The sequence below is a fragment of the Bacillus sp. TE8-1 genome (genome assembly GCF_008368855.1).
Lineage (GTDB): Bacteria > Bacillota > Bacilli > Bacillales > Bacillaceae_G > Bacillus_A > Bacillus_A cereus.
Window position 1 is genome coordinate 1 of record NZ_QPET01000009.1, and the last position, 57,671, is coordinate 57,671.

Genomic DNA, 57,671 nt, shown 5'->3' on the forward strand with positions numbered 1-57,671 from the left:
GACATTATCTCAAAAAGTAACTCGTCGATTACGATTAGAACAGGATTTACCAAATGCAATTGAAAATAATGAGTTGTTTTTATTGTATCAACCACAAATTGATAGTAAGGCAGGTAAGGTTATTGGTGCAGAGGCTTTAATACGTTGGCAACATCCAGAGCTTGGACTGATTTCTCCTTTTGAGTTTATACCTATCGCAGAAGAAACGGCGCAGATTATTTCAATTGGGAAGTGGACGTTACAGAAAGCGTGTCAACAACTGAAAGAATGGCATTCTGCGGGCTTTTCAAATCTAAAGATGGGGATAAATTTATCAGCTATAGAGTTTGAACAGAAAGATTTTGTTCAAACCATTATATCTACCATAGAAGAGATAGGAGTACCTGCTAATTCGATTGATTTGGAATTAACAGAGCGAATAGCAATGGTAGATGAAAAGGAAACCTTATCGAAGTTAAAAGCATTAAAATCATATGGTGTACATTTATCAATTGACGATTTTGGTACAGGTTATTCTTCATTAGCGTATCTGCCTCTTTATCCAATTGATACTTTGAAAATTCCAAGAGAATTTGTTAATAGGATTGGAACTTCTACTGATGGAGATGAAATTATACAAACCATTATTTCACTTGCTCATACTTTAAACATGAAAGTGATAGCGGAAGGGGTAGAAACGAAGGAACAATTAACAGTGTTACAACGTAATGCATGTTATCTAATTCAGGGCTATTACTACAGTAAACCTGTAAATAAAGATGAATTTATTGGTTTTTTAAGTACAATACAAAATGAATAAGTGAAAAATCAGTATATGTATGAAATAAAGTGAAAAGACGATCTATCCATATGGATTTGAACGTCTTTTCACTTTATTTTCAGTAGTTATGCAGCAAGGTTTCAGCCTTTGAAAGTAAAATAAGTATCTATATTCCTTGTATTTAGGGCTAATGGGATATGAGGTGAAAGTTGCTTCTTGTGAAACCGCATTAGGGACAGCTCGTATATTCTTAAAGCAATTTGAAAAAGCGGAAGAACATTTCAATCGTTCCATTGACCTTTTGCAAAAACATAATGAAGAAAAATTGATTTTAATAGTAAGGCATAATCTAGGACTATTATATGCAACTCAAAATTTATCTAAATTAGCAATTCGTCATTTATCAGAAGTCACAGAGAAGAATATTGCCCATTTTAAAGCAGTGTTCTTACAAGCGCGTGAACACCATAAACTAAGAAAAACAAATATTGTAAAAGAACTTATTGAAAAAGGATTAGCAGTTTGTATGGAATTAGGAAATGAAGAGTATGTATATCATTTCAATATTTTACGTTCTCTTAATGAAGATGAAGCAATTAAACTCTTAGAAGAAGTGAAAAAAGTATTTCTTACTTCGAAAAGCAAGGTTTATGGGATTTCGTAGAAGAATATGCAGATCTAAAAAAGGAAGAAATTATACAATAATCACATGCTATCATTTTTAATAGCTAATTAACAAAGGGACTCCAATTATGGAGTCCCTTTGTTAATGGGATAATGCTTTAGTTTATCTAATTATAACAATATTTGTAAAAAGTGTAAAGGGGTCCTAGTTTGGAGGGGGAATTATTTAATCTTTTTTATTTAATAAAAGGGATGATATTTAGTTATCTGCGCTTCTTAATTATGTTTTTTATTACAATTTGAAGTAAATTTCAGTTAATCTTATTTATTTTATAGGAATTATAAGTTATACTAAAAGTAGGTGCAAAATGTACCATTTGAAAAAGAGTGCATTGCAAAAAGGAATCCGTAAAGGATTCCTTTTTTGTTTCTTTTAAAATGAAGCAACGTTCTAATTATCTCTTTCTTTTTTTATGAATGAACTACCAATGTATAAATTTAAAAGGTATTTTTGGAAAATTTCCATATTCCTGTAACAAAACAAAGGTATGTTATGTGTGTTAAATATAAAGAGAAAGAAGGAAAAGTTGTGAAAAAAGTTTTGCCAATTGTTGCGTTATTAGGCATGATGAGTTTTAGAGTACAGGAAATGAATGTAAGAGCTGATACATACCACAAGGGCGATTCAAAAATTAGTTTTTGGGATTCGAAAAGAAAGGGTACTAATTTCATGAATAGTACGTCATTACCTGAAAACTATAAAAGTGCAAAAGAAGCTAATATTGAATATGTACGTTTAGCACCTGATAAATGGGCAAAAGATAAAGATTTTCTATTTGGGGATAAACCAGATACTTCTGGAAAGGATTTTCTGATAGGTAATGCAGATAACTATCGGGGATTAGTAAAGGAAGATCTAGAAAAATTAAAGGCGGATTTAGATGCCGCACAATCACAAGGAATGAAAGTCGTTCTTACAATGTTATCCTTACCTGGTGATCGATGGCGCCAATTTAATAATAATAAGAATGACGACAGAATATGGGAAGAAGAGAAGTATCAAGAACAAGCAAGTCAATTTTGGAAGGACCTCGCTCTGGAACTAAAAGATCACCCCGCGGTGGTTGGTTATAATATTATAAATGAACCACATCCAGAAACAGCTAAAAATAATAGATATAATGATTTTTGGACGGAAGATTACGAGAAATGGTATGCAAAAGTAAAAGGAACGACAGCTGATTTAAACAGATTTTATGAAAAGGTGATTAACTCCATTCGTGAAGTGGACAAAGAAACACCGATTATTTTAGATTCAGGTTTATATGCTACTCCATGGGCCTTTAAATATTTAAAACCAGTAGAGGATAAAAAAACACTATACGCATTTCATATGTATGAACCATATGAATTAACGAGCCAAGGTCAAAACAAGGAATATCAATATCCAGGATTAGTAAAAGTAGGGGATTTAGAGAAACCTGTAATGTGGAATAGACAGGGATTAGAGAAGTTTTTGAAGCCAATTCAACAATGGTCTAAGAAAAATCATGTACCATCTAATCGAATTATTGCAGAGGAGTTTGGAATTAACCGTACTGTTCCAGGTGCTACCCAATACATGCAAGATCTTATTTCTATCTTTAACCAAAAAGGATGGCATAAATCATTCTATGCATTCCGTGAAGACACATGGACAGGGATGAATTATGAATTGGGAACAGAAAAAATAAAATGGGATGAAGAGGGTAAACCGATGCGTCAAGATAATTCACTCTGGGATGTAATAAAAAAAGATTTACAAACGCGTAAATAGTTTAGAATATTAGGTTTAAGGACTAAATATAAGCATCTAATTCAAATAGAATTAGATGCTTTTTATTTCGAAAAAAGGTGGAGTTGAATTAAAGGTTCCATCTTTTCTTTTGCATAAAGAGTACCAATCAGGTTTATTTACAACGAAAAATAAGATTTTTAGAGAATAGCTTAGAAAAAATTGTGGAGGTTTAAACAAATGTGGTCACAATTGTTTAAACCTTTAAAGTAAAATGGAAGTTGGACAGTTGCTATACAGGCAGCAAATTTACAATATGTTTCGGCTGAGCCTTCGGGAAATATAATAGCAAATCGTAATGCAGTTAATGAATGGGAGAAATTCGAATTAATTCCGACTGGGGAATTATATACGTACGCTTTAAAAACTAAAAGTAATGGGAAGTATGTTTTGTTTGAGCCAAATGGTAGAGTAGTAGCAGATCGTACATCAATTGGTGCATGGGAAAAGTTTATCTTATATAATGGTGGAGACAATAGGATATATGTATTACAAGCACTAAGTAATGGTAGATATATATCAGCAAATGGTGGTAGAGAATTAACAGCTACTAGTTATGTAGCTGGAAGTTGGGAAAGATTTGTTATTGTATACTTCTAAACTTTGAAGTGTTATATATCTAAATGATAATGGCATGTTTAGTTGGTATAAATACCTAATACAAGTGTATATTAACGTGTAAAAGGGCTGCAAATAATTAGCAGTCCTTTTTGCATGGACTTACTGAGGTTATAATGAGAAGAAAAAGAACCCTATAGGGTTCTTTTTCAAGGCATATTAACAGTAAGGAGAATCATGAAATGCTACTTCAAATCTTTATTAGGGGAAAGATTTTGAAAAAGCTTAACATGTATTTATTTTTCCATAAATGTAAGATGTAGTAAATTGATGATATTTATACTTACTATTACTAATATTCAATTAAGATAGTTAATACTATTTATATAGTGTTAACTGGTGTATAGTACAGTATAGATTTAGAAATTTAATATTAGATTACATTTGTTAAAAAAGTTAATAGATATATTATTTCAAATTCTAACTAACATTTAAACGATTTTAATTGAAATTGGTTGTGTATTAACCCTTATAAGCCAATAAAAGTAAATAAAATAAACAAAGACCCTGTAATAAATACAGGGCCGGATACAGGGTTAAGGGAACGCATAGTTTCTTAATATCATAGTAGCATATATTCTTTGTATAGCTACATGAGGATTTTGACAGAATTAAGAACAAGACAGAAAATCTGTAGGAAAGCAAATATAGTGCTGGAAATGTGATTTTAAATTAAGCTATAGGTATATTGAAATGGATGAAAACTCTTGAGTACCATGATTAAATTGCCTTTAATTATGAGGTTTAGGTTAGAGGGATAATTGGATCTTACTGAAAAGAAAAAATGTTTTTTAGATTAAAAGAAGAAAAGACACCTTTTGGGTGTCTTTTCTTTAAGTAAACAGTTCACATATTGCTGAATTAGATACGAAACTATAATTCGACTACGAAGTAAATCCTAACATAATCTGAACAGAAAAAATATGTAATATTACATTTTTAGTTTTTAATTATTTTATTCAATATAGAGAAGCAACGTAAATAAAAGGGCATGCAGTCGTATCTGCAGCCCTTTTTAGGAGGAATTCAAGACACCATTAGGACACGTATTGGTAAACAGGTTCAAAAATAGTATGTGTGAAAAGAAAAAGTCCTATACCAAAAGTAGACAGGACCTTATCTTTTTTACATTTTAAAAAATGAAATTCTGTCCTTTTGAAATCAGTACAGCACACACTTGGTTTGAAATGAAATTAGAAAAAGTATACATGAAAATGGCAGACAACTATTTTGTTGCCTGCCGGTGCCAGTGGGTTGAATGAGTTAGTCAATTCAATAAATTGTGCTATCCCATTACCAGAAGAGTGAAGCCACTAGTTCAAACGGCTTAGACATAGTTTGTCTAATAAAGAAAAAATTATGAGTAGAAATTTTGTTTGCTCTATATGAAAAGATAAATAGATATTCATCAGACAAGGATAATTTAGCATATCTTGAATAGGGTGTAGGAACGAATTAAAGAAAGGGATATTTGTTTAGGAAGGGACTGACTCAGGAGTGGGACTTTCGGACAGGGTTTGGGGAGCGGTGATTGCCTTTGGCATTGCGACTAATATCGTTGCTTGTATAATGGCAGTATACATTCAAAAATATGAGCTAATGATAAATCATCTTACAAATATTTTATTTTTAATAATTATCTCTTTAACGTTTATAAAGATGAAAATTAACAGATGGGTGGCTTTAGGATTTACATTAGTTGTAATAGAGAAAGGTATTAAAGCGGGCTATGACTTCTACACACATAATTATTATAGTGTCAGTTGGAGTTTAGCTATCATTGTCTATTGCATATACGAGATGGAAAAGTATCATATTGAAATAAACGAATAGGCGCAACAAAAAGGTGTTAGTAGGTGGAATTCTTTTTAAAATACTATAAAAAAGACACTACAAGAGTGTCTTTTTTTTGAAAATACTCTATAATTAACTTTGGGGAAGGTAATGTTAGAGTATTCGTTTAGCATTATCTTTATATTTGATAAACCATGAAATCGAAAGATTTTGTGGTTTATTTTATGAACAATAGATATTAAAGTATTGGCAGTGAGTTATTAATCATTTTAAGCATTAGGAGAGAATGGATTAAAAGTCTAACATCGAATAACGGTTCCGGAATATAGTGTTGCGAAATGATCTCCCATATCCCAAACGGTACTTGCCTGTATATAGCCCTTAAAGCCTTCTGAAGAATAATAAATCTCTTTTGGTATACTTTCTTTAGTTTGGGAATGTGCTTTAGAGTACTTTACATAATGGTTTTTAACAACTTTTGCTTCTGGAACAATAGTGTTTTTTTGTTCCAATTTTGGCCTAGCACTAGAAGGTGGTATGAATTTTACAGAATCTTGGTAATTAGGATCTAAGGTGTCAGCTTGTACACTGTGTGACGAAACAAAGGTGCTTAGACTACTTCCCGCGATTAAAGTTGCAAATACTAACTTTGAGAATTTTGTTAATCTACTCATTCTATAATCTCCTTTTTATTATTTTGTAAGGTATCTCCTTACACCTCACAGTCTATATCCACTACAAAAGGGTGTACATACATATTGATAGACAAAATTCTACAAAATACCGCATGTTTTTGGGGTTTATGTATAATAATCCAATGTCTAATAATCTACCAAAAGTAAAAAGGTAGGTCTTATATAAAAGAAAATGAATAATTTATGCAGGTAATGTATATGGAATTATTGTTTAAATATTCTAAAATGAGTTGATAAAGATGTTGGTAGGTTTTTTGGAAAACAAATAATTCCCTAGGTGAAATTTGGAGGGAACATTCTCTGTTAGAGTTTTTATAAGGGAATTCATTTTCGTAGATTCAAAATGTAAAAATAACTAAAAGAGCAAGTGTTTCAATGAGTAAAAAGCTATGTTGAGTCTTTTTTCTCTGTTGGTGGTCGTCTAATCAATGAAATGACGGATGCTTATGATAGTTTGTGTCTAGCAACATTCGTGTATAAACGAATGAATTAAGAAAAGGGTGAAATATTGGATAACTCGAAATGGATGCCTTTAAGTAATGTTGATGATGATGAGGAAATTTGGGTAGGAGCAAGAGTTAGGTTGTACAATGTTGGTATGAATAGAGAAGATAAAGAAAATAATTTCTATGAATATATTATTTCTTATATCTACGACAACACTAACTACTTACAACTAACTAATTTAACAACAGGAAAAGCAGGTTATATTATTTGTGTCATTGAAAAAGAATTACCAAATAATTATGCTTTGGGCAGAACATTAAAGCAAAGAATAGGTTTAGAAAATACCTATTTTAGATTTGAATAATCAACAAATAAGGGAAGCACCAACTCTAAGGTGTCTTCCCTTATTTAATACTTTTTATCAATAATCAATATTAACAGAGCCTAAATAAAAAAGTGAGAAAAATGATAAACACTCTTCTCACTTTCATCAATTAGGGTGGCATATACATAAATATGCGTTTGGGTGGATTTTGGATGAAAAATCCACATGCATAGTATAACAAAAAAATTATGGCTTTTCGCATGTAATATTGCATATGAAAAATAGTAAAGTTTTAAATTTTAATATTAACAACTTATATATATGTGTTACAATGTAATTCTCTAATTTATTTTATTCTCCTATTTAGAATTTATAGTTTAGTGATTCAATAAAACAAAAGTGGTTGTAATAAATAGATAAAACGATGAAATAATACAGTTAGAATGGTTAAAAGGCAGTTAAATATAAGTATTAAAAGAAATAAATTTACTTATTTATGTTTAGTGAATGTATTATGGTAAGAATTTCATCCGATTGGATTAGCGCTAAACTAGATTTTTATCCAAACAAATCCAATAATTATTTTTTAAATGAAGTATATGTTGCATCAAGTTTATTTGGAATAATTCGTAGTCTAATAATTGCTGAATCTAGAAAAATAACATATTCGAAAGGAGGACAGATAAAACTCTGTCTGTGAAAATTAAATCTCTAAATTATAAAGTATGGATAATAGGATGTAATTGTGGTTTCATTTCGAATGGTACCATAAATGAATGTGGAAAAGTAAAGGAGAAAAATTTAAATAAACTATATAAGTAGTAAAAATGAAAAGGAGAAGTAGCTAGTGTTTAATATAAAAGAAAGATTGGGGCAAATAAAGCTTAAAACGAAGTTGTCTATGGCATTTATAGCAATATTAATTATACCAAGCCTTATCGTAGGAGTATCATCTTATAATAAATCAAAAACAGATCTTAATGAAACAATTCTACAATCAGCAAAAGATAATATAAGTATTTTAGATAAGATTGTTGATGATGAATTAGAAAATAAGCATACAGATATCACTCATTTTGCAAAGGTACTCACACAAGGGGATTATAATCCTGAACAATCGCAAAATGTACAGAATAAATTTGATCAATATATACAGTTACATCCAGAGATAGAAACGATTTATACGGCATCCAGTAACAATCAATTTATTCATGCACCTGTTGGAAAAATACCAGAAGGGTTTAATCCGCTAGAAAGCAGTTGGTATAAGGATGCAGTAAAAGCAGATGGAGAGATTATTGTTTCATCTCCATATAAATCAAAGTCTACAGGAAATATGGTAATTGCAATTGCAAAGCAGAATGCAGATAAAAGTGGTGTCATTGGCGTAGATTTGAATATTAAAGATATCGTAAAAACATCCAAAATGATAAAAATTGGGAAGCAAGGATTTGTATCTATAGTTAGTCAAGATAAAACCATAGTTGTTCATCCATCACTAAAACCTGGAGAGAAATTAGATAAAACTTTAGTGGATGAATTGTACAAGACAGAAGATGGAGTAATTACTTATAGCCTCAATGGTGAAGATCGAAACATAAGCTTTAAGACAAATAAAAAAACAGGTTGGAAAATAGCTGGCGTAATGCCTACGAAAGAAATTGAAGAAGCTACCAATCCTATTTTTTATAAAACGCTTACTATAATAGGTGCTTCATTATTGTTAGGTGGAATTGTAATTCTATTCATACTCAAATCTATAATTACTCCACTAAGACAATTAGTCATTTCAGCTCAAAGAATTAGTCAAGGAGATTTAACCGAGAAAATAGATATTCGTTCAAAGGATGAACTTGGTCAATTAGGTGGTAGTTTCAATACAATGGCAGAGTCGTTACGTAATATTATTTCTCAAATTAACACATCTGCAGGACATGTAGCTGCTTCTTCTGAGGAACTAACTGCTAGTGTAGAGCAAGCAAGTGTTGCGACAGAACAAATTACAAAAGAGATGGAAGAAATCTCGAACAGTGCAGAGGTTCAAAATAATGAAGTTGAGTCTGGAGCTGAATTAATTGGTGAGGTAACACGAAATATTCAATACGTAGCTGAGAATGCTTCTGAAGTATCGGCTTCATCCATATACACTAAACAAAAAGCCAATGAAGGTGAACAATTAGTAGAACAAACTGTAACACAAATGCAGTCTATCCATCACTCTGTTTCTCAATCCGATAATGTCATAAAATTATTAGATAAGAAATCACAGCAAATTGGCAGTATATTAGAAGCGATTCAAAATATTGCGGAACAAACAAATTTATTAGCATTAAATGCAGCGATTGAAGCAGCTAGAGCTGGGGAACAGGGGAGAGGGTTTGCAATTGTTGCTGATGAAGTTAGAAAGTTGGCGGAGCAATCATCCGAATCTTCAATGGAAATTGGAAGTTTAATTAAGGAAATACAAGCAGACGTACATGAGACTGTAAAAGCTATGAATGAAGTAGGCGTAGAAGTACAGTCGGGAATTAAGGTTGCGAATGATACAAAACAAAGTTTTTATGAGATTTCAAAATCTGCAAATGATATTGTATCAAAAGTGCATGGTATGGTAGAACTATCAAATAAAATGACAACTGATGCAATGAAAGTTGATACATCGATTGATCAAATAGCTATGGCTGTAAAAGAAAATTCTTCAAGTATGCAAACGATAGCTGGTTCATCTGAGGAACAACATGCTTCTATGGAAGAGATAAATTCTTCAGCAATACAATTAGCACAGATGGCGGAAGAACTTCAAGAGTTAATTGGTGGATTTAAGATTTAAGTTGAGATTTTAGGAGAGAATGCTAGAATCTTGTTACAGAGTGGAAATGAAAAATCTTATAACATAGTAAATAAGTATAATATGTACTCTCTATGCGTATTGAACAGGCAGATAAGCCATTTAAAAACCCTCCATTTGGAGGGTTTTTAAATACATTTACATTAAATTTGTGGTGGTGCACCACCATAATCGCCAACACTATATGAAGGAGCAGGATAATGCCCATGAGTAGCAAGCTGATCTGTTTTAGAAAACTGAAAAATTCCCACCGTTAATACCCCAATAAAAGCAATGCCTGATAATAATAAGCTAATTTTTTTCATTATTTTAACACTCCTTTTGCGATTGATTTTTGTCTTGCTTGATAACAAATATGGAAATAGTCACTTACTTTTTGGTGGTTCTCTAATTGTCTACATTTTGTGGCAAATAATTCGGCGTATTCGACAACATATTCCCATAATTCTTCTTCCTCAAAGTATAAGATTCCTTCTTGAATGATTTTTTCTAATTCTTCCAATGGAATATTTTCGTTTAATTTTTTTAAAATAGAGAAGTGGTGTGTGTATTCTTCGTTATGAATTTCTCTACAAATCTGTAGTCCCTTATCAATGAGTTGGCTGGCCGTTGATTGTTCTCCTAACTTATAATGTTCCTTAGCTTGTAGGAAGATGGCCTTGAAGTGTGTAGGGATTTTCTCTGTTACTTCTGAAAGGTGACGAATAGCTAAAGTAGACATACTTTGATCAGAATACAGCCACCCCATAGTATTTTTTACGTATAACAAGGAATCTTCTTCCCTATTTTTTTGTAGTAAATCAATTGCGCAATGTAGATATTCTTCTGCTTGTTCGTACTGTTTTAAATAGATGCAGCAACCACCTAGCAAACTATTACAAAAGGCTGTTTTTACTTCATAACCTTCGTACTTTGAAAAGATTGCTCTCGATTTATTTGCGTACTCGATAGAAGCGAGATTGTTATAGGTATGGTGATAGAAAGTAGCAATTCTATAGTAAAATTCAGCATGTTCAATTTCATCTGGTATAGCTACCAATATTTTTTCTGCTAGTTTATAATGTTCCTCTGCCTCAGTATAATTAGATATAAAAGTGGAATGAATGGATTTGAAAAAATGATAATAGAATTGTAGAAATTGATCTGTAGGCATATCATAATCGCTAATAGTATCAAAACTATTTTGTTGAATACCAAGGCTATCTGTTAAGACCTTGTAACGAAATTCGAGTAGTGAATAGTATAGTAACAAATTTTGATCCTGATGTTCTTGATCCGGCTCAATGCTTAACTTATTAATTTTTTCATCAATTTTCTTTTTTAGATTAGTAGCTTTTATAACTTGTTGAGATAGCATAGCTCGATACCAGTCGTTCAATAGAGAGGTTAATTGCTCATTTCCCTTTACTGAAACACTCATAATATACGCCCCCATTTTCTAAAAAAATCCTAATCCAATTTAATTATAAACATCATAACAAAATAGAAGAAAAAATGGAGTGATATTACAATATTTTTCAAGAAAATTCATAAAAAACAATCAATTTGTGTCGAATATACTTAGAATAAAACATCCAAAAAATTATCAAAAGATGATATGAGTCTTTATACGTTCTATCAGGTGAACTTAGAAACTGTGATTGAAGATTTATGATATTTCCTTTTCTTAAAACGGATCAATTACATATTAATTTTTAAATTATTTTATCGGATACATATAGTATGTATCCGATAAAATATATAAATCTTGCGTATGTAAATAAGAAGACAATAAAGAAAACAAAAAAGAACTTGTAAGAATTCCTACAAGTTCTTTTTTAGATAATGTAAAAGGTGAAACAGACTATGTCATTATTTGTAATAGTAAAATTATCTTACGTATGGTTTTGTTTTATTTTATTTTATCATTTTAGCCAAGAAGACTCCTTCCTCAAGGGACGTGAAGGGCCACAGTCCAGTGAGTAGGTGGGAGATGAATTGGCCTCGAACAAGAGATGGCAGGAAGCCATCTTAATTGTTCGACATATAGAAAGTATTACTCTACTATCTATCGAATGTACGTTTGGTGTATAATAGTCATATACCGAAATGGAGGTGAATCAAATAATGATTAATAAAGCCTATAAGTTTCGTATCTATCCAAATCAAGCACAAGCAATTCTAATCAACAAAACGATTGGGTGTTCTCGCTTTGTATTCAATCATTTTTTATCCTTATGGGATCACGCATACAAAGAGACAGGAAAAGGCTTGACCTATGGTATATGCTCTGCCAAACTACCTGCCATGAAGAAAGAGCTTGTTTGGCTAAAAGAAGTGGATAGTATTGCGATTCAGTCGTCTGTTCGCAACCTTGCGGATGCTTATACGCGCTTTTTCAAAAAACAAAACAGCGCACCGCGCTTTAAATCTAAGAAGAACAACGTACAATCTTATACCACAAAACAAACAAATGAAAACATTGCCGTTGTAGGGAACAAAATAAAGTTGCCGAAACTAGGCCTTGTTCGATTTGCCAAAAGTCGCGAAGTAGAGGGGCGTATTGTAAATGCTACAGTTAGACAGAACCCTTCTGGTAGATATTTTGTGTCACTATTAGTTGAAACAGAAGTACAAGAACTTCCAAAAACACATTCTTACATTGGAATAGATGTAGGACTAAAAGATTTCGCTATTTTGTCAGATGGAACACACTATGAAAATCCGAAATTTTTCCGATCATTAGAAGATAAGTTGGCGAAAGCACAGCGTGTTCTTTCTAGAAGAATGAAAGGATCTTCTCGCTGGAATAAACAACGAGTAAAGGTAGCTAGAATTCATGAATACATATCAAATACTAGAAAAGATTACTTGGACAAAATTTCAACTGAAATCATCAAAAACCACGATGTTATCGGTATAGAGGATTTGCAAGTATCGAATATGTTAAAGAATCATAAGTTAGCAAAAGCAATTAGTGAGGTATCTTGGTTGCAATTTCGATCAATGTTAGAATACAAAGCAAAATGGTATGGCAAACAAGTCATTGTCGTATCGAAAACATTTGCTTCTAGCCAATTATGTTCTTGTTGTGGATATCAAAATAAAGACGTTAAAAATCTAAACCTACGTGAATGGGACTGTCCTTCTTGTCGTACACACCATGATAGGGATATTAACGCAAGTATCAATCTAAAGAGTGAAGCGATAAGGCTTCTAACCGCAAGGACTGCGGGGTTAGCCTAATCAATTAGAGTTCGATAGAACTCTTTACTTAGGAATCCCTCACTTCTAAACGAAGTGAAAGTGGGGGTAGTTCAAAGAAGATGTACTATATTGAAGATTTGTTCTTATTGTTGATTAAAGGGAAATTTAAGACTGGTAAGGGGAAAGTGCATAAAAGAGAAAGTCTCCTTTATTTATTCTGAAAAGATAATTCAAAAAGCTATTTGTGTATAGAATAAGCTATGCATAAATTCATCAACATTGGTGATAATAAATAAGAGAATCAATATATAAGCATAAACTTGTTAAAGCTCAGTGTAATTCTATAAATAGTAGATGAAATTATCTGAAAAATAACATTATTTACTTTTCGAGTAGGATAAGTAGAAAAAAAGGAAGTTTTTCTTTGAAGAAAGCTCTTTTGACAGGAATAGATTTTTTCATAACTAGAACAAATAAATTAATAATCACATATACTGTATTGTCGTTAAAGCAAGACATTATTTTCTCAGAACAAGGGAATCACTAGAAAAATACGTGATTCCTTTATTCTTCAATATAATGTCAATAGTTGATTTGAAATAACCGAAGAAATAAAATTTTTGTTAATGGACAATCACATAATTTTAGGTATAGTAGGTTTATAATTTAGACTATAAAAATTAATGTATCTTTTATTATTTTAACCAAGAAGACTCCCTCCATAAGGAACTCACAGCAAGTATGGGTAAGTGGGAGTAGTTCAAAGCATGCAATATTGTTTGATTTGGCTAATACATAGATTTATCATCTCAGAACTGGTGTAAGAATTATAATGTTTATACCATTCTATTGTATTTTCTAAAGTCTGTTGTAGGGACCATTTTGGCTGCCAATTAAGATTGAATTTTGCTTTGCTAATGTCAAGATTTAGTAAATTTGCTTCATGAAAATTTATTGGACCTATATTTTCTGCTGTCCAATCCCCGCAGCCCCAAATATCTAGTAAACTGGTCACTAATTTTTCTACTGGAACAATATTGCTTAGGGATGGCCCGAAGTTCCATGCTCCTGAATAAAGGATACCATTATTTATAATTTTTTCTGTAAGGAGTAAATACCCGCTTAAGGGTTCTAGTACATGTTGCCAGGGTCTAATAGCAGTAGGGTTTCTAATAATAATGTTTTTGTTTGATTCTAATGCTCGTATACAATCAGGAATAATTCTATCTATTGACCAATCACCACCACCAATTACATTACCAGCTCGAACGCTTGCAATTATTTTCTTGTGTTGAGAAAAGTTTTCTTCTGAAAAGTAAGAATTTCGATAGGAAGAAATTAAAAGTTCGCAGCATCCTTTGCTTGAGCTATATATGTCATGGCCGCCCATAGGGTCAATTTCACGATAACCCCAAGGCCATTCTTTATTTTCATAGCACTTGTCACTTGTCACCATAATTCCTATTTTAGCTGATTCATGTAATCGAATTGCCTCTAGTACATTCATAGTCCCTACAACGTTTACCTCGTATGTTTCTCTAGGATATTCATATGAATAATTAACTAGAGGTTGGGCAGCTAAATGGAATACAATTTCAGGTTTATAATCTGTAAAAACCTTATTTAATTTATTAAAATCTCTAATGTCTCCACGAATATCAATTATATTATTTTGAAGGTTAGTAATGTTAAAGTTATCATTCTTATTTTTAGGATCTAATGAATATCCGATTACAGTAGCACCTAATTCATTCAACCATAGGGATAACCAAGAACCTTTAAAACCAGTATGTCCAGTAATTAAAATTGTTTTTCCGTAAAAAGCATTATTAAAGTTTTGGTTTAACAATTAGTCCACCTCCTTTAGTACCCTATTTTTAGGGGGTTAGGTATAAATGTTTATTATTTTTATACCAATTAACAGTTTTTATAATTCCTTCTTCAATATTAATTCTAGGTTCCCAGGAAAGAGAGTTTTTTATTTTTTGCACATCCGCTTCAGGAACCCATCTTTCATTTGTTCTAGAGGAAATTGCACCGTAATTTGGTCTGGAATTGGTTTTCAAATGTTTGAATAATAATTCTACATAATGTTTCAAGGGGTGAATAGTGCCGCTCCCAATATTAAAAATTTCATTTTGTACAGTAGTATTTTCTACTGCTAGGATACAGGCATCTATTACATTTTCTATATAACAATAATCTCTTAATTGATTACATAAAGTTAAATTTACATCTTTGTTTTGTAATACTCGCAAGATTATATAGCTAAAAATTTTATGCGGCTCTTCGCCTTCTCCGAATATGCCAAAAGGTCTTAATGTTATAAGATTAATATTGTTTTCGCTAGCAATTTGATGGGCGAGTATAGTAGCAGCAGCTTTGGTACTTCCATAGATATCCACAGGAGTTAGTAACATATTTTCATGAATAGGTTCCATCTTGTTACCGTATTCAGAACTACTCCCAAAATTGATGATTTTTTTACAATTCACCAATTTTGCTGCTTGAATAATGTTACAAGTCCCTATAACATTTGTTTCTATAGCATGGATGTAATCTGTATGGGCAGAATTTACACCATAGGCTGCCAGGTGAAAGATATAATCGGGATTAATTTTCTTTATTGCATCTTGTACTTGTTTTTTATCTCGTATATCTATTTCATAGGTTTCAATATATTTTAGAATATCCTTTAGTCTCCAAGAGTTTGATGGTGTTCTTATGAAAAGAACAATTTTTGCTTGTAAATTTAAAAGTCTTCGTGCCAAGTGAGAACCAATAAAACCGTATCCACCAGTAATAAGGAAAGTTTTATTTTTAAATGAAGCAATCATAGTGATAATCTATCCTTTATTAAGATGTATTTTTAGTTGCTGAAATAAATAGATTTATTTTTAAATAAGGAAAGTATCAGTCTTAATTGTGATGAGGGGAGGGGTATTTAAAATAATTTTTTATTGTTGTTGTATCAATTTGATCAGCAAATAAAGAGGAGGAAGGTTTTTGAAAAGTATTATGAAGGGTATGACATGTCTTATTCAATTGTTCAATATAAGGAATGTATATATAATCTAAAACTGCTGGAGGTAATTCTAAAGTTTCGTGTTTCCATAAATCGAACTCATTTGGATTAATAATTTGCATACTTCCAAAATGAAAAGCTATTAATTCATCTTGATCAATAAAAACTTTATTATCTGTTTTGGATATAGAACTGCTATTTAAAATGACATTCCAAGGTGCTGCATCAATACCTCTATGAGTCATGATTTTTATATTAGAAAAGATGTTAGGAATGTGATTTAAATATTTTTGATCACCCCATCTATCCATTTCAACATCATAATGATTATTACAATATTCTAGGCATTTATCTTTCCACCATGTTAAAATTTCTTTACTATTTTGATCGTTTTTGAAGCCTACTAAACCAGCTTGGTATATACCGTGTATGCTTTCAATTTCAGTAGAGCTTCTTTGAGGGCAAAGGAATACAGAGTATTTCCACCACTCATCAAGAATGATATTAGGTGCTGTAAAGAAATACATATCAGCATCACAATATATAATGTGATCAACTTCCGGATAAAGACTAAGGACATGTAGACATAGGGGCGCTTTTAATGTCCAACAATACTCTTGTAAAATTCTATCATTTTTTATACTGAGGAGTTCATGATTTTCAATTTCTTTTACCGGAATTAGTATGGCGTGCTTTAATTTTAATTTCTCTAATATTTGATAAGTTAGATCATCCATACAACAGATCCATACAGTAAATTTAGCGTTGAAATTTTCTAAGGAATAATAAGAGGTCAATCCTTGAATTAATCGTTCTTTACTTATAATCATGGAAAAGTTCATAAAATGATTGGATTGATTCATTTTTCTTCTTAATTGTGAATCTTTATATAAAGTTTGAGCTTTATTTATATCTTTTTTACTTAAAAATTGTTTAGTATCTTTATTGAATTTATCCTTTAATTGCTTTAAAACAAATTGAATTCTCTCTAAATACGGAGTGTAAATATGGTTTAATATATTATTGGGTATTGAAATTTCTCCCAAAGACCAAAGATCAAAATCATTTTCAGTAAAGATAGTAATACATGCAAAATGGTAAACAACTAGTTTGTCGTTTTCAATAAATATATCATTTTTAGTCTTGTCAATTTTATAATCGTTATTATATATACAGTTCCAAGGCGCAGCATTTATACCTAAGTTATTTGAAATTTTTACTTTTGGAAAATATATAGGGATATAATCTAAATACTTTTGGTCTCCAAATTTCCCCTCTTCAGCCTCGGCACTGCACCAATCTATACATTTATTTTTCCACCATCTTACACTTTTTAGTCCATAGAGATCATTCTTAAATCCAATTAGACCAGCCTGATATTTTCCGTACATTTTTTCTACCCAATCACGATCTCTTTGGGGGGTTAGGAAGATAGAATGGTCACCCCATTCCTCAAAAATAATATTAGGGTCAGAGAAAAAGCATAAATCACCATCACAATATAGAATAGATGGTAAATCATAATTGACCAATAAATATTCTATCAAGACAGATTTTAAAGTCCAACAATATTCATTTACTTTTCTTTTTCTCTTAATTGCTTTTAGTTCACGATCTTCTAATTCTTCAACTTGTAAAAGGTTTACATTAATTAAACTCATTTCTTTTAATAGTGAATATGCAAAAGGATCTATACAACAAATCCACAATGTGAATTTTTCTGAGTACTGCATTAATGATTGCTGTAAAGCAATAATTTTCAAGACATACTCACTACCTACAATGACGCAGAAATGATTATTTAGATCATGTTGTTGATTATAGAATTGGGGATTAATTCTTTTTTGAGTATTTTTTTTGGAGAGATTTGAAGCTTTAATTCCTGTTGAAAGTGGGTTAACTATTTTCTCATTAGAGGGGATGTACAATCGAGGTAAACTTATTTTTTTATCATTAGAGTTCAATGCTTATTCAGTCCTCTCCACTAAAATTTATTTGGATTCCAACTTTCATTTACAGTTTTTAAATCTTTAGGTGTATCGACACTAGCCCAAAAGTCATTGTGTTCATAGACGGCGAGCTCATTGTCTTTTATTAAATTTCGAAGAGGATCTTCTTCTAGAACACAATCATCATTATTACTTAAATAATTGAATATTTCTTTGTTAAATACAAAAAAACCGCCATTAATTACTTCATCAAGTAATGGTTTTTCTTTAAAATCAATAGCAATTCCATCTTCGACCGCCAATAGGCCGTATTGACTATTTTTTTTAATTCCAGTTAATGTAGCAATTTTTCCTTTTTCTTTATGGAATGCTATTAGTTGATCAATATCTATATTGGCTAATCCGTCACCATAAGTTAATAAAAAGGTTTCACCCTGTACAAAGGATTCAAGTTTTTTTAGTCTTGCCCCGGTCATTGTATCAATTCCTGTATCTATAAAGTGTATATTCCAATTTTCTAATTTCTGAAGTAGCGTATATTGACTGGTTTTAAAATTCAAACTAAAGTCATTCTCTTTCCAGCTAAAGTCCATAAAATATTCCTTAATTTTCTCACCTTTATATCCTAAGGGTAAAATGAAATCAGAATGTCCATATTTTCTATACCAATTCATTATATGCAAGAGGAGAGGCTTTCCTTGAACTCGAACTAATGGTTTGGGAATGTCCTCTAAAATTCCTTGCATCCGAAGCCCTTTTCCGCCACACAAAATTATGACTTTCATAGATTTATTTCCTTCCTCTCTATATATTTTACTAATTTAAACTATGTAGTTTGTTTGGTAAATGTATACACGGTTGTACCATAATGACAATCAACTAAAAAAAATATGTTAGATTTATAATTCAGATGCTGATTAAACGTGGAGAATACACACTGTAGTTTATCATTAATTATATGTAAATTAGGTTCTTTTAAAATCTATGCTTTAGTTTATTTAATATTAATGAAAGAAATTGCTTGTTCTTAAGATAAAAGAAGGGGAAGGAAATCAAGGGAATTGAAGAAGCTTATAATGAAATATCCAAGAAGACAAAATATAAGATAAAGTATGGAAGTAAGTAGTCGTGAATGCACTACATAAGCAGAATATGCTGATCGCATAAATGATTATACAGAAATCAATAGAAGAATAACAAAGGGAATTAGCCATTTAAAGGAAAATGGAACAACTATTTTTACATTTTATAAATTCAAAAAAGAGCACCGCATAAAGGTGCTCTAGTGATGGAACTAATTTTGTAAAGAACTATTTATTCAATAAAGAAGGACTTACGAATTATTATATGAACGTTTTGTTAATTAAGTGTGTATCAATTAGACAGGAATTTTATTTTTCTACACCTATTTGATTTTACGGGCCAAATCATGTTAAAAGTAAGAAGAAAATTATTAAGTTAATGTTATTTTGTTTAAAATAACATCCCAATCGGAATCATCACCTTCCCATCTATCCTGATAACGTGGGAGTTCAATTGAACAAACCCTCGATATTCCCCAATTTTGTTCAACAATATTAGATATACCCTCCTTGAAATTAACAATAAGAATATTAAAATCCTTATTTGTAATTTTAGATAATACGTTTTGTAATTCAACCGCTTCATCTCGATTTCCCCAAATTCTAATGAATAAAATGGATTCACTACTATTTATTTTTTCAAGGAATCGATTAATTCTAGTGTCTAATTTAGCTTTAAAAGAAGGATAGGTTGATTTCAAATCCTTTTCGGAATTAATAGGAAAATCATGCATTGAAAAACAATTATAATAAGTGTCCTTTATACAGTAGGTAATTCGTTCTGCCCATTTAATTTGATTATCAAATTCTGATTCAATAAGACCGTAACTTTCTGAACCTTCTATAACCATATTTTCCAACTTCATGAATTTTTTAAATCGATTTTGAAGTAATCTGTTTACATCTGAAAGTGATGGATAATAAAACCAATCTAAAGGTCCAGAAAATGTTCTTAAATTGTGTCTTTTGATTTGGTTGGTGACTTGACACAATCCTCCTAAACTTACAATTACGCCATAGGATTTTTGTATATCTTCTAGGTTCATCCTCATCATCCTTTATAAAAGTAATTTAAATTATCTGTTCAGTATATGATGCAATAACATATTGATGTGGACCTATATATCACAGTACATAGAGCTAAGACATTTGTATAAATTTAAAAAGTCAAATACCTAAGTTGAGGGATTTCATCTTTGACGTTATATCATGGAGTTATTATTGGAATGAAAGCTGGTAGGGATATTGCGCCAGAGTTATATATTCTCCAGTAACTTAATTTAGAAACCTGTTCTTGATTACTGTAGTAAAATTGTTGTTCTTTTAAAAGAATCCTTAGATAAAAAAGAAAAATCTATTGGCTAGCATTTAACCAGTAGATTTTTCTTTTCATCTTCATAATTTTCCTGCCTCTCTTAAAGTTATGATATATAATCTTTTAAAGACTGACACGGTGCATTTTTTTTCATAATGCACGCAAAAAAATCAGTTTAAGAATTATGTGAAATCGTGTCAAAAAATTAAAGGTAATTATATATGTATTTAAGATGATATCCATCTGTGTGTATTTTTTAAATTTTTAGATAAATGCAATGATAATGGCTTCTTAAGAATTAATTTAGCACCTTGTTTATTTAGAAAAGCCCTATAAACCATTTAGTTCATAGTAAAAGTAATATATTTGATATTAAATGTCTTGCATAATGCGATAAAATTTCACAATTTTTTATCAATATATACAGAAAAAGGTAACGAAACTTAAGCGATATTTAATACTTTTCATATTTGTGAAGTATGTGAATTTGTTTATTTTAACATCTAAGATGTTAGATTTTGTTTTTTAAACATTACTTATCCGGATTCATGAAAAGTATTTTAATGCATTATTTTTATTTTATATAATAATATTTAATTTTAATATTAAAACTAAAATATGGAAGTAACATAGGGGATTTACGCATATAGTAATGTTGATGGTAAAATTAACAAAATTTTCATTTAAATCAGATAAAACTATGATGTTTTTAACTTATAATCATGTTACTACGATGAAAAAATGGCTACTAATTAGTTAATTTAAAAATCAATTTTAGATAGGAAGAGGATAATGAAGACCAGAGATAGTTATAAAATTATTGTAATTGGTGCTGGGACAGCAGGACTATCTTCTACTGCACATTTATTACGAAATGTACCCCTATTGAAAGAAAGTATAGCAATTATTGATCCATCAAAAAAACATTACTTTCAGCCACTATGGAGTTTAGTGGGGGGAGGAATTGTTTCAAAGGAAAGTACGATGCGTAATCAGGAATCGCTTATTCCAAAAGGGGCAACGTGGATCCCTAAAAGTGTTGTTGAGTTATTTCCATCTGAAAATAAGATACTTTTAGATGACGGACTGCTACTTGAGTATGAAATTCTTATTGTAGCAGCTGGTATCCAAATAAATTGGGACAGTATTAAAGGCTTAAAAGAGTCTATTGGCACTAATGGGGTATGTAGCAATTATTCTTATACATATGTTGATTCTACTTGGAGAGAAATCGAAAAATTTAAAGGAGGAAATGCGCTTTTTACCCACCCTAATACTCCTATTAAATGCGGTGGTGCTCCACAAAAAATTATGTACTTAGCAGAGGAGTATTTTTGTAATAGTGGTGTAAGAAACAGAAGTAAAGTAATATTTTATTCTGCAAACAATAACATATTTCAGGTTCCACGATATGCAAATACTTTAGAACAAGTACTAGAAAGAAAGCAAATTATAACGAATTATAATAAAAATCTAGTGGAAATTATCGCCGAAAAGAGAGAGGCAATTTTTGAAGATACGCAAACACTAAAAAGAGAAACCGTACCATATAGTATGATACATGTTGTTCCGCCAATGGGGCCACCTAATTTTATTAAAGAGAGTGAGATAAGTGATCATCAGGGGTGGGTAGATATAAGCCCTTATACTTTGCAGCATGTGCAATATAAAAATATTTTTGGACTTGGAGATTGTACCAATTTACCTACCTCTAAAACTGGAGCAGCAATTCGAAAACAAATACCCGTCTTAAAACAAAATATTATGGACGTACTTAGCGGAAGAGATTTACAGGCTAAATATGATGGATATACATCATGTCCGATTGTTACAGGATATAAAAGTCTTATACTTGCTGAATTTAACTATGAACATGAGCCTCAAGAAACGTTTCCATTTAATCAAGCGAAAGAACGGTATAGTATGTTTTTACTTAAAAGATATATGTTGCCATATATGTATTGGAATTTAATGTTGAAAGGGATTCTATAGGAGAAGATAAAAAGTGGTTACAAAAATTGAAAATTAATTTGAAATAACTAATTGGAGGGAATAGCTATGCTTTTAAAATATTTTTATGATGAAAAATTAGCACATGCTTCCTATTTAGTCGGTTGTCAGAAAGAAGGCGTAGCAATCGTTATTGATCCTAGTCGCTATATAGAACAATATATAGAATTTGCTAAGAAAGAGGGGATGGAAGTAATTGCTGCGGCTGAGACTCATATTCATGCTGATTTTCTTTCTGGGTCTAGAGAACTTTCTACTCTTTATCATGCAAATTTATACGTATCTGATGAAGGAGATTGTGATTGGAAATATCAATATCTTAACGAAGGTCGATACAAATTGGTTAGAGAGGGTACAGAGTTTAAAGTAGGTCATATAAAATTTGATGTAATTCACACCCCAGGGCATACGCCTGAAAGTATTTCTTTTTTAGTAACTGATACAAGTCAAAATAACTATACGAATGATAAGCCGATAGGGATATTCACAGGTGATTTTATATTTGTAGGAGATATAGGAAGGCCGGATTTATTAGAAACTGCAGTCGGTATGAAAGATACTGCAAAAATAGGAGCAAAACAATTATTTGATTCTATACAAAAAATAAAAATACTTCCTGATTATTTGCAAATATGGCCATCACATGGTGCGGGAAGCGCATGTGGAAAAGCATTAGGAGCAATTCCAACTTCTACATTAGGTTATGAAAAGATGTTCAATTGGGCATTTCAGTGTAATGAAGAAAGTGATTTTATATCGACTTTATTGACAGGACAGCCAGAGCCTCCAAAGTATTTTTCATTAATGAAGAATTTAAATAAGTATGGTCCGCCAATTCGTAAGAAGAGAAAAAGTACTGCTATTAATACAGTAGAAGAACTTCAAGAAATTTTGAAGAGCGTTTATCAAATAGTTGATATAAGGGATGTAGAGAGTTTTGCTGCAGGTCATATCGAGAAGTCAATTAACATACCTTATAACAATTCTTTCACAACTTGGTGTGGATGGTTATTAGATTATAAAAAAGAAACTTTAATAATTCTAGATGAGGAAAAAGTTAAAGTAGAGGCAGTTATTAGAGAATTTGAATCTATTGGGTTAGATAATATTATTGCTTTTGCACCCTTAAAAGTAATACAAAGACTTGATAGATTTGAAAGTTACAAAGAAAAAACATCGATTGAATTATATCCGCATATAAAAGGTGGAAGCGTTAAGGTTATCGATGTGCGTAGTAAAAAAGAGTGGGAGGAAGGACACCTTCATGATGCAATACATATCACTTTAGGTAATCTATTTGAACAACTAGATTATATACCGAAAGATTTTCCAATAGTTTTGCAATGTCGAACCGGATTACGTTCCGCTATAGCAGCTAGTATTTTACAAAGAGCTGGTATAAAGGAAGTAGTGAATTTAAAGGGAGGATTTCTTGCATGGAAAGAAGAAGGGCTTCCTTATACAACATGCAATCTCAATGTGTAGGAAAATATTATATGCTAGGTAAGAATAATTAAAAGAAGTTATAGATGACGTGTTAGAAAAGGGAATCATAATTGTCGCAGATTCAGGAAATACATTAGGATTATTAATTGATTATCCAGTTAAATATGAAAATGTAATATTTGTTTTAGCATTAAATAATTTAACATTGGATCCATCTTTTATGGAATGGCAGTGTTGGAAGTACTTAGGTATTATCAATAAGAACCCAATTTAAAATTCTCTTGGATGCAAGAGAATTTTTTTATTGGGAATAGTAAGGGGGAGGGGAGGTGCATTACATATGGGAAAAGGTAGAAGTAATAATGCTGGTAAAAAGCAACCAAATTTTGATGATTCATCTAATTTTGCTAAACAAAGCCAACCGACAGAAAAGAAGAAGAAATAAGAACAGGAGCTCTCTTGATAAAGGGAGCTCCTGTTAAAAGTGGACTGACGTTTCAGAATAACATATCGATGGATTAACCCAATAGCCATAAATACAAGGTTTTAATTTTTCGAAGGGCACCTAATTTAATATTATTGTCCCGCTTTTTTATACTTATTGACGCGTTAAATCCATTTAAAATGCTCCTTAATGGCGTTGGGCGTGACCTTCATTAAAATTTTTTAAACCTAATGGGACTTACCATTAAGAGGGCGAGGATTAAAGTAATCCATGCATTACTATATGAAAACAATGCCATACCAGCCAATGATAATCCTGCAGCTGGAATAGGTAATCCCTTAAAATATCCAATAGTTGGTTTAATACTAAATTTAGCTAATCTTAAAGCACCCATTGTTGGGAATAGGATAAATGCCAAAGAAGTTAAAATAGAAGGTGTTGCTATCGTATGAAATAAAAGCGCAGGAGCGACGCCGAAACTAACAATATCAGCTAAGGAATCCAATTCTACGCCAAACTCACTGTTCACTTTTAATTTTCTTGCAATTCTTCCATCAAGAAAATCTAAAACAGCTGAAAAGAAAATGAGAATGGAGGCTGCTCCTAAATATTCACTCATATTCAAGGTGATTGAGAAAACACCGCACAATAAATTTCCAATCGTAAATAAATTCGGTATAACTTTTACAAGCTGATTAAACAAGTTTGTTCCTCCTAAATTAATTAAACTTCACATTTCTGTAGCAATTTCTATATATTCTTCCGTTATTCTTAAAAATATATGACCACTGTATTACTGTAAGCTAATTAAATTTCGATAAGAGAAAAATTGATTTCTTAAATGTTCCACTGGTTTATAAAAATGTTTAATCATTTTCAGTACGCGTTATTGAATATTAGCACCTGATAGTTGATATTTCGAGTAGTCAGGGATTTTCCGGTTCTGGTGCAAAAAATTCAAGGTAATTAAAAATAATCTCTAAAAAGGAGACATAATGATACTATTATTTTAAAAAGGTTCGTGGTTGGTATCGAATATAAAAAAATAGAATTTTTATACAAAAATCACCCGAAAGGGTGCCTTTTGTACCTCTTAAAATGACTGAAGATGTGTTTACTTGAGTTCATTAGGTAGTTAGAGGTTGATAGACTATCTTTAACGAAAATGTTGAGTAGTTCATCTTCATTATATATCAATTTAATAATGATTGGGGATTTAGAAAGTTCCATGGAAAGTACATATCAACCTGATTGGAAGATTGGAAATTTAATAACTGGTGATACATTTTACTTAACACAACATTTTGGTGCGCAAATGAAAATTTTTAAAGTCCACACAAATGGTACCCTAGAACGATTCCAAACAATAGAACCAGAATTAAAATAAAATTTTTGTAGCATCAATTAAATTCATTTCTTTTTATGCAAACACACTTTCAGCGGAACTAACTTCTTCACTATTTTGCGCTGGAAAGACTTTATAAAAAATGGTTACGTTTTCTGATCTTGAAATAACCCTCTCGAATTGCAATCCTGCTTTTTCTAAAAGCTTTACTGCATCAACAATAGAAGTAATTGCTACAAAAGTTTTTCAAATAAAATTTCTAAAAGCTTGATAGGTAATACCAAGGGAAAAGACCGTAGCTACTATATGTGCAGTCCATTTAGGCATATTTAAATTTAATACGGTATTGTACAACATTCCATATACGATACAAATGATTAATATGAATGCAATGAATTGAAGAACTAATAAAAATAGCGGTTGTTCCATTTATTCTCACTTCCTTTATTTGATATATTAATATAATTTATTTAAATGTGAAAGTTTTATTTCTATGAATTTCCAAAAAATGTGATATGAAAGGCATAGTAGTAATCACAAGAATTACTGCAAAACTATAATGGAACTAAAAGTATTATGACGAGATCAGTAAAATAGTAAAGAAGGTCACCATTCACGGCGACCTTCTTTACTATGCGTTATACCCAAATAATTTTAAATCTTCTCCTGAATCTGAAATGATTTTCTCAAATCGTAATCCTACTTTTTCTAAAAGCTTTCCTGAGGCGATGTTATCTATAGAAGTAATTGCTACAATTCGTTTCATGTTGAGCTTTTGTACACCGTATTCGATTATCGCAGAAGCTGACTCGTAGCCGTATCCTTGTGAACGGAATGTCTCTAAAAAGGCAAATCCGATATCAACATCTTCTAATGAATCTCTTTTAATAAGGCCACACATACCAAGTGGAGTGAGATCTTCTTTTCGTTCTACTAAGTAAAGGCCAAATCCGAGTTTGTTATACATATCGATGGGACCGTTTACAATATAATTTTTTGCATCTTCTAAGTTTCTAACTCCTTTGTCACCGATAAACTGAATCCATGCAGGATCGTTTACTAACTCAAGAATAAAAGGAGCGTCTTTTATATCAAACCAACGAAGGTTAAGACGTTCGGTTTCAAGAACTATCAATTATTACACCACCTTTAAAAAGTTATAACAATTAGTATGGATTGTGTAAAACAAAAGTGCAACATATTTTAATGGAGCTTTGTTTGTTCACATAAAGTTCGTTTGTTTTGTATAGAGAGATATTTTATAATTAGGATTGATTGTAAAGAGTGAGATGCTTATACAATGACTCCTAGGTGACTAGGAGTTTTTACTATATAACTATCATTATTACTAAATATGACACACTACACATTCTACTCAAGGAGGTACATAATGAAGAAATTATATAATGCATCGTTTACGTATTTGATTATCGGTTTATTATCAGGGATTTTCGCTAGGGAGTATGGTAAGTATAAAGGGATTTTAGGATCTACTTTGTTAAATCTTTTGCATACACATACACTTGTACTTGGCTTTTTCTTCTTTTTAATTGCTTTAGGATTAGCAAAAGTATTCGCGTTTCATGAAGTGCAAGGGTTTAATAAGTGGTTTGTTTTACATAACATTGCATTAACATTAATGTTAGGTTCGCTAGCAGCGAGAGGGCTTCTTCAGTTAAATGGAGCTGACTTTAAAGGGTTAACTTATATTGTAGGATTTTCTCATTCGTTGATGGCAGTTACTTTAATTTGGTTTATGTTGTTAATAAAGAAATCGTTTAAAATGTAGTGGGAAAGAACTTGTAGCGTGTGCTGCAGGTTCTTTTTTGTATGTTTAGGTTTAAAAATCTAATTTTTCTAATTATTTTGTATAAAGATGGTATACTTGTTTTAAATTTAAAAAGGAGAGTTGATTATGGAAATAACAATTGAACATGTAGTAAATGAATTAAAAGGCATACTTCCTGAAGATCGAGTAGTAATAAATATGACAGTACGAGAGTTACATAGTAAAGATGAATCTTACCATGTTAGTAGTTTACCTGATGTAGTTGTTTTTCCAAAAACGACCGAAGAAGTTAGCACGATAATGAAAATAGCGAGTCAGCACGGAACAGCTGTCGTTCCATTTGGAGTAGGGTCCAGTTTAGAGGGACATGTAATTCCTTACGAAAAAGGAATTACAATGGACTTTTCTCTTATGAACAAAATACTTGAAATAAGAGAAAAGGATTTTCTTGTGAGAGTACAGCCAGGGGTGACGCGCTCTCAGCTTAATAAAGAATTGAAAAAGTATGGATTATTTTTTAGTGTAGACCCAGGAGCTGATGCAACGTTAGGAGGAATGGCTGCTACAAATGCGAGCGGAACGACAGCGGTAAAGTATGGGGTAATGCGTGATCAAGTCCGAGATTTAGAAGTCGTTCTTGCTGATGGAGAAGTAATACATACCGGGAATTTAGCGGCGAAGTCATCATCAGGTTATCATTTAAATGGTATTTTCGTAGGCTCAGAAGGAACACTTGGATGTTTCACGGAGTTAACTTTAAAAGTATACGGTATACCAGAACATGTTATGGCTGCGAGGGCATCGTTTCCAACTATAAATGATGCAGTAGAAGCTGTAATTAACATATTACAGGCAGGTATTCCAATCGCGAGAATTGAACTCGTTGATGAATTATCTATGAAACAAGTAAATCATTACAATGAAACAAGTTACAGAGAAGAACCGACACTGTTTTTAGAGTTTCACGGCAATGAAGCAGGGTTAAAGCAAGATATTGAATTTACGAAAGAAATCGTTCTTGATCATAAATGTATAGAAATTGCATTTGAGATGGAAACAGCAGCGAGAAATAAACTGTGGGATGCAAGACATAACTTAGCGTACTCTTACGTGTATAGTTATCCTGGTAAAAAGCTAATGAGTACAGACGTATGTGTGCCAATTTCGGAATTAGCTGGAGCGATTCAACATGCAAAAGAGGTATTAGATAAAGTAGGGCTTATTGGCGGTATTCTCGGTCATGTTGGGGATGGGAATTTCCATGTACTCTTAATGATTGATACAAATGATAAAGAGGAAGTGAAGAAGGCAGACGAAATAAATGAAAGTATCGTTCAGTATGCTCTTAAACGAGGAGGAACGTGTACAGGAGAACATGGCGTTGGAATCGGAAAACGAAAGTATCAAGAAGAAGAGCATGGGGCAGCATTATTTGTAATGGAGAAAATAAAGAAAGCTCTTGATCCGCAAAATATTTTGAATCCGAATAAGGTGTTTCAATTAAAAGATAGGGGCTGAGTGGATGAAAGTACTAGAAGTGATAAGTAATGTAGCTAAGTATTTTGCATTTTGGACCGGCTGCTGCACTCCCAAGTGTATTAGCAGCAGTATGGCATAACATTGCAGGGCCAATATTAGCAACCATCTGGTCAAAAAATGCAAAGAACACTTTCAGCGATGAAAATGTATCAATAAATATAGAAAAATAGGAATGATAAATAATGCAAAAACGTATTGTACATTTTGAAGGAATGGTTGTATTTTTAGCCACGATTTATATGTATTCAATATATGAGTTTAGTTGGATTATATTTTTTGTATTCCTTTTAGCGCCGGATTTATCCATGTTAGCGTATGGGATCAATAATCACGTTGGTGCGAAAATATATAACGTATGTCATACATATATCATATCCATATTAATTGTTCTAATAGGTGTCTATTTTAAGATAGATACCGTTATAATGATTGGCTTAATATGGACAGCACATATTGGAATGGATCGAATGTTTGGATATGGATTGAAATATGAGACGGATTTTAAGGATACTCATATTCAAAGATTATAATTGCTTTTGAGGAGAGGGATACGTTGAAACAGAGAATTACTATCGAAGAATATAACATCAAATGGGAAAGTGAATTTAATAAGCTACAAACTCTCATTAACGATGTGATGGAAGACAGCATTTTATCCATTGAACATGTTGGGAGTACATCTGTTAAAGGGCTTGCATCAAAACCAATACTAGATATTGATGTTGTAATAGAAGAGTACGAAATTTTTCATGAGGTAGTAAAAAAACTTGAGAAGATAGGGTACTATCATCAGTTAGAATGGAGCTTTAAAGGAAGAGAGGCATTTGGAAGAAAGGATATGTTCGTTCCATGGAACGAGGGAAATACAGTTTGGATGGAACATCATTTATATGTGTGTGATAAAAATAGTGAAGAGTTGAGAAGGCATATAGCGTTTCGAGATTACCTTCGTGAACATACTGAAGTAGCTAATGAGTATGGAAACTTGAAGGAAGAGTTAGCAAGAGAGTCGAAAAATCGATCTAGTTATATTGAAGGTAAGACCGTATTTATTACAAATATATTAGAAAAAATAAACTAAGGTAGCATGGAATACATGCTGCCTATTGTTTTGAAATAGAAAGCTGCCATTATAAAACAAATACAAACTGGCCCTGTTGATTGATGCGGTTACTAAATATAATAGGAAATAAAATAGAAAAGAGCGGAAAAGAGGGAGCTTATGTACATACCAAAATATTTCGTAATACAAGATGAAGAGATGAAGTACGAAATAATGGAACAAAATAGCTTTGCGACATTATTTTCTCAACATAACGGAGAACCATATGCAACGCACTTGCCGTTGTTATTAAATAGGGAGACCCTTACTTTACATGGTCACTTCGCACGGCCGAATGAACAGTGGAAAGATATTGGGACTCAGCAAGTACTAGCTATATTTCAAGGACCACATAGTTACATCTCTCCGTTATGGTATGAAACAAACAATGCAGTACCAACATGGAATTACGTTGCAGTGCATGTATATGGTGAATTAGAAATTGTTGAGGATGAACAGGAATTAATTGACTCTCTTCAAGAATTAGTACATACATATGAAGATTCAAAGAGCACGTACTCATTAAACGATGTAGATCCGAATTATATGGCAGGATTAAGTAAGGGAATAGTTGGATTCAAAATAAAGATAAATAAAATAGAAGGAAAAGCGAAGTTAAGTCAAAATCATTCTGTAGAGAGACGGAATTTAGTTGTGGAGAAACTTGAGAAAGTTGGTAGTGAGGAGAGTAAGAGGATTGCGGAGTTGATGAGAAAATAAAGCCTACATCAAAGAGAAATATTCTAAATAAGCGTATTTAAAAAGACCTTCTTAATTGAAGGTCTTTCATTTTTTAAAGTGCTTTTTCAGTTGTTGTTGAGTTGTAGTCTTTACTTACGTCAACGGATTGAACAAGGTCAGGTCTTTGTGGTGCAGGGGTGTCCCCAATGTTTAATGCTACATATCCTAACTGTGTTTTCGGTGTTTCTGAGGTGAAGCTTAACCCAAGAGTTGTGATGCTAATAACAGCTAAGCCAATGATGCTCAATTTAATCTTTTTCATTATATCAAAGCTCCCTTTTCTTCATGTTTTTTTCTTGCTTGATTGGCCATGTAAAAGTATTGACTAGCTTTTATATGGTCTTCTTTTTCATAAAACATATTTGCTAGAACATCAGTGTACTCTTGTATACATTCCCAAAGGTTTTCTGTTTTAAAGTAAGAAATTCCTTCCAAAATTATCATTTCTAAATCATTTATAGAAGTTTTATTATTTAGTTCTCTTAAAATCATGAAACGATATTGAAACTCTTTGTTTTCTAGTTTATTTGAGATGTTTAATCCTTTTTTTATAAGTTCTTTAGCCTGGGTATATTCTCCAAGCTTGTAGTATTCACGTGCTTCAACAAAAAGTGCTTTAAAGTGATTTGGTTGCTTAGTTGTAACCTCTGAAATATGACGCATTGCTAACTCTGAAAGGTTTTGACTTGCATATAGCCAAGCTAAATTATGTCGTACTCTTAATGATAAAGTCTCCTCTGAATACTTCTGTAGAATATTTAATGCTGAATCAAGTCTAATTTCAGCTTGTTCAAACTGTTTTAAATCAATACAAGATAAACCAAAGATGTTATCACACAAAGCAACATTAATTTCACAGTTTATATGTTTTGAAAAAATCGCTTTAGCTTCATTTGTAGATTGGATTGCTACTAGTGGTTGATATGTTTGATAATAATAGGCAGCTAAGCGGTAGTTAAATTCAGCATTCTCTAGTTCGTCAGATACGTGTATTAGCAGCTTTTTAGCGTTCTCGAAAAGGTGTTTTGCTGCATTGTAGTTTCCAATAATTGTATTGTGAATAGCCTTAAAAAAATGATAATAATAAGAAAATAGCCCATTCTCTGGAAGTGGGAAAGAATCAATTTTATTAAAATCATCTTTATTAATATTTAAACCATCTGTTAAAATTTTGTATCTGAAATTAAAAAGTGAATAATACAATTGTAGGTTTGTATCTTCTTCTGAATTAGAGATGGTATTTTCAATATCTTTTTTTATTTTTGTTGCATGGGTAGTTTGATGCTGTAACATAGCTCTATACCAGTCATTAAATAATTTTGTAATTTGTTCATTACCTTGTAGTTGAACGCTCATGAAATCCCCTCACTTTTTGAATATTCTTATAAAATATAGTATCAAAAATAAAAATATTTAGAAATGATGTTTTATATTTCTCAATATTTGTTTAACAAGCTTACGAGTAAGTCTATTGGAATAGTGTAGAATTTGTTTTGGATTAAAGAAATGGCATCGGGGGATGTGCATTTTAAAGTTTTAGTTGAGTGGGGGGATATAAAAAGGGTGCGTTCACACAAATTATATGAACGCACCTTTTTACATATTAAACAATCAAGTCCCACAAAAAGTACGATAAGGGCGATTCGTCGGTGTAGGCGGAATGCAGTATTCTTCTTGATCTGTAGAATACGCATAAGGGTTTGATAAAGCTTCAAGAAGTTGCTCCATTACGCTATAGTCGTCATTTGTAACAGCTGCTTCTAGTGCTTCTTCTACACGGTGGTTCCTCGGGATGATTGATGGGTTATTATTTTTCATCATCTCGTAGGCGTTTTCTTTTGATTGTTCTTGTCTTTCTAATCGAGATTGCCACAGTTTGTACCATTCTTTAAATTCAGGACTTTCAAATAGAGCTGTATTTTCGATAGCATCAAGAGTTAATGAACGGAATGTATTTGTGTAATCCGCTTTATATTTCTCCATCATTTTTAAAAGTTGCTCAATAAGTGATTGATCTTGTTCTTCGTTGCTAAATAGTCCTAATTTCTTTTTCATTCCAAGGAACCACTGTTTTTCATACTGTACGCTAAATTTCGAAATTTCGTCTTGAGCGATTTTTAATGCTTCTTCTTCATCTTCGTGCAGAATTGGTATTAAAGATTCAGCTAGTCGTGCTAGATCCCATGCGGCCATATATGGTTGATTTCCATATGCATAACGACCTTGTGTGTCAATAGAGCTAAATACAGTTCCTTGGTCGTAATTGTCCATAAATGCACAAGGACCGTAATCAATTGTTTCGCCACTGATCGTTATATTGTCAGTGTTCATTACGCCGTGAATAAATCCAACAAGTTGCCATTTTGCGATAAGACTGGCTTGTCTTTTAATGACTTCTTGTAGTAATGCAGTATATCGGTTTTCATGAGATTCAATTTCTGGGTAATGCCTTTTTATCGTATAGTCAGCTAGTGATTTCAGGTCCTCTATTGAACCACGAGCTGCAGCATATTGAAATGTACCGACGCGAATATGGCTACTAGCTACTCTAGTTAAAATTGCTCCAGGTAACTTTGTTTCACGATAGGTTGGTTCACCGGTTGTGACAACTGCTAAACTGCGGGTAGTTGGAATATCGAGTGCATACATTGCTTCGCTAATAATATATTCACGTAGCATCGGACCGAGTGCAGCACGGCCATCTCCTCGGCGTGAATAGGGAGTAGGCCCAGAACCTTTCAGTTGAATATCGAAACGCTCACCTGAAGGAGTAATTTGTTCGCCAATTAAAAGAGCACGACCGTCGCCTAACATATTAAAATGTCCGAATTGATGGCCAGCATATGCTTGAGCTAATGGATGAGCTCCTTCTGGGAGTGCATTACCAGCGAAAATAGCAATTTCAGCTTCCTTTTTCAGTTCTTCAGGGGTCAAGCCAAGAGATATCGCTAATGAATGGTTTAGTTTAACTAACTCCGGTGAACTTACGGGAGTAGGGGGGATTTCTGTATAAAATGATTGTGGTAAAGTCGTATAACTATTATCTAAATTCCAACCTGTTTCATTATTTTTAGTCATTGTATCTCCTCCTTTTTGTATTTTAAATTATGTATTTGTACGTATATATTCTTTGTAAAGTTAACTAAAAGTATAATATAATATTTCCCCTTGCAATCTATTGTAAGGACTTCATTGCACTATGTCTATTTAACAGCAAATACAAAACTCCATTTTTAAAAAAAATGGAGTTTTTATTATTACTTAATTTTTACGATTATTTTTCCTTTTGCTCTTCCAGCCTCGGAATATTCCATTGCTTTTTGCGCATCTTCAAAAGGGAAAACTCGATCGATTACCGGTTTGATTTCACCAGCTTCAATATAGTTTGCAATAGTACGTAATTGATCCCCACTTGGCTTCATAAATAAAAATGAATATTGAGCATTATGCTTTTTTTCAAGTGCAGTAAGTTTTTTGCTGGCTAATGAAAATAAGAGAGTTTTAAAGAATCCTGAACCAAATTCTTTACCGAAGCGAGCATTCGGCATGCCTGAAACGGAAACAATGTTTCCTCCCCTTTTTATAATATTGAATGATTTTTCAAGTGTTGCACCGCCGATTGTATCAAATACGGCATCATAATTTTTTAGTATATCTTCAAATTTTTCTGTTTTGTAATTAATAATTTCATCTGCGCCAAGAGACGTTACTAAATTCGCACCAGCTTCACTAGCAGTCGTTGTAACAATGGCACCCATTATTTTTGCTAACTGAATAGCGAAAGTACCAACACCACCGGATCCAGCGTGAATTAAAATCTTTTGTCCTTTTTGTAATTGCATGATGTCATGTAATGCTTGATATGATGTTAAGCCAACGAGTGGAATCGAAGCAGCTTCCTCAAAACTTAAATTTTTCGGTTTTAAAGCTATATCATCTTCATGAATGGCTATATACTCCGCGAAAGTACCAATCTTATTTTTTCTTGGACGAGCATATATTTCATCACCAACTTTAAAACGAGTTACTTTTGATCCAACCTTCGTGATGACACCGGCAAAGTCGTTACCAAGGATTAGGGGCATTTCATATTTCAGTAACATTTTTACTTTTCCGTCGCGTATTTTAAAATCAATTGGGTTAATGCTAGCTGCATGAATTTCTGCGAGCACTTCATACTCATTTATTTCAGGAGTAGGTACCTCTGCCATACGCATTGGGACTTTTCCATATCTATCAATTATCATTGCTTTCATTTCTTATACCTCCAAGTTTTAATAAAAGTTTTGCAATAGCTTCTCAATATCTAATACAAGATTTTTTAATAAACCTAATTTTGTACGTATATCAATATAATAAAAATTCTTTGTACCTTCTTTTCTCATTAAAATAATGCCAGCTTCTCGTAAAATCTTAAGGTGATGTGATACTGCTGGACGGGAAAGGTGTGTTTGCTTCGTGATTTCTCCTACACGTAATCCTGTTTGACATTCCGTTTCCATTAGCACTAATAAAATAGCTTGACGCGTTTCATCACCAATTGCCAATAATACTTTTTGAGAATCAATAAAATCTTTTTTTATAATATTTAATTGTTCTTGTTTATTCATTTCAATCACTTTGCCTCCAGGTAATTAGTCGAAAGGTTTAAGATGATGAACCATTACTTCGATACGGTAATGCTACATGATTGTTGTATGAGGTGCAATATTGAGAAAGAAAATCGAGACGAATGAATTTTTTATTGTTGAAAATTATAGGGAGATAGAAAAGGGATTGGAAGGACTACATAACACAATAGATGAGGTTTTAAAAACAAAAAATGATGTAACAATAAAATAAGCGGTCGTAACCTTGTATAATCCATAAGGTTACGACCGCTTATAATGTTTGTATTATTTTTGAATTTTACGATAGAACATGGTTCAACGTAAAGTACGTTCTTTTGTTTTACACTTTCATACAGACACAATTCAGGTGATTATAGATGTATGAAAAGGTAAAAGGAATTTTGGGGCGTAATCTATCTACATGATAATTCAAAATGAAATATAAGTCTATATTTTAATGTTTTTTTTGATTATATTTATGTCACTGAGCTCAGAACAATGATTTGGAGGGGAAATATATGAAATCGAATTATGTACCAGTTTTAATTGTTGGAGGGGGATTATCTGGGTTAGCGTCTGCGTTATTTCTTGCAAAACATAACATTGAGTACTTACTTATTGAAAGGCATCCGTCTACTGCCATTCATCCGAAAGCAGGCGGTCTTACTTTACGTACAATGGAGTTATTTCGAGAATTAGGCTTGGAAAAAAGAATTAAATTGGCAGGTAAAGCATTAGAGAACTGCCGAGGAAGAATAGCGGTTCATACAATAGCTGAAGCGAATAAAGAAGAATTGGAACAAATGAGAGCGACGCAATACAGAAACGATGAAGAGTTACTTCAAAAAATAGAAAAGATTAGTCCATCAAAACAAACTGCATGTTATCAAATTATTTTAGAAGAGATGATGTTACAAGAAGAAAAAACGCTAGGCGGGCAACTATCTTTTTATCATGAATTAGTTTCATTTGAACAAAGTGAAAACGGGGTAAAAACAAAGCTTCGAAATCGTGAAACAGACAAAGAAAGTGTCATACATTGTGACTATGTAATTGCAGCGGATGGAGCGAAAAGTAAAATACGTGAGCAGTTAGGGATTAAAACTGAGGGTCGTGGAACCATTGGTGGCTATTATATGAATATTTATTTTGAAGCTGATTTAAGAGAGTTTATACAAGGAGACGCATTCGGTTTTTCGATGGTACTTCATCCGGAGGTTCTTGGTGCACTTATCCCGGTTGATAACGTAAAAAAATGGATTTATCATGTAGCCTACGATCCATTAAAAGGAGAGGGGCTAGAGGACTTCACTATAGAACGTTGTAAACAAATTATTCAAATAGCAATTGGAAGTACAAATGTTGAATCAAAAATATTAAGTGTTTTACCGTGGGAAGCGGCCGAAAGTACAGCGGTGAAATTTCAAGGGAATCGAACCTTTTTAGTTGGAGATTCAGCACATATTATGCCGCCAACAGGAGGATTTGGTTCAAATACAGGAATACAAGATGCGCATAACTTAGCTTGGAAATTAGCGGCTGTTATAAAAGGGAAGGCAAAACCAAAACTGTTAGAAACATATCATGAGGAGAGACACTCTGTTGCAAAATTAACGACAGCTTATGCAAGTAGTTTACTGTTTCGTGCTGCGAATAGAGAGGAAGGCAGTTTGAATAATATGGATGGTTTAGCTGTTACAGTTGGATATCAGTATTGTTCAGAGGCAATTATAGATGATTCAGTCACTCCGCATAGAATGGATAGCATAGAGTTGAACGGAAGACCTGGAACGCGAGCGCCACATTTATGGGGAACGTATGAAGGGAAGAAAGTTTCTACATTAGACTTATTCGGTAACAGTTTTGTATTACTTACAGGAGTAGAAAATAGTTCTTGGGCTGAGGCAGCACATGCTGTTTCAGCTAAATTAGGAATAAATATAAAAGGGTATCGTGTTGGCTTAAGTGGAGACTTTGTTGTTCCAGAAGATATTTTTAGCAAATTATATGGTATAGAGAATGGAGGTGCTGTATTAATTAGACCAGATGGCTTTATCGGATGGCGTTCGGAAAAAACGGTAGTAAATCCAGATATAGTATTGGAAGAGGTAATGAGAAATTTATTATGTGATTTTTAAGTAACTACAGAAATATTGTTTTATGTGCTTCACTCTACTGAAAAAAATATTCACAAATTTCAATAGATTTGATATGATTAAATTCGACAAGTTAATAGAGGCCGGAGATATTTGAGAAAAGCCATAAATTTATTTAGGGACACAGGAGTGTAGCCTAAATAATTTATGGCTTTTTTTATTGAATGAACCGTACAAAATAGGGAGTTACATGTGAAAAGGAGGGTTATAGAAATTAAATAGGATAATACTAGTTTTCTATATTAATAATATAGAAAACATTTGTAAGATTGGAATTTTAATATAGGTTTATAAAAATAATGAAAGTGTGTCTTCTGTTTCGTGTAAATCTCATTAGCTTGTTGAAATTTGCAACGTAGGAAGGGTTAGAAGAATGAGAAAGATTATTAGCGTTTTAGTTATTTTCTTTATGACTGGAAGTATGTTTGCTGGGGGAGCTGTTCATGCGAAAGCAGAAGGAAAGCATGAATGGAATACGAATAAGTTTTTAAATATTGCACATCGCGGAGCAAGTGGGCATGCACCTGAGCATACTTTTGCTTCTTATGATTTAGTGAAAAAAATGAAAGCGGATTATTTAGAATTAGATATTCAATTAACAAAGGATGGCCAATTAATTGCAATGCATGATACAGCAGTTGATCGCACTACAAATGGAACAGGCGAAGTACGCGATAAAACGTTAAGCGAAATAAAGAGTTTAGATGCTGGATCATGGTTTAATAAAGCGTATCCAGAAAAGGCTAAGCAAGAGTATGTTGGGCAAAAGGTTCCAACTCTTGAAGAAATCTTCCAAAAGTATGGAAGAAGTATGAAGTATTATATTGAAACAAAATCACCAGATGTGTATCCAGGAATGGAAGAGAAATTGTTGGCGTTGTTACAAAAATATAATTTAGTAGGCCAAAACATGTCTTCTAGCCGTGTTATGATTCAATCATTTAGTAAAGATAGTTTGAAAAAGATTCATAGTATGAATGAAAATATTCCGTTAGTTCAATTGCTTTGGTATTATCCAAATGAAAACAATGAAATTGTTGAATGGTCTGGCATTACACATGAACCGAAAAGTGTAACAAATGATGATTTTCAAGAAATTAAAAAGTATGCAGCTGGTATTGGACCAAACTTACGTAATGATAACGGGGAACTAATTATTGATGAGTCCTATATGAAAATGGCTAGGAAAAATGGACTGTTAATTCACCCTTATACAATTAATGAGAAACCAGATATGAGACTGTTAATCAAATGGGGTGCTACAGGAATGTTTACAAATTATCCGGATCGATTACATAGTGTATTGAAGGAAAAATAAGTGGAACAGGGTATACCAGTGTTTTAGGTATACCCTTTTTAATCTAACTCTCCGATAAACAGAATCTCTTTTTCATAGCATTCATCTGCATCATAAATAATTTCTTGAAAGTGAAGCGTTTTGAAGGAATGACAAACTGACATTTCCCATGTCTCCCAAAAATCAATTTCATTTGAAAGAAGAATCCATTTTTGAAATTCACTATCTCTATTAAAGAAATTATGAAAGTAGTCCTCATTTTTAAATATAATGATTTGCGAATCCCACAAATTATTTATAGAAATCAAAACAACAACTCGATATGTATGTGTATTGCTCGGTTTCATATTTATTAAATGATTTGCTTGATTTAATAAGGTTTGAATACATAACCGTATTACTTTTCTAGGTGTTTTACGAGAGTCAATAAAAGCTTGCGAAACTGGCAATAGCATATTCCAATATTCATCGTTATAGAAAGTAGAAGGGAACGATTTTGTATGTTCCTCAATTCGCTTTATCATAGTGTTTGTTTTTCGTTTCATACCACGTATTTTCTTTTCACGCATTGTGAGTCATCTCCATAAATTTTTGTAATGCAGCAGAGTGATATATATCTTTTCTAGTAATAAAAGTAGTAGGAACTTTTTTGAAGCTATTTGGCAAAGGGTTGAATGATATGTCATGTTGATGACCATTTAAAATAGACTTCATCATAATTGCTATGCCCATACCTGATTTTACACATGCGAGTATTGCTTCAATTGTTCCAAACTCTAATACTCGCTTAGGTGAAATTCCTTCTTCTTGAAGCCAATCTTCTAATAAATTTCTATAATAGCACCCGTGACTAAATGCAAGTAAATTCATGTCTCCTATGTCTTTAAAGGAAGATAAAGGCTTTTTGCTAATGAGAACTAATTCTTCTTCACGAAATATATTTGTATGAAGTTCAGCATGCTGAGTAGAGCCAGCTATAAACGCTCCGTCCAGTTTTCGTTCTAGTACAAGCCTAATCAATTGTTCCGTCGTATTTGATTCTAAAATCAATTCGACTTTTGAGTATTTCTCATAATAGGCCGTTAATATAGATGGAAGTCTTACAGCGGTTGTAGATTCTGTACATCCAATTTTTAAAGTGCCCCTTGGTTCGATCCCATTACTTTGAACTGCTTTAACAGATTGATTCATTAAGTGGATAATTTGTTTAGCGTATGTTAATAAAATCTCACCGTTAGAAGTTAAAGTTACACCTTTTCCGTTTCGGTAAAATAAAGGTACACCTAGTTCATTTTCTAGTTGTTTCATACGCATTGTTACGCCAGACTGTACATAGTTTAAATTTTTAGCTGCGTGAGATATGTTTTTTTCTTTCGCAACTTCGTAAAATACAGTTAAATCTTTTATATCCAAGTATCATCCCTCCAGAAAAGGTATCATTTTTTTTGATGGATTACATGATAAATCTTTATTTTATATGATATCAGAACTTTCATACAATGGAAGGGGATGGAGGGATTATTGTGTTAATGGAAGAAAGGGTGAATAGTACTTATAAGTGGGTTATGTTAATTTTTGCGACGGTTGCTCAAACAACAGCGACACTTATAACGTATGGTGTTGGAGCGTTTGCTTTATTTTGGAAAGAAGAATATGCACTTACGAATACGGAGATTGGATTGTTAGTAAGTGTTGTAAATATAGGACCGCTATTTTGTATGCTTTTTGTCGGGCGGCTACTTGATCAATACAATGAAAAGTTGTTAATTTCGATAAGTTCATTTTTACTAGGAGGTTCGTTTTTACTGACTAATATGGTCAATGGATTTAATGGGTTACTCTTTGTACTTTTATTAGTAGGAACGTTTTATAGTGTTTCGCAGCCAGGAGGAAGTAAGGTGATAATGAAGTGGTTCTCAAAAGAAAATCGCGGGTTAGCGATGGGGATTAGACAAGCCGGTATACCGATTGGTGGTACATTAGCGGGAGTATTGATCCCGTTTCTTACAATAAAATATAATATGGCCTATGCGGTAAATAGTATTGCATGTATTTGTATAATTGGAGGGTTTTTATTTTTTATATTTTATAAGGAACCATATATTCAAGAGAAAGTTAAACAAGAACGTAGTAAACTTTCTTTTTGGATGCAGTTAAAAGAAGTGATGTGTAAAAAAGAGTTGTATGCAATTTATATAACTGGCATTTGTATGATTTCATTGCAAATGGTGTTAGTTGCGCACTTTATAAAATTTTTAGTATTGGAACAATCAATCACGCCAATTTTAGCTGGAAAAGTATTTTCCGTTATGTTCTTTTCTGGAATGGTTGGTAGGGTTATATTAGCAGCTACTAGTGATTTATTTTATAAGGGGAATAGGCGTACCCTCCTATTTATAACTGTTTGTATTTCTATTTTCTTCATTCTAATATTAGTAATGAGCATACATACAATAACGAATGTATTGTATGGTGTAAGTGCGTTGTTAGGGTTCTTTTCAATTGGATGGTTTAGTCTTTTTATAACTGAAGTTGCGGAATCAGCAAGTGAAGAATCGGTAGGGATGACAGTGAGTTTTGCACTTACATTAAATCAAATTGCCATTATTGCTGCGCCTGCTTTATTTGGTTATATTGTAGATAAGAAGGGATATACGTATGCGTGGTTATGCATAGTTGTATTACTAACTATTTCAGCGGTTAGCTTATATAGGAATTATAGAAAATGAAGGAATGTTAGCAATGTAAATTTTTTATGAAGAAAGTCTAAAGAAATGTTGAATGAGCGACATTTCTTTTTTTATTTGTTGTATAATCAAAATGTAAATGAGATTCGTTTTCAATTTCGTTCATTACCTCTTTTGAAATTACCTGTAATTTTAGCCATAATTAGCTGTTTTTCTTTATCGTTATTTGCATGATTTATTTTATTTAAAAAATTTTTCAGCATCATTTCCTTTTAATACTATAATCTGTTTTTCGTAATATTCGATTAATACCATGTTATTTTTTGTTATCCGATAATGAAACATCTTATCATCTAAACGATTGCGTTTATCGGTGTTTTTCATATTACATCTCCATTCTTTTTAGTATGTAACAAATGTTACAAAAGAATTTGAAATTATAGTGTAATGCATCCGATTGTATGTTGGAAATTTTGCAAGAAAGAAATACAATAGAGAGTAGTCAAAATTGAAAATGAGAAAAAGGAATCTAGTTTTAACAGAGTGAATATTAAATAATATTATAATATACTTGATAATTAAAAGATATAAAATAGAATGGATGTACGTTAAGTGAAACTAGATAAAAGAGGGTTCCTAGTATGTTAAAGAAATGGTTAATCGTTTTCTTTATTTTTGCAGTTTTTTGTGGAAGTATTGTTACACTAATACATGCAAATAAAGGAAAAAAATATGATGCAAAGGCATTTTCTAATGTAAATAGTAAGCAAAAAGATGTTAAGCAGGAAATTGATGCGAATGAGAAAAAGCGTTATGAAATTGCAGCTGGAAAACTAGATCAGTACTTAAAAGATAAAGGATTTAATGGAAGTGTTCTTGTAGCAAGTAAAGGTCATGTGATTTTACGAAAAGGCTACGGTTATGCGAATGTGAAAGATCAAGTATTAACAACGCCAAGAACGAAATATCGCATTGGTTCTATTACGAAAACAGTTGTTGCAATATCTATTATGCAACTAAAAGAAAAAGGGAAGTTGAACATTGAAGACAATGTAAATAAATATATCCCATCGTTTCCAGCAGATAAAAATATTACGTTACGAAACTTGTTAACACATACGTCTGGATTACCAGAACAGGGACAAGGTAGTGTTGACGCAGCATCACGGTTAAAATTAGTAACGTGGATTGGGGCACAAACGTTACAATTTCCAGCAGGGACAGGATGGAAATATACAGATTATAATTATATGGTGCTTGCATATATTGTAGAAAAAATATCGAATAAACCACTTGCTGAATATGTGAAAGAAAATATTTTGACTCCCGTTGAAATGAATGAATCTGGAATGGGCGCAACACTTCCAGAAGATATTTTCTTAGCAGAAGGGTATACGAAAAAAGATAATAAGTTAATAGCCACGCCGCGCTTAAAAATGAACTGGCTGTATGGTTGTGGTGAAATGTATACGACTGTTGAAGATATGAAAAAGTTAGATGAAGCTATTATGGATGGTAAACTACTTTCTAAACAAAGTGTATCAGATATGTTTTCTGCATCACCTGCAAGGAAATATGGATTTAGTTTCTATATTTACCCAGATTATTATCATAACCACGGTGTATTAGCTGGCTGGAACACTTTTAATAATTTTAACTGGGATAAACGAACGTTTGTCATATTATTTTCTAACGTCCAAAATGGTATGAATGACGCATTTAATCAAGAATTTAGGAAAATGGCGAATGATTTAATAGAAGGAAAGGGAATATAAAAAAGAGCCTCTAGCGAGAGGCTCTTTTTTATAGGGTTGAAAACTCCTCAACAAGTTGAGTGAATTGTTTCAATGCACTTTCAATCGGTTCTGGCGTTGTTAAATCGACGCCAGCTTTTTTCAATAAGTTTAATGGGTAGTCTGAACTTCCACCTTTAAGGAATTCAATATAATTTTTCTGAGCATTCGGATCACCGCTTAATAGTTTATCAGCGATTTGAATGGCAGATGCGAATCCAGTTGCATATTTGTATACGTAAAACGGGCGATAGAAATGAGGGATTCTAGCCCATCCGTATTTTACTTCTTCATCAAATACAAGTGAATCACCGTTATATTCTTTAAATAGCTTTTCATAAATTTCACTGAAGACTTGTGCATTTAATGGTTTACCTTGTTCAGCCATTTCATGTGTGATTTTTTCAAATTCTGCAAACATAATTTGTGTAAAGAAAGTACCTTTAAATTTCTCAATAAAATGGTTAATTAAATGGTTACGCACGTCCGTATCTTTTGCTTCTTTTAATAAATAGTGAATTAATAACACTTCATTTACTGTAGAAGCGACTTCTGCGACAAAGATAGAATAATGTGCAGAAATTCTTGGTTGGTATCCATGTGAATAGTGCGTATGCATACCGTGACCGCATTCATGAGTAAGAGTGAACAGGCTGTTTAAATCATCGTGATGATTTAAAAGAATGAAAGGATGAACGCCGTATACACCAAAGTTATAAGCACCAGAACGTTTTCCTGGTGTTTCTCTTACGTCTATATATCTTTTATCTTTAAAACTTTTTAATGTCTCAATATATTCTTCTCCTAAAGGAGCTAGTGATGCAATCATAATGTCAAATGCTTCACTATATGGGATGTCTTGTTTTGCACCTGCTACTAAATCGACGCCTAAGTCGTATTGTCTTAGTTCATCTACGTTTAATTTTTCTTTTCGAATTTCATTGTATGTATGTAATGTTTGAATGTTTTTTTTCGTTGTATCAATTAGGTTTTCGTATACTTCTTTCGGAACCATATCGCCAAATAATGATTTCTCTAGCGCTGATGGATAGGTTCTTAATTTCGAAACAGTAACATTATTTTTAATAGCAGCGGATAAAGTAGATGCGATGGAATTCTTTAACTGAACATATGGTTTGTAATATGCTTTATAAGCTTCTTTACGCTTTTCACGATTCGTATCTTCTATTAACTTTGCATACATTCCGCGTGTTAAGTTCACTTTTTCTCCATCGTCAGTCGTCACTTCACCAAATAATATATCTGCATTATTTAACATACCAAATGTGTGCTGTGGAGAAGAAAGAGCTTCACCCATTTGTGATAAAATTGCTTCTTGGTCCTGATTCAATACGTGTTTTTTATAACGATATAATTCAAATAAGTCTTCTTTATAATATTGTAAGCCTTCTGTTTCTTCTATGTAAGAATGTAATGTGTTTTCGTCTATGCTAAGTAAGAAGGGGGAAAAGAAAGATTTCGCTGCACTTACTTTCACGTGTAATTGTGATACTTTATCGACAAGAGATTGCGCGTCAGTATCGCGTGTATCAAGGTCAGATTGTAATCGTGCATAAGCGAACATTAAAGATATTATGCTAGAAATTTCTTCACTCTTCGTTAAATAAGCTAATAAACTATTGCCATCGTGAATATTGCCATTAAATTCGTGTAATTCCTTCGTTAATACTTCAATTTTATGAAAATCACTTTCCCAATCTTCAATTGTATGGTAAATGTCTGTTAAATCCCATTTTTCTATATCAGCTACTTGTAATCGATCTTTAAGTTCTGTCATAATCATTTCCTTTCTAAACATGTAGTTATATTTCTATATAACTATGAAATACAACAAATTGCAAAAAATCCCTGCTGAAAATTGAAAAGCCTTGCTAAAATAACAAGGCTTACTTACTTATAGTGTAATTCCGAATTTTGAATGTAAAAGGTTTGTATATTGCATGTCTGTAACGGTTTCTTTCGTTTTTTTACCATTTTTCGCTACTGTAAGGCTATCTTTCGTTAAAGAGGCATGCCCATCTTCAGTTAGTTTTACAATAAGAGGTACTTTATTAAAGGGTGATCCTTCATGTTCAACGATAATTTTTTGTGCTGTATTTGTTTTTTCTTCATCCACTTCTTCTATATAAAATGCATAGCCTAACGTCCAATCATCAGCAGAAGATTGATCCAAGAACTCATTGTTTTTCCGCATCTCTAAAATGTAGTTTCCCTTTTCGGTCATTTCTTTACGAATACGATAATCTCCTGTAGCAGAGTGAATGACTTCACCTGAGAAAGGGACAGGGGCAAGAGGTAAGTATGATCCGAATCCTACTTCAATTAAATAAAGTTCATTATGATGTGTTAAAACGGTTGCGATATGGCCAGAATCAACAGCCCATATGGAGTTTGCAGCGTTATAAACTGTTCCTGAAACGAGGTGAACATCGAATCCAGAATCTTTCAGGAAGTAATACATAGTAGGATTGAGTTCATAACAGAGACCGCCACGGTTATTTACTAAAATTTTCTCTTTCAAATTTTCTTTTGATATTTCTTTAAAATTCTTTTCGAGAATATTTAAGTTTTCAAAAGGAACAGTTTGTGCCATTGCGTACATAATGTTAGATAAATCTTCAAATGAAACTGTGTCTTTTTCTTCTATATGTAATCGTGCGAAAAATTGTTTTTGAAAGTCTGTCATCGAAATCCCTCCGTTATGCTTTTATAGGTAAATTGTAAACAATCTTGAATAGGATGTGAAATGAAAACTACGTTGAATATTTGAAATTAGATTAAAAATAATATGGGAGAGTGAGAGATTGCTACTTTACTAACGGTGGGACGAATATTATAATAATTCTGATAAACTATGCAAACGCTTTCTTGGAAGGGGATGGTGTACAGATGTTTAAAAGAATAACAATAGTCGGATTGTCAGTTGTTATGTTTTTACCTAGTATATATGAGGGGAGTAAGGCATATGCAGACACAGTTAACAATGGAACGTTAATGCAGTATTTTGAGTGGTATTCTCCGAATGATGGGAATCATTGGAATCGTTTGCGTACTGATGCTGAAAATTTAGCGGAAAAAGGAATTACATCTGTTTGGATACCACCTGCATATAAAGGAACTATGCAAAATGACGTAGGATATGGAGCATATGATTTATATGATCTGGGGGAATTCAATCAAAAGGGCACAGTGCGGACGAAATATGGGACGAAAGCACAATTGAAATCTGCAATTGACGCTTTACATAAGAAAAACATCGATGTATACGGTGATGTAGTTATGAATCATAAAGGTGGGGCTGATTATACAGAAACTGTCACAGCAGTTGAGGTAGACCCGAGCAATCGAAATAATGAAGTATCAGGTGATTATGAAATTAGTGCGTGGACGGGATTTAACTTTCCAGGGCGTGGAGATTCTTATTCTAATTTCAAATGGAAATGGTATCATTTTGACGGAACGGATTGGGATGAAGGAAGGAAATTAAACCGAATTTATAAATTTAGGGGCATAGGTAAAGCATGGGACTGGGAAGTGTCTAGCGAGAATGGGAATTATGATTATTTGATGTATGCGGATCTTGATTTTGATCATCCAGATGTTGCGAATGAAATGAAAAAATGGGGAACGTGGTATGCGAATGAATTAAATTTAGATGGTTTTCGTTTAGATGCTGTTAAACATATTGATCATGAATATTTGCGCGATTGGGTAAATCACGTTAGACAGCAAACAGGGAAAGAAATGTTTACAGTAGCTGAATATTGGCAAAATGATATCCAGACTTTAAATAATTATTTAGCAAAGGTTAATTATAATCAATCTGTGTTCGATGCACCACTTCATTATAATTTTCATTATGCTTCAACAGGAAATGGAAATTATGATATGAGAAATATTTTAAAAGGAACGGTAGTTGCGAATCATCCTACACTTGCGGTTACTCTAGTTGAAAATCATGATTCACAGCCTGGTCAGTCATTGGAATCTGTAGTGAGCCCTTGGTTCAAACCGCTGGCATATGCATTTATTTTAACGCGTGCAGAGGGGTATCCTTCTGTTTTCTATGGTGATTACTATGGTACAAAAGGAAATAGTAACTATGAAATTCCAGCGTTAAAGGACAAAATTGATCCGATTTTGACGGCACGAAAAAACTTTGCATATGGTACGCAACGTGATTATTTTGATCATCCAGATGTGATTGGCTGGACAAGAGAAGGTGATAGTGTACATGCTAATTCTGGTTTAGCAACATTAATCTCTGATGGACCAGGAGGGGCGAAGTGGATGGATGTTGGAAAGAATAACGCAGGGGAAGTATGGTACGATATTACGGGTAATCAAACAAATACTGTAACAATTAATAAGGACGGATGGGGGCAGTTCCAAGTAAGTGGAGGATCAGTTTCCATATATGTTCAACAATAATTTGGTGATGAAAAAGAAGAGGTAGACTGAAATATAAGTTTTCCTCTTCCTTTTTACATTCTGTATAGTTATAAAAGTATGACACCTTTACTTCTCACGTAACATATAGTATGATGATTTCAATAAATTAGATTTCAATGACTATAATATAAATTAATGAGAGGTGCTTTTTGTGAGTGCGGTAGGTATTAAATAGGAAAAATTTAATGAAATAAATCGGATAAGACCAGGGGATTTTTATGTACATCATACCCCTAATTTTGTCATGCATTTATTTCAAAACCTATGAAGATACCTACAATACTTTATAAAGCGTGTAATAAGGGACTGCCATCTATTTTTTATGGCTTATTTCCTCATACGTTATTACACATGCCTTGTAAATGTAAAAGCTGCGGTATCCCCGCAGCTTTTTTGTATATGTTTTTATTGTATAATTATGGAATTTTATATATGACTCATTGGAATCTAATGAGTAGGTATCTTCATTTATGATAAAAATCAATCATAGTGAGGAGAAACAAAATGAATACGATGACTTTTGAAAAGTTACAATATAACGAATTAAAGGATATAGTGAAATCTTATTGTGTAAGTGGATTAGGTAAGGAATTATTAAACAAATTAGAGCCGAGTACGAGTATAAAAGTAGTGAGAAATCGGTTGAATGAAACGACAGAAGCACGAGCTATATTAGATGCAGAAGGGCATGTTCCTTTCTTCGGCATTTCTAATATTGCTAGTACAATTCAAAAATTAGAAAAAGGTATGATTTTAGATCCAGAAGAATTAGTGAGTGTTTCAGACTTTTTACGTGGATGTAGAAAGATTAAAAAGTTTATGTTAGATAAAGAATTTTTTGCACCAGTATTAGCTTCTTATGCAAATTCAATGACTGAATATAAAAGTATTGAAGAGGAAATTAACTTTTCAATTAAAGGAAATAGTATTGATGCAGCTGCAAGTAAAGAGTTAAAACGAATTCGAAATAATATCGATTCTGTAGATGGGAAAATAAAAGAACGTTTAACGAAGTTTTTAAATAGTAGTGCAAATAAGAAATTCATTCAGGAATTCTTTATTAGTAAAAAGGATGACCGTTATACGATTCCAATTAAATCTTCCTATAAAAATCAAGTTGCTGGAAGTATTATTGAAGCCTCGGCAAAAGGTTCTACTGTATTTATAGAACCGCATACGGTTACGAAATTGAATGCAGAATTAGCAGGTTTGAAAGCAGAAGAAGCGGTTGAAGAGTATCAGATTTTAGCGACTTTATCAGGAATGGTGTTAGAAAACATTTATAGTATAAAGATTAACATGGAGCTAATTAGTCAGTATGATATGGTATTTGCGAAAGCGAAGTTTAGTAAATCGATTGACGGAATAGAACCGAAGTTAAACGATCATGGCTACATTCATTTAGTGAATTGTAAGCATCCGCTTTTAACAGGGCAAGTTGTACCGTTACATTTTAAAATTGGTCAAGAGTATCGTAGTTTAATTATTACAGGGCCGAATGCGGGCGGAAAGACAATTGTGTTAAAAACAATTGGATTGTTAACATTAGCTACAATGTCAGGTCTTCATATTGCAGGAGATAAAGGTACAGAAATCGCTATTTTCGAAAATGTATTCGTAGATATTGGTGATAATCAAAGTATTGAAAATGCACTAAGTACATTTTCGTCTCATATGAAAAATCTTTCTGAGATTATGAGGATGTCAAATAATAATACGTTACTTTTATTTGATGAAATAGGGAGCGGTACAGAACCAAATGAAGGTGCAGCACTTGCAATATCTATTTTAGAAGAGTTGTACCTTGCAGGATGTATTACCGTTGCGAGTACGCATTACGGAGAAATTAAACGATTCTCAGAAATGCACGATGACTTTATGAATGCAGCGATGCAATTTAATAGTGAAACGTTAGAGCCGCTTTATAAATTAGTGATCGGAAAATCAGGAGAAAGTAATGCACTTTGGATTGCGAATAAAATGAGCGTAAAAGAACATGTGCTGAAAAGAGCGAAAGAGTACATGGGAAATAAAGAGTACGCTTTAGAAAAAGTGAATGAAAGTAAAATTAGAAAACCGAAATTTGTACAAGAAAAAAGAGAATCTCATTATGAGTACAAAATCGGAGATCGTGTTAATTTATTGGATCATGATGATTTTGGTATCATCTATAAGGAAAAAGATAATTTTTATAACGTTGTTGTATATTATAACGGTGAATTCGTTGAAGTAAATGTAAAACGTATTACTTTAGAAGTAGCAGCGAAGGAGTTATATCCAGAAGGATACGATTTAAATACACTATTTGTTGATTATAAAGAAAGAAAAATGCAACACGATATTGAGCGCGGATCGAAAAAAGCACTTCGTAAAATTCAAAAAGAAATAAGAAAGAATAGAGGATAAGTTAAAATGGTAACGATTAGACAAGAACAAAAAAACGATTGTAGAAAGACAGAAGAAGTCGTAAAAGAGGCATTTTCACTTGAAGAATTTAATGATAAAACAGAACATGAACTTGTAAAACGTATTAGAGAATGTGACGCGTTTGTTCCGGAGTTATCAATTGTTGCGGTAGATGAAGATATAGTTGGTCACATTATGTTATCGAAAATTACAATAGAACAATGTGGAACTTCTGTAGAATCGTTAGCACTTGCACCAGTTTCAGTTGCTAGGGGCCATCAGAAGAAAGGAATTGGTGGAAAACTGATTACGGCTGCTTTAGAAAAAGCGAAAGAACTTGGATACGGATCAGTTGTAGTATTAGGACATCCAGAGTACTACCCGAAATTTGGTTTTAAGAAAGCAAGTGAGTGGAATGTAAAAGCACCGTTTGAAGTGCCTGAAGAGGTATTTATGATAAAGGAATTAACAGAAAATGCTCTTCTAGGTGTAGAAGGAATTGTACAATATTCGAGTGCTTTTGCTGAGTAGGAGTAACGGTTAAGAAATGTAATCATAAAAGATGCTATCTTTTTGTATGGATATACAGAAAGATAGCTTTTTTTATTAAGCGGATCTACTGACGTATATTTTGCTCAATGAATAATTGAGGTGGTAAAATTGATATAGAAACGTAAAGGGAGAGAATGAAATGAATAAGCGAGAAACAGATAGCAATGAGAATGCAGTTACGTTATATGTTACAAGACACGGTAAAACAATATTAAATACGAATCATCGCGCGCAAGGTTGGGCTGATTCTCCATTAGTAGAAAAAGGTGTTGAAGTTGCCACAAATTTAGGAACAGGATTAAAAGATATTCATTTTATGAATGCGTATAGTAGTGATAGCGGCCGAGCGATTGAAACTGCTAATTTAGTATTAAAATATAGTGAGCAATCAAAATTAAAACTTGAGCAAAGAAAAGATTTGCGAGAATTAAATTTCGGTATTTTTGAAGGTGAAAAACTTGAGAATATGTGGGATGTGGTTGGAAAAGCTGCAGGCGTTGCATCACCAGAAGAACTTATGAAGTTTTCTATTCAAGAAGTGATTAATCTTATTAGAGTAGCAGATCCTACAAAACAGGCGGAAGATTGGGAATTATTTTCTACTCGTATAAAAGCTGAGATAGATAAAATTAGTGAAGAAGCTGCTGGAAATGGTGGCGGTAACGTTTTAGTTGTCGTTCATGGGCTTTTGATTACTACCTTAATAGAAATGTTAGACAGTAGCAAAACAAAACTTGGGGTGGAAAATGCTAGTGTGACGAAGATTGTATATCAAGATGGAACATACACAGTCGAGTCTGTTGGAGATATGAGTTATGTTGCAAAAGGGAAAGAAAGTGTTGAAATATAATTAAATCTCCAATAGATATAAGAAAAGGAAGGTAGAGAAATCTAGCTTCCTTTTCTTATTGGAACGATTATGGAATCAATAAAATCTTCCCAGTACTTTTTCTGCTCTCTAATAATTTATGTGCAAGAGCACCATCTTGTAAGGCGAATGTAGTAGGACTCGCGATGTTTACTTTTCCGCTAGTGATCCAATCAAATAATTGAGTAGAGCGCTGCTTACGTTCTTCAAAAGTAGTAAGCACGTTCCAAAGGTCTCCGCCAGTTAAAGTTTTTGAAGTATCCATAAGCATACGCGGATCAACTGGAGCAGGATTACCACCAGCCATTCCGTAAAATACGACAGTACCGCCAATTTTAGTAGCGTTAAAACTTTCCTCTAATGTAGAACCTACTGATTCATATACAATATTTACTCCAGTTCCATTAGTCATTTCAAGTACTTTCGTATGCCATTCTTCGGTATATAAAAATACGTGATCGGCACCAGCTAATGTAGCTATCTTTGCTTTCTCTTTTGATGACGTTAAACCAATTACTTTTCCGCCATATAGTTTAATCATTTGAACGAGAAGTTGACCGACGCCACCAGCTGCAGCGTGTACTAAAGCTATATCACCTTGTTTTAGTTGATAGCTATCTTGCGTTAAATAATGTGCAGTTAATCCTTGTAATAAGACAGAAGCGGCTGTTTCAAAAGAAATAGAATCCGGAAGTAGGATGGCTTTTTCTGATGGAACGGCAACTAGTTCTGCATTTGCAAATGGGACGTCCGCAAATGCAATACGGTCTCCTAGGTTGCTAGTAGTAACGTCAGCTCCTACTTTTTCAACAATTCCAGCTCCTTCATAACCTAATACATAAGGCGGATTGCCAGCAAGATGATAATCGCCGCGGCGTCTATAAATATCAGCGAAGTTTAATCCGATTGCTTTCGTGCGTACTAGAATTTCATTTGGGTTTATAGTTGGATCGTGTATTTCTTTATATTGTAGTACATCTGGACTTCCAAACTGTTCGAAACAAAGTGCTTTCATATGAAATACCTCCATTTTATTGTTTGTCGATGCTCTTTATCATACAATACAAATATCAATAGACAAAGAGGATTATTTCGATGGAATCAATCGGAAATATCGATTGAAAAGAGGGATGATAAATGGAAATAAAACAGTTAATTACATTTAAAGTAGCGGCACATACTTTGAACTTTACACAAACTGCGCAGAAATTAAACTTTGCTCAATCGAGCGTGACAGCGCAAATTAAAACGTTAGAAGCTGAGCTTGGTACACCGTTATTTGAAAGGTTAGGAAAACGTCTTTTCTTAACTGAAGCAGGTAGGAAGTTTCAACTATATGCCGACAAGATGATTGCACTCAGTAACGAAGCGAAAATGGCTGTGAAAGATGATGAAGAAATAGCAGGTACGTTAATAATTGGTGCACAAGAAAGTCAATGTACATACAGACTGCCTTCTATATTAAAGAGGTTTAAAATACAATTCCCAAAAATAAAACTTATATTTAAACCAGCACATTCCAATAAAGATGCGAAGGAACAATTGATGGAGGGAAAAGTAGATCTTGCATTTATTTTGGATGAGTGTAAAACAGAAGATGTTTTACATGTGGAACCACTTATGAAAGAAGAATTAAAAGTAGTAGCTGCTCCAGGGCATCGTTTACTTGAACAATCTTCAGTTTCTATAAAAGATTTAGAGAGTGAAACACTTTTACTAACAGAATTAGGCTGCTCGTATCGGACTTTATTTGAAGAGCTATTTCGCGGGGAAGATGTATATCCAGCAAATAAAATTGAGTTTGTTAGTGTTGAAGCAATTAAACAATGTGTTATTGCAGATTTAGGCATAGCCGTTTTACCAGCAATAGTAGTAGAAAAAGATATACGAGAGGGGACGATAAAAGAGTTACATTTAGAAAATACAATCTCTCCGATTTATACGCAAATCGCTTGGCATAAAGACAAATGGATGACAGTGCCACTGCAGCAATTTATTGATGTAACGAGGGGATTTTTTACAACGGATTAAGTGGAGAAATATTTATTTTATATAAAAGAAACAATGGCAATTTTGTATAAAGAACCGATGCTTGAATATAACAAGTATCGGTTCTTTTATGTTTTAAATAAAGGATGCTATAAAATTTGTATTTCTCAACTTTTTTTCTTACAAGGATAAGTAAAGCCCTTCGTATATTCCAATAATCATAAGGGAATTTACAACATTTATTCGTTTCTGTAAGATGCATCTAGGAAGCGTGAAAGGAGGGCTTACATAGCAGTATAGGTTGTCTTTAGTATATATAATCATTTTGAGGGGGAATTTAAAATGTTTAAAAAGTTAATGAAAGTATGCGTGTTAAGTGCGGCAAGTATAGGTGTATTATTTAGTTTCCAAGGAAGTACATTTGCAGCTACTGATTTAAGCAGTTATTATGACGGGAAAAATCCAGCAACAACGAAAGTATACGGGGGAAGTACGACGTGTGATGCAGATGGATTTAATGCAAAGTCTACAGCAGTTTATGAAGGTAGTAAAAAAGTAGGAACAGTGTATTTACGTTACAGTAATAAATGTCATGCAGCATGGTCTAAGCTTGTTTTAGATCAACCAGCTCCTTCTGTTTCTGGAGGGGTATATGCTTACGCTGTTATTAATAAATATAAAAATGGTGTATTCCAAAAATCAGTAGACTCTAATAGTGGCAATGGAGCAATAAAAACAGGACAAACGAGTACGTATACAGGAATGGTGTTTGATTTAACTGCTGATTTTGGTTATACAGCTGATGCCGAAGCGGTGACGATTAATAACGGCTACGGGAAAACTGGACGTTATTAATAAAGGAGTGGAATTCTATGAAGCTTTTTAAAAAGGTAAGCGCATGTCTTTGTCTGGCATTGCTCATCGTAACTAGTGTGTTTAGTACGACCAACAATGATAAAGCATACGCAGAAGACCATTCATATGATGGGAAAAGTCCTTATTATAATAGCTGTGATCAATCCGCAGTAACGAAAGAAAAGAAGTGGATTGATTCAAATTCTTATGTAGAATTAAAATTTAGCACGACATGTAAGACAGCATGGGCGAAAGTTACTGTAACTCGCCTGGCAATTTATAATAATGAAGCTGATGCAAGGATTGTTAGAAAAACAGATGGAAAGGCATACACTTGCGGAAGTGCTGGAGGAAATGGTGTTGTAAATAAAGGGCAAACATCATGCTATACGCCAATGGTATATGATTTAGATCCAAGAAAGGCACAAGCACAAGGGAAACATGCCATTCCGAATAGTGATGCATATAATTATGCGGAGACTATTTGGTATTGATACGATTATACACGTTTTAAGAGCTGTTATTTGATATAAAAAAAGAAAGAGCCTTACTGCATTTTATTGTGGTAAGGTTCTTTAAAATTGTTTAATAGATTAAGTACATCCATTTACAAAGGTCTGTCTATATAATCGCTTTTAAGTATGGCCATAATAATTTCATCTGAGTATGTATCGTTATAAAATAAAGATTGACGTAAGGTTCCTTCTTTTACAAAACCAACTTTTTCATAAGCTTTAATTCCGCGTAAATTATGGCTAAATACTTCTAACTGTAAACGATTTAATGATAGTTGTTCAAAAGCAAAACTTAAAACTATTTTAATAGCTTCAGTTCCATAGCCTTGTCCTGTTAATGCTATTGAAATCATTGATATTCTGAATCCTGCTCTTTTGTTCTCCTCATCGATATCTAAAATCGACAACTCTCCAATCATCTCGTCAGTACTTTGTAAACAAATAGCGAAATCATAGCGACTTGAATCATTATTTATATGATCTATATGTTTTGTAATTTGCTCCAATGAAAAAGTGGACTTAGTTCCAGTCATATATCTTATTTCATCATCCATTGTACTTTCTAATATAATAGGAGCATCTAGCTGACAAAGAGGCCTTAAATAAATTCTTTCGCTCTCTAATCTCATTATAATTTTCTCCTTTAGTTAGTAATTGAATGTATAAATACTTAAACTTTCTTCAATGAGTTACATAAAAAATATGAATCTTAATTCGATGTTACATGAATTTTATAATGGTATGGTATACCTAAAACAAATAATAAAAGTTTTATACACAACAAAATGTATCAACGAGTTTTTTGATCATACTATTATTCTTGCTGCTCATTCCGCTTTTAAATGAACACGAATGTATTAACTAAGGTCTGTATCAGGAGGAGTATATCCAAGGTGACGAGCCATAGATACAATTTGTCCTTTATGGTGAAATTCATGCGTCTCCGTATGAGTTAAAAGCCATAGCGGAGTTGTGCTCCAAGGTTCTTTTTGCCATTTCACTTCATTTGCTATATTTTCGAGCCAACGGTCATTGTATTCATCTAAAAAACGTTGTACAGTCTCATCTACTAACTTAAATCTAGCGCGAACTTTTTCCACATCTGCATGCTCAATTTCGTAATCGCTAGCAAATGAAAAATCTGCTCTTTTTTGCTTGAATGCGAATGATCCAAGCCAGTATCGATAGCAATCGGCTACATGAATATGAGTCTTTATAATGCTACCGCTTCCGAAATTAGAAACTGTGCTATGTAATTTTTCTACTGGGATTTCTTCCAAAAACGAAAATAGAGTTTCTCTTGTAGCACTAATAAGATTATATTGTTGTTTTAAAATATGTAACATGCAAGTACACTCCTCTTTTATTAACATAGTAAGTAATTCTATATTTACGAGGAGTGAACCTTTTTATTATTTTTAATAAGCATATTAGATGTATTTCTTATTTGTTTCTGATAGATTAAACAAGGTGAAACTTTAATAAGTTGAACATTCTTAGTTCATAATAAATTGTACATCAAGAAGGGGAACGATAAAATGAATAGACTAGTGGGTTTAAAACAATTTGAAATAACGCGCGGGGCGTTACTTAAATTTATGGAAACGTTAGATGATAAAACTGTGGATACGCAGCCAGAGGGTTTTAACAATACAATTCGTTGGCATATTGGACACGTGTTAACAGCAGCAGAGACTTTCATGTTCGGAAGAGAATTTAAACAATTGCCAACTGAATATCCAGGTATGTTTGGATATGGATCAAGACCATCTAAATGGACGACAGAAGGACCATCGTTAGAAGTGTTAACGGCTCAATTAAAAGAACAAGCAAAACGTATTAACGAAATTCCAGCAGAAGCATTTGAAAATAAACTGCCAGAGCCATTCCTAGGATTGGAAACAGTAGGGGAGCTTTACGGTATGATGCTTTATCATGAAGCTGATCATATTGGGCAAATGAAGGCGATGGAACGTATTATTAAAGCTCTTTAGTCTTAATTGCATATAACAAGCAATACAGTTGTAATGTTAAATAATATATACAAAAAAGGTAGATAAATTATTATCTACCTTTTTTGTATAACTTCTTGAAGGATTAGAGAATTTTATAATTTTTTATGTGGTGATTATTAATTATAGTATTCCTAAATATGGAATATACGTATAATGATAGAGAAGAACTAGAAATAGGGGTGAATACTATGATTACATTAGAGAAAAAGTTGGAGCAATATAAACATACATATGTACAGTTAAAGGGAGAACTAAAATGGAAAACGAGTGATTCTCGAACAGGAATGATGATTGCTGCTATGTATGCAGGTAGTGATAGATTGTTTGATCTCGGACGTTTTTTAGAAATTAGTAGTTATATTAAGAATCAGGTAGGGATGTTTTCATACTTAAAGTCTTATCATCGTTTTGTAGTGGCCGCAACATTAGATATTCACTTTACAGATTACAAGAAAGCTTTTCGGACGTTTTTAGATTTATATGAACAATTGGTCACTGGTGGCTTTAGCCGGAGTATATTTACTTATCTCGCAGCA

General features: G+C 32.7%; 52 protein-coding genes and 3 pseudogenes (1 of these 55 running past the window's edge). 31 read left to right on the forward strand and 24 right to left on the reverse strand.

Annotation, left to right across the window (positions count from 1 at the left end; genetic code table 11):
* From DN404_RS06540 to DN404_RS06560, 5 genes and pseudogenes are all read left to right on the forward strand, one after another.
* Positions 1–799 (forward strand): putative bifunctional diguanylate cyclase/phosphodiesterase (locus tag DN404_RS06540; protein ID WP_149214873.1); only part of this gene is annotated, 799 nt, incomplete at its 5' end.
* A gap of 151 nt (positions 800–950) precedes the next feature.
* Positions 951–1,424, forward strand: coding sequence for a tetratricopeptide repeat protein (locus DN404_RS06545; protein ID WP_113303543.1), 474 nt, complete (start codon positions 951–953; stop codon positions 1,422–1,424).
* 513 nt (positions 1,425–1,937) lie between these two features.
* Entirely contained in the window at positions 1,938–3,200 is a 1,263-nt protein-coding gene (locus tag DN404_RS06550) for a glycoside hydrolase family 5 protein (RefSeq protein ID WP_149214874.1), read from the forward strand.
* A gap of 231 nt (positions 3,201–3,431) precedes the next feature.
* Positions 3,432–3,818, forward strand: a pseudogene (locus tag DN404_RS06555) (fascin domain-containing protein); the annotation flags it as partial.
* A 1,515-nt stretch (positions 3,819–5,333) separates the two neighbouring features.
* Complete coding sequence (locus DN404_RS06560) at positions 5,334–5,669, forward strand: hypothetical protein (RefSeq protein ID WP_000524431.1); 336 nt, start codon at positions 5,334–5,336, stop codon at positions 5,667–5,669.
* 260 nt (positions 5,670–5,929) lie between these two features.
* On the opposite strand, the gene DN404_RS06565 is transcribed toward DN404_RS06560, so the two are convergent.
* The gene (locus DN404_RS06565; protein ID WP_149214875.1) at positions 5,930–6,304 is read right to left on the reverse strand and encodes a hypothetical protein; all 375 of its coding nucleotides are present in this window, start codon (positions 6,302–6,304) and stop codon (positions 5,930–5,932) included.
* Positions 6,305–6,851: 547 nt separating this feature from the next.
* On the opposite strand from DN404_RS06565, the gene DN404_RS06570 reads away from it, so the two are divergent.
* Positions 6,852–7,136, forward strand: a complete 285-nt coding sequence (locus tag DN404_RS06570; RefSeq protein ID WP_002024558.1) for a hypothetical protein — start codon at positions 6,852–6,854, stop codon at positions 7,134–7,136.
* Positions 7,137–7,944: 808 nt separating this feature from the next.
* Positions 7,945–9,927, forward strand: coding sequence for a methyl-accepting chemotaxis protein (locus DN404_RS06580; RefSeq protein WP_000481869.1), 1,983 nt, complete (start codon positions 7,945–7,947; stop codon positions 9,925–9,927).
* A gap of 161 nt (positions 9,928–10,088) precedes the next feature.
* On the opposite strand, the gene DN404_RS30440 is transcribed toward DN404_RS06580, so the two are convergent.
* Entirely contained in the window at positions 10,089–10,250 is a 162-nt protein-coding gene (locus DN404_RS30440; protein ID WP_000724107.1) for a hypothetical protein, read from the reverse strand.
* Complete coding sequence (locus DN404_RS06585) at positions 10,250–11,365, reverse strand: Rap family tetratricopeptide repeat protein (protein WP_000116953.1); 1,116 nt, start codon at positions 11,363–11,365, stop codon at positions 10,250–10,252. The genes DN404_RS30440 and DN404_RS06585 overlap by 1 nt, the downstream gene beginning before the upstream one ends.
* 686 nt (positions 11,366–12,051) lie before the next feature.
* On the opposite strand from DN404_RS06585, the gene tnpB reads away from it, so the two are divergent.
* A complete protein-coding gene (tnpB, locus tag DN404_RS06590; protein ID WP_006922732.1) occupies positions 12,052–13,170 on the forward strand; it encodes an IS200/IS605 family element RNA-guided endonuclease TnpB in 1,119 nt (372 codons plus the stop codon).
* A 721-nt stretch (positions 13,171–13,891) separates the two neighbouring features.
* Here tnpB and rfbG read toward each other — a convergent pair.
* From rfbG to DN404_RS06615, 5 genes are all read right to left on the reverse strand, one after another.
* Positions 13,892–14,980, reverse strand: coding sequence for a CDP-glucose 4,6-dehydratase (gene rfbG / locus DN404_RS06595; RefSeq protein ID WP_000934347.1), 1,089 nt, complete (start codon positions 14,978–14,980; stop codon positions 13,892–13,894).
* A 28-nt stretch (positions 14,981–15,008) separates the two neighbouring features.
* The gene (locus DN404_RS06600) at positions 15,009–15,968 is read right to left on the reverse strand and encodes an NAD-dependent epimerase/dehydratase family protein (protein WP_000561952.1); all 960 of its coding nucleotides are present in this window, start codon (positions 15,966–15,968) and stop codon (positions 15,009–15,011) included.
* An 82-nt stretch (positions 15,969–16,050) separates the two neighbouring features.
* Positions 16,051–18,120, reverse strand: a complete 2,070-nt coding sequence (locus DN404_RS06605; RefSeq protein ID WP_149214876.1) for a glycosyl transferase — start codon at positions 18,118–18,120, stop codon at positions 16,051–16,053.
* Positions 18,121–18,140: 20 nt separating this feature from the next.
* The gene (locus tag DN404_RS06610) at positions 18,141–18,890 is read right to left on the reverse strand and encodes a sugar phosphate nucleotidyltransferase (protein ID WP_000864434.1); all 750 of its coding nucleotides are present in this window, start codon (positions 18,888–18,890) and stop codon (positions 18,141–18,143) included.
* A 668-nt stretch (positions 18,891–19,558) separates the two neighbouring features.
* A complete protein-coding gene (locus DN404_RS06615) occupies positions 19,559–20,233 on the reverse strand; it encodes a papain-like cysteine peptidase (RefSeq protein WP_001047153.1) in 675 nt (224 codons plus the stop codon).
* A 1,061-nt stretch (positions 20,234–21,294) separates the two neighbouring features.
* On the opposite strand from DN404_RS06615, the gene DN404_RS06620 reads away from it, so the two are divergent.
* Both DN404_RS06620 and DN404_RS06625 read left to right on the forward strand, forming a co-directional pair.
* On the forward strand, positions 21,295–22,494 hold the full coding sequence (locus DN404_RS06620) for an FAD/NAD(P)-binding oxidoreductase (RefSeq protein WP_000857313.1): 1,200 nt from the start codon (positions 21,295–21,297) through the stop codon (positions 22,492–22,494).
* Between the two features lie 66 nt (positions 22,495–22,560).
* Positions 22,561–23,997 carry an MBL fold metallo-hydrolase gene (locus DN404_RS06625; RefSeq protein WP_097919504.1) on the forward strand — a complete coding sequence of 479 codons (1,437 nt, stop codon included), beginning with the start codon at positions 22,561–22,563 and terminating at the stop codon, positions 23,995–23,997.
* 617 nt (positions 23,998–24,614) lie between these two features.
* Here the strand turns inward: DN404_RS06625 and pssA are convergent.
* The gene (gene pssA, locus DN404_RS06635) at positions 24,615–25,106 is read right to left on the reverse strand and encodes a CDP-diacylglycerol--serine O-phosphatidyltransferase (RefSeq protein WP_000483080.1); all 492 of its coding nucleotides are present in this window, start codon (positions 25,104–25,106) and stop codon (positions 24,615–24,617) included.
* A 501-nt stretch (positions 25,107–25,607) separates the two neighbouring features.
* Here pssA and DN404_RS06640 point away from each other — a divergent pair.
* Entirely contained in the window at positions 25,608–25,790 is a 183-nt protein-coding gene (locus tag DN404_RS06640) for a DUF5065 family protein (RefSeq protein ID WP_002000399.1), read from the forward strand.
* Between the two features lie 204 nt (positions 25,791–25,994).
* Here the strand turns inward: DN404_RS06640 and DN404_RS06645 are convergent, their stop codons facing one another.
* Both DN404_RS06645 and DN404_RS06650 read right to left on the reverse strand, forming a co-directional pair.
* Entirely contained in the window at positions 25,995–26,177 is a 183-nt protein-coding gene (locus tag DN404_RS06645; protein WP_006922728.1) for a hypothetical protein, read from the reverse strand.
* Between the two features lie 202 nt (positions 26,178–26,379).
* Positions 26,380–26,883 carry a GNAT family N-acetyltransferase gene (locus DN404_RS06650; protein ID WP_000636203.1) on the reverse strand — a complete coding sequence of 168 codons (504 nt, stop codon included), beginning with the start codon at positions 26,881–26,883 and terminating at the stop codon, positions 26,380–26,382.
* A 255-nt stretch (positions 26,884–27,138) separates the two neighbouring features.
* Here DN404_RS06650 and DN404_RS06655 point away from each other — a divergent pair, with 255 nt between their 5' ends.
* The 6 genes and pseudogenes from DN404_RS06655 to DN404_RS06680 all read left to right on the forward strand — a co-directional run bounded on the left by DN404_RS06655 (position 27,139) and on the right by DN404_RS06680 (position 30,898).
* Entirely contained in the window at positions 27,139–27,537 is a 399-nt protein-coding gene (locus DN404_RS06655; protein ID WP_000737896.1) for a DUF2871 family protein, read from the forward strand.
* Between the two features lie 126 nt (positions 27,538–27,663).
* Positions 27,664–29,055, forward strand: a complete 1,392-nt coding sequence (locus tag DN404_RS06660; protein WP_149214877.1) for an FAD-binding oxidoreductase — start codon at positions 27,664–27,666, stop codon at positions 29,053–29,055.
* Positions 29,056–29,090: 35 nt separating this feature from the next.
* A pseudogene (locus DN404_RS06665) lies at positions 29,091–29,246 on the forward strand (bile acid:sodium symporter family protein); the annotation flags it as partial.
* A 12-nt stretch (positions 29,247–29,258) separates the two neighbouring features.
* Positions 29,259–29,606, forward strand: a complete 348-nt coding sequence (locus DN404_RS06670) for a DUF4260 domain-containing protein (RefSeq protein ID WP_001172063.1) — start codon at positions 29,259–29,261, stop codon at positions 29,604–29,606.
* A 23-nt stretch (positions 29,607–29,629) separates the two neighbouring features.
* Entirely contained in the window at positions 29,630–30,157 is a 528-nt protein-coding gene (locus DN404_RS06675) for a GrpB family protein (protein ID WP_000813613.1), read from the forward strand.
* A gap of 141 nt (positions 30,158–30,298) precedes the next feature.
* Positions 30,299–30,898, forward strand: a complete 600-nt coding sequence (locus DN404_RS06680) for an FMN-binding negative transcriptional regulator (protein ID WP_000275839.1) — start codon at positions 30,299–30,301, stop codon at positions 30,896–30,898.
* Positions 30,899–30,971: 73 nt separating this feature from the next.
* Here DN404_RS06680 and DN404_RS06685 read toward each other — a convergent pair whose 3' ends face one another.
* The 5 genes from DN404_RS06685 to DN404_RS06705 form a co-directional block, all read right to left on the reverse strand.
* Positions 30,972–31,181 carry a hypothetical protein gene (locus DN404_RS06685; RefSeq protein WP_000721431.1) on the reverse strand — a complete coding sequence of 70 codons (210 nt, stop codon included), beginning with the start codon at positions 31,179–31,181 and terminating at the stop codon, positions 30,972–30,974.
* Positions 31,181–32,275: a response regulator aspartate phosphatase gene (locus DN404_RS06690; protein WP_149214878.1), complete on the reverse strand. Its 1,095-nt coding sequence runs from the start codon at positions 32,273–32,275 to the stop codon at positions 31,181–31,183. The genes DN404_RS06685 and DN404_RS06690 overlap by 1 nt, the downstream gene beginning before the upstream one ends.
* Positions 32,276–32,530: 255 nt before the next feature.
* On the reverse strand, positions 32,531–33,997 hold the full coding sequence (locus DN404_RS06695) for a protein adenylyltransferase SelO (protein ID WP_098212543.1): 1,467 nt from the start codon (positions 33,995–33,997) through the stop codon (positions 32,531–32,533).
* 179 nt (positions 33,998–34,176) lie between these two features.
* Positions 34,177–35,175 (reverse strand): NADP-dependent oxidoreductase, encoded by a 999-nt coding sequence (locus DN404_RS06700; RefSeq protein ID WP_000646436.1) that lies wholly within the window; start codon positions 35,173–35,175, stop codon positions 34,177–34,179.
* A gap of 18 nt (positions 35,176–35,193) precedes the next feature.
* The gene (locus DN404_RS06705; protein ID WP_000571870.1) at positions 35,194–35,538 is read right to left on the reverse strand and encodes an ArsR/SmtB family transcription factor; all 345 of its coding nucleotides are present in this window, start codon (positions 35,536–35,538) and stop codon (positions 35,194–35,196) included.
* 91 nt (positions 35,539–35,629) lie between these two features.
* On the opposite strand from DN404_RS06705, the gene DN404_RS30905 reads away from it, so the two are divergent.
* The 3 genes from DN404_RS30905 to DN404_RS06715 all read left to right on the forward strand — a co-directional run bounded on the left by DN404_RS30905 (position 35,630) and on the right by DN404_RS06715 (position 39,003).
* Positions 35,630–35,761, forward strand: coding sequence for a hypothetical protein (locus DN404_RS30905; RefSeq protein ID WP_001227549.1), 132 nt, complete (start codon positions 35,630–35,632; stop codon positions 35,759–35,761).
* A gap of 286 nt (positions 35,762–36,047) precedes the next feature.
* The gene (locus DN404_RS06710) at positions 36,048–37,667 is read left to right on the forward strand and encodes an FAD-dependent oxidoreductase (protein ID WP_149214879.1); all 1,620 of its coding nucleotides are present in this window, start codon (positions 36,048–36,050) and stop codon (positions 37,665–37,667) included.
* 391 nt (positions 37,668–38,058) lie between these two features.
* Complete coding sequence (locus DN404_RS06715; protein ID WP_046392928.1) at positions 38,059–39,003, forward strand: glycerophosphodiester phosphodiesterase; 945 nt, start codon at positions 38,059–38,061, stop codon at positions 39,001–39,003.
* 38 nt (positions 39,004–39,041) lie between these two features.
* On the opposite strand, the gene DN404_RS06720 is transcribed toward DN404_RS06715, so the two are convergent.
* Positions 39,042–39,551: a DUF3916 domain-containing protein gene (locus tag DN404_RS06720; RefSeq protein ID WP_149214880.1), complete on the reverse strand. Its 510-nt coding sequence runs from the start codon at positions 39,549–39,551 to the stop codon at positions 39,042–39,044.
* Positions 39,544–40,395, reverse strand: a complete 852-nt coding sequence (locus DN404_RS06725) for a LysR family transcriptional regulator (protein ID WP_149214881.1) — start codon at positions 40,393–40,395, stop codon at positions 39,544–39,546. The genes DN404_RS06720 and DN404_RS06725 overlap by 8 nt, the downstream gene beginning before the upstream one ends.
* A gap of 86 nt (positions 40,396–40,481) precedes the next feature.
* Here DN404_RS06725 and DN404_RS06730 point away from each other — a divergent pair, with 86 nt between their 5' ends.
* The gene (locus tag DN404_RS06730) at positions 40,482–41,711 is read left to right on the forward strand and encodes an MFS transporter (protein WP_149214882.1); all 1,230 of its coding nucleotides are present in this window, start codon (positions 40,482–40,484) and stop codon (positions 41,709–41,711) included.
* Positions 41,712–41,821: 110 nt separating this feature from the next.
* On the opposite strand, the pseudogene DN404_RS06735 reads toward DN404_RS06730, so the two are convergent.
* A pseudogene (locus tag DN404_RS06735) lies at positions 41,822–42,053 on the reverse strand (hypothetical protein).
* Positions 42,054–42,310: 257 nt separating this feature from the next.
* On the opposite strand from DN404_RS06735, the gene DN404_RS06740 reads away from it, so the two are divergent.
* Positions 42,311–43,444: a serine hydrolase domain-containing protein gene (locus tag DN404_RS06740; RefSeq protein ID WP_000915193.1), complete on the forward strand. Its 1,134-nt coding sequence runs from the start codon at positions 42,311–42,313 to the stop codon at positions 43,442–43,444.
* A gap of 28 nt (positions 43,445–43,472) precedes the next feature.
* Here the strand turns inward: DN404_RS06740 and pepF are convergent, their stop codons facing one another.
* Together pepF and DN404_RS06750 are read right to left on the reverse strand one after the other, a co-directional pair.
* Positions 43,473–45,260, reverse strand: coding sequence for an oligoendopeptidase F (gene pepF / locus DN404_RS06745; RefSeq protein ID WP_149214883.1), 1,788 nt, complete (start codon positions 45,258–45,260; stop codon positions 43,473–43,475).
* 117 nt (positions 45,261–45,377) lie between these two features.
* Positions 45,378–46,169: an arylamine N-acetyltransferase family protein gene (locus DN404_RS06750; RefSeq protein ID WP_016123111.1), complete on the reverse strand. Its 792-nt coding sequence runs from the start codon at positions 46,167–46,169 to the stop codon at positions 45,378–45,380.
* A 203-nt stretch (positions 46,170–46,372) separates the two neighbouring features.
* On the opposite strand from DN404_RS06750, the gene amyS reads away from it, so the two are divergent.
* From amyS to DN404_RS06770, 4 genes are all read left to right on the forward strand, one after another.
* The gene (gene amyS, locus DN404_RS06755; protein WP_000476409.1) at positions 46,373–47,914 is read left to right on the forward strand and encodes an alpha-amylase; all 1,542 of its coding nucleotides are present in this window, start codon (positions 46,373–46,375) and stop codon (positions 47,912–47,914) included.
* Between the two features lie 525 nt (positions 47,915–48,439).
* Positions 48,440–50,341, forward strand: a complete 1,902-nt coding sequence (locus tag DN404_RS06760) for an endonuclease MutS2 (protein ID WP_149214884.1) — start codon at positions 48,440–48,442, stop codon at positions 50,339–50,341.
* A gap of 6 nt (positions 50,342–50,347) precedes the next feature.
* On the forward strand, positions 50,348–50,872 hold the full coding sequence (locus DN404_RS06765) for a GNAT family N-acetyltransferase (RefSeq protein ID WP_149214885.1): 525 nt from the start codon (positions 50,348–50,350) through the stop codon (positions 50,870–50,872).
* A gap of 160 nt (positions 50,873–51,032) precedes the next feature.
* Entirely contained in the window at positions 51,033–51,743 is a 711-nt protein-coding gene (locus DN404_RS06770; RefSeq protein ID WP_001042044.1) for a histidine phosphatase family protein, read from the forward strand.
* A gap of 67 nt (positions 51,744–51,810) precedes the next feature.
* On the opposite strand, the gene DN404_RS06775 is transcribed toward DN404_RS06770, so the two are convergent.
* Positions 51,811–52,776, reverse strand: a complete 966-nt coding sequence (locus DN404_RS06775) for a quinone oxidoreductase family protein (RefSeq protein WP_149214886.1) — start codon at positions 52,774–52,776, stop codon at positions 51,811–51,813.
* Between the two features lie 122 nt (positions 52,777–52,898).
* Here DN404_RS06775 and DN404_RS06780 point away from each other — a divergent pair, with 122 nt between their 5' ends.
* From DN404_RS06780 to DN404_RS06790, 3 genes are all read left to right on the forward strand, one after another.
* Entirely contained in the window at positions 52,899–53,792 is an 894-nt protein-coding gene (locus DN404_RS06780; protein ID WP_086388731.1) for a LysR family transcriptional regulator, read from the forward strand.
* Between the two features lie 300 nt (positions 53,793–54,092).
* The gene (locus DN404_RS06785) at positions 54,093–54,605 is read left to right on the forward strand and encodes a DUF2690 domain-containing protein (RefSeq protein WP_044307094.1); all 513 of its coding nucleotides are present in this window, start codon (positions 54,093–54,095) and stop codon (positions 54,603–54,605) included.
* 17 nt (positions 54,606–54,622) lie between these two features.
* On the forward strand, positions 54,623–55,099 hold the full coding sequence (locus DN404_RS06790; RefSeq protein WP_016123103.1) for a DUF2690 domain-containing protein: 477 nt from the start codon (positions 54,623–54,625) through the stop codon (positions 55,097–55,099).
* Between the two features lie 113 nt (positions 55,100–55,212).
* On the opposite strand, the gene DN404_RS06795 is transcribed toward DN404_RS06790, so the two are convergent.
* On the reverse strand, positions 55,213–55,749 hold the full coding sequence (locus DN404_RS06795) for a GNAT family N-acetyltransferase (RefSeq protein ID WP_086388730.1): 537 nt from the start codon (positions 55,747–55,749) through the stop codon (positions 55,213–55,215).
* A gap of 228 nt (positions 55,750–55,977) precedes the next feature.
* On the reverse strand, positions 55,978–56,466 hold the full coding sequence (locus DN404_RS06800; RefSeq protein ID WP_006925360.1) for a DinB family protein: 489 nt from the start codon (positions 56,464–56,466) through the stop codon (positions 55,978–55,980).
* Positions 56,467–56,658: 192 nt separating this feature from the next.
* Between DN404_RS06800 and DN404_RS06805 the strand changes: the two genes are divergently transcribed.
* Entirely contained in the window at positions 56,659–57,114 is a 456-nt protein-coding gene (locus DN404_RS06805; RefSeq protein WP_001081123.1) for a DinB family protein, read from the forward strand.
* Positions 57,115–57,272: 158 nt separating this feature from the next.
* Positions 57,273–57,671, forward strand: the start of a protein-coding gene (locus DN404_RS06810) for a DUF4003 domain-containing protein (protein ID WP_139849032.1). 639 nt of this gene lie beyond the right edge of the window; only the first 399 of its 1,038 coding nucleotides appear in the window; it begins with the start codon at positions 57,273–57,275; the stop codon falls past the right edge of the window.

What these genes read in the sequence shown, in the direction of transcription:
- DN404_RS06710 (WP_149214879.1), top strand. Translation starts at nt 36,048, where the DNA reads ATGAAATCGAATTATGTACCAGTTTTAATTGTTGGAGGGGGATTATCT.
- DN404_RS06600 (WP_000561952.1), bottom strand. Translation starts at nt 15,968, where the DNA reads ATGATTGCTTCATTTAAAAATAAAACTTTCCTTATTACTGGTGGATAC.
- DN404_RS06685 (WP_000721431.1), bottom strand. Translation starts at nt 31,181, where the DNA reads ATGAAAAAGATTAAATTGAGCATCATTGGCTTAGCTGTTATTAGCATC.
- DN404_RS06655 (WP_000737896.1), top strand. Translation starts at nt 27,139, where the DNA reads ATGAAGAAATTATATAATGCATCGTTTACGTATTTGATTATCGGTTTA.
- DN404_RS06715 (WP_046392928.1), top strand. Translation starts at nt 38,059, where the DNA reads ATGAGAAAGATTATTAGCGTTTTAGTTATTTTCTTTATGACTGGAAGT.
- DN404_RS06785 (WP_044307094.1), top strand. Translation starts at nt 54,093, where the DNA reads ATGTTTAAAAAGTTAATGAAAGTATGCGTGTTAAGTGCGGCAAGTATA.
- DN404_RS06800 (WP_006925360.1), bottom strand. Translation starts at nt 56,466, where the DNA reads ATGTTACATATTTTAAAACAACAATATAATCTTATTAGTGCTACAAGA.
- DN404_RS06550 (WP_149214874.1), top strand. Translation starts at nt 1,938, where the DNA reads ATGTGTGTTAAATATAAAGAGAAAGAAGGAAAAGTTGTGAAAAAAGTT.
- DN404_RS06790 (WP_016123103.1), top strand. Translation starts at nt 54,623, where the DNA reads ATGAAGCTTTTTAAAAAGGTAAGCGCATGTCTTTGTCTGGCATTGCTC.
- DN404_RS06720 (WP_149214880.1), bottom strand. Translation starts at nt 39,551, where the DNA reads ATGCGTGAAAAGAAAATACGTGGTATGAAACGAAAAACAAACACTATG.
- DN404_RS06730 (WP_149214882.1), top strand. Translation starts at nt 40,482, where the DNA reads ATGGAAGGGGATGGAGGGATTATTGTGTTAATGGAAGAAAGGGTGAAT.
- amyS (WP_000476409.1), top strand. Translation starts at nt 46,373, where the DNA reads ATGTTTAAAAGAATAACAATAGTCGGATTGTCAGTTGTTATGTTTTTA.
- DN404_RS06610 (WP_000864434.1), bottom strand. Translation starts at nt 18,890, where the DNA reads ATGAAAGTCATAATTTTGTGTGGCGGAAAAGGGCTTCGGATGCAAGGA.
- DN404_RS30440 (WP_000724107.1), bottom strand. Translation starts at nt 10,250, where the DNA reads ATGAAAAAAATTAGCTTATTATTATCAGGCATTGCTTTTATTGGGGTA.
- DN404_RS06700 (WP_000646436.1), bottom strand. Translation starts at nt 35,175, where the DNA reads ATGAAAGCAATGATAATTGATAGATATGGAAAAGTCCCAATGCGTATG.
- DN404_RS06670 (WP_001172063.1), top strand. Translation starts at nt 29,259, where the DNA reads ATGCAAAAACGTATTGTACATTTTGAAGGAATGGTTGTATTTTTAGCC.
- DN404_RS06615 (WP_001047153.1), bottom strand. Translation starts at nt 20,233, where the DNA reads ATGAACCTAGAAGATATACAAAAATCCTATGGCGTAATTGTAAGTTTA.
- DN404_RS06775 (WP_149214886.1), bottom strand. Translation starts at nt 52,776, where the DNA reads ATGAAAGCACTTTGTTTCGAACAGTTTGGAAGTCCAGATGTACTACAA.
- tnpB (WP_006922732.1), top strand. Translation starts at nt 12,052, where the DNA reads ATGATTAATAAAGCCTATAAGTTTCGTATCTATCCAAATCAAGCACAA.
- DN404_RS06795 (WP_086388730.1), bottom strand. Translation starts at nt 55,749, where the DNA reads ATGAGATTAGAGAGCGAAAGAATTTATTTAAGGCCTCTTTGTCAGCTA.
- DN404_RS06690 (WP_149214878.1), bottom strand. Translation starts at nt 32,275, where the DNA reads ATGAGCGTTCAACTACAAGGTAATGAACAAATTACAAAATTATTTAAT.
- DN404_RS06740 (WP_000915193.1), top strand. Translation starts at nt 42,311, where the DNA reads ATGTTAAAGAAATGGTTAATCGTTTTCTTTATTTTTGCAGTTTTTTGT.
- DN404_RS06620 (WP_000857313.1), top strand. Translation starts at nt 21,295, where the DNA reads ATGAAGACCAGAGATAGTTATAAAATTATTGTAATTGGTGCTGGGACA.
- DN404_RS06570 (WP_002024558.1), top strand. Translation starts at nt 6,852, where the DNA reads ATGCCTTTAAGTAATGTTGATGATGATGAGGAAATTTGGGTAGGAGCA.
- DN404_RS06760 (WP_149214884.1), top strand. Translation starts at nt 48,440, where the DNA reads ATGAATACGATGACTTTTGAAAAGTTACAATATAACGAATTAAAGGAT.
- DN404_RS06545 (WP_113303543.1), top strand. Translation starts at nt 951, where the DNA reads ATGGGATATGAGGTGAAAGTTGCTTCTTGTGAAACCGCATTAGGGACA.
- DN404_RS06640 (WP_002000399.1), top strand. Translation starts at nt 25,608, where the DNA reads ATGATTGGGGATTTAGAAAGTTCCATGGAAAGTACATATCAACCTGAT.
- DN404_RS06765 (WP_149214885.1), top strand. Translation starts at nt 50,348, where the DNA reads ATGGTAACGATTAGACAAGAACAAAAAAACGATTGTAGAAAGACAGAA.
- DN404_RS06680 (WP_000275839.1), top strand. Translation starts at nt 30,299, where the DNA reads ATGTACATACCAAAATATTTCGTAATACAAGATGAAGAGATGAAGTAC.
- DN404_RS06660 (WP_149214877.1), top strand. Translation starts at nt 27,664, where the DNA reads ATGGAAATAACAATTGAACATGTAGTAAATGAATTAAAAGGCATACTT.
- DN404_RS06625 (WP_097919504.1), top strand. Translation starts at nt 22,561, where the DNA reads ATGCTTTTAAAATATTTTTATGATGAAAAATTAGCACATGCTTCCTAT.
- DN404_RS06565 (WP_149214875.1), bottom strand. Translation starts at nt 6,304, where the DNA reads ATGAGTAGATTAACAAAATTCTCAAAGTTAGTATTTGCAACTTTAATC.
- pepF (WP_149214883.1), bottom strand. Translation starts at nt 45,260, where the DNA reads ATGACAGAACTTAAAGATCGATTACAAGTAGCTGATATAGAAAAATGG.
- DN404_RS06585 (WP_000116953.1), bottom strand. Translation starts at nt 11,365, where the DNA reads ATGAGTGTTTCAGTAAAGGGAAATGAGCAATTAACCTCTCTATTGAAC.
- DN404_RS06805 (WP_001081123.1), top strand. Translation starts at nt 56,659, where the DNA reads ATGAATAGACTAGTGGGTTTAAAACAATTTGAAATAACGCGCGGGGCG.
- DN404_RS06780 (WP_086388731.1), top strand. Translation starts at nt 52,899, where the DNA reads ATGGAAATAAAACAGTTAATTACATTTAAAGTAGCGGCACATACTTTG.
- DN404_RS06770 (WP_001042044.1), top strand. Translation starts at nt 51,033, where the DNA reads ATGAATAAGCGAGAAACAGATAGCAATGAGAATGCAGTTACGTTATAT.
- DN404_RS06750 (WP_016123111.1), bottom strand. Translation starts at nt 46,169, where the DNA reads ATGACAGACTTTCAAAAACAATTTTTCGCACGATTACATATAGAAGAA.
- DN404_RS06645 (WP_006922728.1), bottom strand. Translation starts at nt 26,177, where the DNA reads ATGGAACAACCGCTATTTTTATTAGTTCTTCAATTCATTGCATTCATA.
- DN404_RS06695 (WP_098212543.1), bottom strand. Translation starts at nt 33,997, where the DNA reads ATGACTAAAAATAATGAAACAGGTTGGAATTTAGATAATAGTTATACG.